The sequence below is a fragment of the Streptomyces subrutilus genome (assembly GCF_008704535.1).
Classification (GTDB): domain Bacteria; phylum Actinomycetota; class Actinomycetes; order Streptomycetales; family Streptomycetaceae; genus Streptomyces; species Streptomyces subrutilus.
In genome coordinates, this window is sequence record NZ_CP023701.1 from 5,084,776 (window position 1) to 5,141,686 (window position 56,911).

Annotated in this window: 47 protein-coding genes, 3 tRNA genes and 2 pseudogenes (2 of these 52 running past the window's edge); 21 read left to right on the top strand and 31 right to left on the bottom strand. The window is 72.0% G+C overall.

Going from position 1 to position 56,911, the window contains the following annotated elements:
• Positions 1 to 583: the final stretch of a glycine--tRNA ligase gene (locus tag CP968_RS22445; protein ID WP_150519710.1), read on the top strand. 794 nt of this gene lie to the left of the window's left edge; 583 of the gene's 1,377 nt are visible here — the last part of the coding sequence; the start codon falls outside the window, past its left edge; it ends in the stop codon at positions 581 to 583.
• 76 nt (positions 584 to 659) lie between these two features.
• On the opposite strand, the gene CP968_RS22450 is transcribed toward CP968_RS22445, so the two are convergent.
• From CP968_RS22450 to CP968_RS22465, 4 genes are all read right to left on the bottom strand, one after another.
• Entirely contained in the window at positions 660 to 1,388 is a 729-nt protein-coding gene (locus CP968_RS22450) for a VC0807 family protein (RefSeq protein WP_150519711.1), read from the bottom strand.
• Positions 1,389 to 1,559: 171 nt separating this feature from the next.
• Positions 1,560 to 2,153, bottom strand: coding sequence for a TetR/AcrR family transcriptional regulator (locus tag CP968_RS22455; protein ID WP_150519712.1), 594 nt, complete (start codon positions 2,151 to 2,153; stop codon positions 1,560 to 1,562).
• Between the two features lie 17 nt (positions 2,154 to 2,170).
• On the bottom strand, positions 2,171 to 3,223 hold the full coding sequence (locus CP968_RS22460) for an aldo/keto reductase (RefSeq protein WP_268253284.1): 1,053 nt from the start codon (positions 3,221 to 3,223) through the stop codon (positions 2,171 to 2,173).
• 159 nt (positions 3,224 to 3,382) lie between these two features.
• On the bottom strand, positions 3,383 to 3,727 hold the full coding sequence (locus CP968_RS22465; RefSeq protein WP_150519714.1) for a DoxX family protein: 345 nt from the start codon (positions 3,725 to 3,727) through the stop codon (positions 3,383 to 3,385).
• A gap of 91 nt (positions 3,728 to 3,818) precedes the next feature.
• Between CP968_RS22465 and CP968_RS22470 the strand changes: the two genes are divergently transcribed.
• Positions 3,819 to 4,274, top strand: coding sequence for a MarR family winged helix-turn-helix transcriptional regulator (locus CP968_RS22470; RefSeq protein WP_229886560.1), 456 nt, complete (start codon positions 3,819 to 3,821; stop codon positions 4,272 to 4,274).
• A 45-nt stretch (positions 4,275 to 4,319) separates the two neighbouring features.
• Here the strand turns inward: CP968_RS22470 and CP968_RS22475 are convergent, their stop codons facing one another.
• Entirely contained in the window at positions 4,320 to 5,756 is a 1,437-nt protein-coding gene (locus CP968_RS22475; protein ID WP_150519716.1) for an MFS transporter, read from the bottom strand.
• Positions 5,757 to 5,790: 34 nt separating this feature from the next.
• Here CP968_RS22475 and dusB point away from each other — a divergent pair, with 34 nt between their 5' ends.
• From dusB to CP968_RS22490, 3 genes are all read left to right on the top strand, one after another.
• The gene (dusB, locus tag CP968_RS22480) at positions 5,791 to 6,951 is read left to right on the top strand and encodes a tRNA dihydrouridine synthase DusB (protein ID WP_150519717.1); all 1,161 of its coding nucleotides are present in this window, start codon (positions 5,791 to 5,793) and stop codon (positions 6,949 to 6,951) included.
• A 377-nt stretch (positions 6,952 to 7,328) separates the two neighbouring features.
• Positions 7,329 to 10,037 carry a pyruvate, phosphate dikinase gene (gene ppdK, locus CP968_RS22485; RefSeq protein ID WP_150519718.1) on the top strand — a complete coding sequence of 903 codons (2,709 nt, stop codon included), beginning with the start codon at positions 7,329 to 7,331 and terminating at the stop codon, positions 10,035 to 10,037.
• Positions 10,038 to 10,421: 384 nt separating this feature from the next.
• A complete protein-coding gene (locus CP968_RS22490) occupies positions 10,422 to 11,441 on the top strand; it encodes an ArsR/SmtB family transcription factor (protein ID WP_150519719.1) in 1,020 nt (339 codons plus the stop codon).
• Positions 11,442 to 11,513: 72 nt separating this feature from the next.
• Here the strand turns inward: CP968_RS22490 and CP968_RS22495 are convergent, their stop codons facing one another.
• Positions 11,514 to 12,674: an alkaline phosphatase PhoX gene (locus tag CP968_RS22495; protein ID WP_150519720.1), complete on the bottom strand. Its 1,161-nt coding sequence runs from the start codon at positions 12,672 to 12,674 to the stop codon at positions 11,514 to 11,516.
• Positions 12,675 to 13,523: 849 nt separating this feature from the next.
• Between CP968_RS22495 and CP968_RS22500 the strand changes: the two genes are divergently transcribed.
• The 3 genes from CP968_RS22500 to CP968_RS22515 all read left to right on the top strand — a co-directional run bounded on the left by CP968_RS22500 (position 13,524) and on the right by CP968_RS22515 (position 16,587).
• Entirely contained in the window at positions 13,524 to 13,931 is a 408-nt protein-coding gene (locus tag CP968_RS22500; RefSeq protein ID WP_150519721.1) for a VOC family protein, read from the top strand.
• A gap of 149 nt (positions 13,932 to 14,080) precedes the next feature.
• On the top strand, positions 14,081 to 15,376 hold the full coding sequence (locus CP968_RS22505; RefSeq protein ID WP_150519722.1) for a ferredoxin reductase family protein: 1,296 nt from the start codon (positions 14,081 to 14,083) through the stop codon (positions 15,374 to 15,376).
• 434 nt (positions 15,377 to 15,810) lie between these two features.
• A complete protein-coding gene (locus CP968_RS22515) occupies positions 15,811 to 16,587 on the top strand; it encodes a sulfite exporter TauE/SafE family protein (RefSeq protein WP_150519723.1) in 777 nt (258 codons plus the stop codon).
• A gap of 22 nt (positions 16,588 to 16,609) precedes the next feature.
• Here CP968_RS22515 and CP968_RS22520 read toward each other — a convergent pair whose 3' ends face one another.
• The 4 genes from CP968_RS22520 to CP968_RS22535 all read right to left on the bottom strand — a co-directional run bounded on the left by CP968_RS22520 (position 16,610) and on the right by CP968_RS22535 (position 20,412).
• The gene (locus CP968_RS22520; RefSeq protein ID WP_373304082.1) at positions 16,610 to 17,251 is read right to left on the bottom strand and encodes a class F sortase; all 642 of its coding nucleotides are present in this window, start codon (positions 17,249 to 17,251) and stop codon (positions 16,610 to 16,612) included.
• A gap of 352 nt (positions 17,252 to 17,603) precedes the next feature.
• Positions 17,604 to 18,146, bottom strand: a complete 543-nt coding sequence (locus tag CP968_RS22525) for a hypothetical protein (RefSeq protein WP_229886558.1) — start codon at positions 18,144 to 18,146, stop codon at positions 17,604 to 17,606.
• 293 nt (positions 18,147 to 18,439) lie between these two features.
• Positions 18,440 to 19,720, bottom strand: a complete 1,281-nt coding sequence (locus CP968_RS22530; protein WP_229886556.1) for a sensor histidine kinase — start codon at positions 19,718 to 19,720, stop codon at positions 18,440 to 18,442.
• Positions 19,717 to 20,412: a hypothetical protein gene (locus CP968_RS22535; protein WP_150519725.1), complete on the bottom strand. Its 696-nt coding sequence runs from the start codon at positions 20,410 to 20,412 to the stop codon at positions 19,717 to 19,719. The genes CP968_RS22530 and CP968_RS22535 overlap by 4 nt, the downstream gene beginning before the upstream one ends.
• Positions 20,413 to 20,581: 169 nt before the next feature.
• Here CP968_RS22535 and CP968_RS22540 point away from each other — a divergent pair, with 169 nt between their 5' ends.
• Positions 20,582 to 21,025 carry a gamma-glutamylcyclotransferase family protein gene (locus tag CP968_RS22540; RefSeq protein ID WP_229886554.1) on the top strand — a complete coding sequence of 148 codons (444 nt, stop codon included), beginning with the start codon at positions 20,582 to 20,584 and terminating at the stop codon, positions 21,023 to 21,025.
• Positions 21,026 to 21,062: 37 nt separating this feature from the next.
• Here the strand turns inward: CP968_RS22540 and dnaG are convergent, their stop codons facing one another.
• The 4 genes from dnaG to CP968_RS22560 form a co-directional block, all read right to left on the bottom strand.
• Positions 21,063 to 22,967, bottom strand: coding sequence for a DNA primase (gene dnaG / locus CP968_RS22545; RefSeq protein ID WP_150519727.1), 1,905 nt, complete (start codon positions 22,965 to 22,967; stop codon positions 21,063 to 21,065).
• A gap of 34 nt (positions 22,968 to 23,001) precedes the next feature.
• On the bottom strand, positions 23,002 to 24,276 hold the full coding sequence (locus CP968_RS22550; RefSeq protein ID WP_150519728.1) for an NAD(P)/FAD-dependent oxidoreductase: 1,275 nt from the start codon (positions 24,274 to 24,276) through the stop codon (positions 23,002 to 23,004).
• A 93-nt stretch (positions 24,277 to 24,369) separates the two neighbouring features.
• Positions 24,370 to 25,701: a deoxyguanosinetriphosphate triphosphohydrolase gene (locus tag CP968_RS22555; protein ID WP_150519729.1), complete on the bottom strand. Its 1,332-nt coding sequence runs from the start codon at positions 25,699 to 25,701 to the stop codon at positions 24,370 to 24,372.
• Positions 25,702 to 25,757: 56 nt separating this feature from the next.
• The gene (locus tag CP968_RS22560) at positions 25,758 to 26,267 is read right to left on the bottom strand and encodes a hypothetical protein (protein ID WP_150519730.1); all 510 of its coding nucleotides are present in this window, start codon (positions 26,265 to 26,267) and stop codon (positions 25,758 to 25,760) included.
• A 173-nt stretch (positions 26,268 to 26,440) separates the two neighbouring features.
• Between CP968_RS22560 and CP968_RS22565 the strand changes: the two genes are divergently transcribed.
• Positions 26,441 to 27,283, top strand: coding sequence for a SanA/YdcF family protein (locus CP968_RS22565; RefSeq protein ID WP_373304081.1), 843 nt, complete (start codon positions 26,441 to 26,443; stop codon positions 27,281 to 27,283).
• 51 nt (positions 27,284 to 27,334) lie between these two features.
• Positions 27,335 to 28,123, top strand: a complete 789-nt coding sequence (locus CP968_RS22570) for a glucose 1-dehydrogenase (protein WP_150519731.1) — start codon at positions 27,335 to 27,337, stop codon at positions 28,121 to 28,123.
• Positions 28,124 to 28,285: 162 nt separating this feature from the next.
• Here the strand turns inward: CP968_RS22570 and CP968_RS22580 are convergent, their stop codons facing one another.
• Positions 28,286 to 29,272 carry a nucleotidyl transferase AbiEii/AbiGii toxin family protein gene (locus CP968_RS22580; RefSeq protein ID WP_229886550.1) on the bottom strand — a complete coding sequence of 329 codons (987 nt, stop codon included), beginning with the start codon at positions 29,270 to 29,272 and terminating at the stop codon, positions 28,286 to 28,288.
• Between the two features lie 745 nt (positions 29,273 to 30,017).
• Between CP968_RS22580 and CP968_RS22590 the strand changes: the two genes are divergently transcribed.
• Positions 30,018 to 31,190: an RNA polymerase sigma factor gene (locus tag CP968_RS22590; protein ID WP_150519732.1), complete on the top strand. Its 1,173-nt coding sequence runs from the start codon at positions 30,018 to 30,020 to the stop codon at positions 31,188 to 31,190.
• 278 nt (positions 31,191 to 31,468) lie between these two features.
• Positions 31,469 to 32,784, top strand: a pseudogene (locus tag CP968_RS34980) (helicase domain-containing protein); the annotation flags it as partial.
• Between the two features lie 179 nt (positions 32,785 to 32,963).
• On the opposite strand, the gene CP968_RS22600 reads toward CP968_RS34980, so the two are convergent.
• The 4 genes from CP968_RS22600 to CP968_RS22615 all read right to left on the bottom strand — a co-directional run bounded on the left by CP968_RS22600 (position 32,964) and on the right by CP968_RS22615 (position 38,741).
• Positions 32,964 to 34,886: an ABC transporter ATP-binding protein gene (locus tag CP968_RS22600; RefSeq protein ID WP_150519733.1), complete on the bottom strand. Its 1,923-nt coding sequence runs from the start codon at positions 34,884 to 34,886 to the stop codon at positions 32,964 to 32,966.
• Positions 34,883 to 36,616, bottom strand: coding sequence for an ABC transporter ATP-binding protein (locus tag CP968_RS22605; protein ID WP_150519734.1), 1,734 nt, complete (start codon positions 36,614 to 36,616; stop codon positions 34,883 to 34,885). The genes CP968_RS22600 and CP968_RS22605 overlap by 4 nt, the downstream gene beginning before the upstream one ends.
• Before the next feature lie 181 nt (positions 36,617 to 36,797).
• Positions 36,798 to 38,249 carry an FGGY family carbohydrate kinase gene (locus tag CP968_RS22610; RefSeq protein ID WP_150519735.1) on the bottom strand — a complete coding sequence of 484 codons (1,452 nt, stop codon included), beginning with the start codon at positions 38,247 to 38,249 and terminating at the stop codon, positions 36,798 to 36,800.
• A gap of 186 nt (positions 38,250 to 38,435) precedes the next feature.
• Positions 38,436 to 38,741 carry a YtxH domain-containing protein gene (locus CP968_RS22615; protein WP_150519736.1) on the bottom strand — a complete coding sequence of 102 codons (306 nt, stop codon included), beginning with the start codon at positions 38,739 to 38,741 and terminating at the stop codon, positions 38,436 to 38,438.
• A 145-nt stretch (positions 38,742 to 38,886) separates the two neighbouring features.
• Between CP968_RS22615 and CP968_RS22620 the strand changes: the two genes are divergently transcribed.
• The 4 genes from CP968_RS22620 to CP968_RS34985 all read left to right on the top strand — a co-directional run bounded on the left by CP968_RS22620 (position 38,887) and on the right by CP968_RS34985 (position 40,908).
• Positions 38,887 to 38,959 (top strand) — tRNA-Asn (locus CP968_RS22620).
• Positions 38,960 to 38,964: 5 nt separating this feature from the next.
• Positions 38,965 to 39,037, top strand: a tRNA-Asn gene (locus CP968_RS22625).
• Between the two features lie 185 nt (positions 39,038 to 39,222).
• Positions 39,223 to 39,296 (top strand) — tRNA-Ile (locus tag CP968_RS22630).
• A 238-nt stretch (positions 39,297 to 39,534) separates the two neighbouring features.
• Positions 39,535 to 40,908: a hypothetical protein gene (locus tag CP968_RS34985; RefSeq protein ID WP_229886546.1), complete on the top strand. Its 1,374-nt coding sequence runs from the start codon at positions 39,535 to 39,537 to the stop codon at positions 40,906 to 40,908.
• A 66-nt stretch (positions 40,909 to 40,974) separates the two neighbouring features.
• Here the strand turns inward: CP968_RS34985 and CP968_RS22640 are convergent, their stop codons facing one another.
• The 8 genes from CP968_RS22640 to CP968_RS22675 form a co-directional block, all read right to left on the bottom strand.
• Entirely contained in the window at positions 40,975 to 41,784 is an 810-nt protein-coding gene (locus tag CP968_RS22640) for a leucine-rich repeat domain-containing protein (protein WP_229886545.1), read from the bottom strand.
• A gap of 47 nt (positions 41,785 to 41,831) precedes the next feature.
• Positions 41,832 to 42,644: a phosphotransferase gene (locus CP968_RS22645; RefSeq protein ID WP_150519737.1), complete on the bottom strand. Its 813-nt coding sequence runs from the start codon at positions 42,642 to 42,644 to the stop codon at positions 41,832 to 41,834.
• A gap of 85 nt (positions 42,645 to 42,729) precedes the next feature.
• On the bottom strand, positions 42,730 to 43,191 hold the full coding sequence (locus CP968_RS22650; protein ID WP_150519738.1) for a glycine-rich domain-containing protein: 462 nt from the start codon (positions 43,189 to 43,191) through the stop codon (positions 42,730 to 42,732).
• Between the two features lie 133 nt (positions 43,192 to 43,324).
• Positions 43,325 to 43,516 (bottom strand): hypothetical protein, encoded by a 192-nt coding sequence (locus CP968_RS22655; protein WP_150519739.1) that lies wholly within the window; start codon positions 43,514 to 43,516, stop codon positions 43,325 to 43,327.
• Positions 43,513 to 43,812, bottom strand: coding sequence for a hypothetical protein (locus CP968_RS34990; protein WP_229886543.1), 300 nt, complete (start codon positions 43,810 to 43,812; stop codon positions 43,513 to 43,515). The genes CP968_RS22655 and CP968_RS34990 overlap by 4 nt, the downstream gene beginning before the upstream one ends.
• 197 nt (positions 43,813 to 44,009) lie before the next feature.
• Positions 44,010 to 45,239, bottom strand: coding sequence for a helix-turn-helix domain-containing protein (locus CP968_RS22665; RefSeq protein WP_150519740.1), 1,230 nt, complete (start codon positions 45,237 to 45,239; stop codon positions 44,010 to 44,012).
• A 149-nt stretch (positions 45,240 to 45,388) separates the two neighbouring features.
• Positions 45,389 to 47,098, bottom strand: coding sequence for an AIPR family protein (locus CP968_RS22670; RefSeq protein ID WP_167536835.1), 1,710 nt, complete (start codon positions 47,096 to 47,098; stop codon positions 45,389 to 45,391).
• 647 nt (positions 47,099 to 47,745) lie between these two features.
• Complete coding sequence (locus tag CP968_RS22675) at positions 47,746 to 48,291, bottom strand: PadR family transcriptional regulator (RefSeq protein WP_150519742.1); 546 nt, start codon at positions 48,289 to 48,291, stop codon at positions 47,746 to 47,748.
• Between the two features lie 55 nt (positions 48,292 to 48,346).
• Here CP968_RS22675 and CP968_RS22680 point away from each other — a divergent pair, with 55 nt between their 5' ends.
• The gene (locus CP968_RS22680; protein WP_150519743.1) at positions 48,347 to 49,792 is read left to right on the top strand and encodes an MDR family MFS transporter; all 1,446 of its coding nucleotides are present in this window, start codon (positions 48,347 to 48,349) and stop codon (positions 49,790 to 49,792) included.
• A gap of 203 nt (positions 49,793 to 49,995) precedes the next feature.
• Here CP968_RS22680 and CP968_RS22685 read toward each other — a convergent pair whose 3' ends face one another.
• Positions 49,996 to 51,153 (bottom strand): carboxylate-amine ligase, encoded by a 1,158-nt coding sequence (locus CP968_RS22685; protein ID WP_167536836.1) that lies wholly within the window; start codon positions 51,151 to 51,153, stop codon positions 49,996 to 49,998.
• A 217-nt stretch (positions 51,154 to 51,370) separates the two neighbouring features.
• Between CP968_RS22685 and CP968_RS22690 the strand changes: the two genes are divergently transcribed.
• The gene (locus tag CP968_RS22690; protein WP_229886541.1) at positions 51,371 to 52,639 is read left to right on the top strand and encodes an MFS transporter; all 1,269 of its coding nucleotides are present in this window, start codon (positions 51,371 to 51,373) and stop codon (positions 52,637 to 52,639) included.
• 113 nt (positions 52,640 to 52,752) lie between these two features.
• Here CP968_RS22690 and CP968_RS22695 read toward each other — a convergent pair whose 3' ends face one another.
• Positions 52,753 to 53,703: an NADP-dependent oxidoreductase gene (locus CP968_RS22695; RefSeq protein WP_150519746.1), complete on the bottom strand. Its 951-nt coding sequence runs from the start codon at positions 53,701 to 53,703 to the stop codon at positions 52,753 to 52,755.
• An 83-nt stretch (positions 53,704 to 53,786) separates the two neighbouring features.
• Here CP968_RS22695 and CP968_RS22700 point away from each other — a divergent pair, with 83 nt between their 5' ends.
• Positions 53,787 to 54,359 carry a TetR/AcrR family transcriptional regulator gene (locus CP968_RS22700; protein WP_150519747.1) on the top strand — a complete coding sequence of 191 codons (573 nt, stop codon included), beginning with the start codon at positions 53,787 to 53,789 and terminating at the stop codon, positions 54,357 to 54,359.
• A 319-nt stretch (positions 54,360 to 54,678) separates the two neighbouring features.
• On the opposite strand, the pseudogene CP968_RS22705 reads toward CP968_RS22700, so the two are convergent.
• Positions 54,679 to 55,732 (bottom strand): annotated as a pseudogene (locus tag CP968_RS22705) (IS701 family transposase); the annotation flags it as partial.
• A gap of 650 nt (positions 55,733 to 56,382) precedes the next feature.
• Between CP968_RS22705 and CP968_RS22710 the strand changes: the two are divergent.
• On the top strand, positions 56,383 to 56,619 hold the full coding sequence (locus CP968_RS22710; protein WP_150519748.1) for an esterase-like activity of phytase family protein: 237 nt from the start codon (positions 56,383 to 56,385) through the stop codon (positions 56,617 to 56,619).
• Positions 56,620 to 56,639: 20 nt separating this feature from the next.
• On the opposite strand, the gene CP968_RS22715 is transcribed toward CP968_RS22710, so the two are convergent.
• Positions 56,640 to 56,911 carry the 3' end of a carboxyl transferase domain-containing protein gene (locus CP968_RS22715; protein ID WP_150519749.1) on the bottom strand. Its footprint extends 1,108 nt past the window's final position, so 272 of the gene's 1,380 nt are visible here — the last part of the coding sequence; the start codon falls outside the window, past its right edge; its stop codon occupies positions 56,640 to 56,642.

The following is a 56,911-nucleotide window of genomic DNA, read 5'->3' on the forward strand; positions in this document are numbered from 1 at the left end:
CATCGAGTACCGCTTCAACTTCGGCGGCAACGAGTTCTCCGAGCTGGAGGGCGTGGCCAACCGCACCGACTTCGACCTCAAGGCCCACTCCGCCGCCTCCGGCCAGGACCTCACCTACTTCGACCAGGAGGCCGGTGAGCGCTACACCCCGTACGTCATCGAGCCGGCGGCCGGTGTGAACCGCGCCATGCTCGCCTTCATGCTCGACGCGTACAACGAGGACGAGGCCCCGAACGCCAAGGGCGTCATGGAGAAGCGCACCGTGATGCGCCTCGACCCGCGCCTGGCCCCGATCAAGGTCGCCGTCCTGCCGCTGTCGCGCAACGCGCAGCTGTCGCCGAAGGCCAAGGGCCTCGCCGCCGACCTGCGCAAGAACTGGAACATCGAGTTCGACGACGCCGGCGCCATCGGCCGCCGCTACCGTCGCCAGGACGAGATCGGCACCCCGTTCTGCATCACCGTCGACTTCGACACCCTGGACGACAACGCGGTGACCGTGCGCGAGCGCGACACCATGAAGCAGGAGCGCGTCTCCCTGGACCAGATCCAGAGCTACCTCGGCAGCCGCCTGCTCGGCTGCTAGGTCCGTCCCGGCGCGAAGAAAGCCCGTGGCCCGGTGCGCGGTGCGCACCGGGCCACGGGCTTTCCCCCGCGGACGGTCAGGCCGCGGCCGCGCCCCCGGCGGCGGCCGCCGCGGCCGCGCGGCGTTCGCCCTCGGCCCGGGAGCGCTTCGCGTAGCGGGCGGTCCACACGGCGAGGGCGGCCAGCACGCCGTAGATCATGAACGGGCTGAGGGTCACCATGGTCCTGGTGTCCAGTCCGTACGCGAGGACGATCCGGACCAGGGACTCCGCGACGTAGGCCGAGCCCCAGACCAGCGTCATCCGCTTCATGGTGGTCCGGAAGCCCTCGTACGCCCACAGGCCGTTCCACCACGCCGTGCCCTCGGGCGTGCCGTCCGTGGCGAACTTGCGGCCGAAGTAGAACATCAGCGGGCGCGCCGCGGCCAGCGTGCCCAGGCAGAGCAGCCCGAACAGGCCGGTGACCGCGGAGTCCTTGATCAGCAGGGCGCGGGCCGAGTGCGCGCCGACGAGCGAGACCACCGCGGTGATCACCAGGAACACCAGGGTGACGACGGCGAACTCGTCGAACTTGCGCCGCCAGGCCACGCTGATCGCGCTGTCGAGCACCGGCCACGCGCCGCTGACGAGCAGCGCCGAGAACTCGCTCCAGCCGTGGTCGTCCGTGAGGACGTTGTACGTGATGATCGGCGCGACCACGTTCAGCGCGATGGTCAGCACCCAGCCGACGGCGGTCGCGGTGCCGGAGCGAGCGGGCGGCGCGGGTTGCTGCGGTGGCGGTGGTGGCGCTGACTGCGGAGCGGACATGCTTCCCCCTGGGACGTGCCTCGGCGTGCGGAAAGGGGAGCGTACGCACGACTCCGGCCTGCGCATGGCAATGCCGGCCCCAAATGATCGCCAAACCGTCCGGAGTGCCTCCCTCCGCCTTCGTCGGCCCCGCCCCGGTCGGCCCGCTCCGGCCGGGGTCCCGCAGGCGGGTCAGGCGCGCAGTCCCCGGATCAGCAGGGCGGTGACCGCCTCGAACTCCGTGAGGATCGTCGGCGACACCCAGTCCGCCGCGTACTGGGGGTCGTGGAACCGGCCGGTGGCGTGGAAGACCGCGCGGGCGGTGGCCGGCACGTCCTCGGCGGCCAGCGACCCGGCCGCGACGCCCTCGGCGATGATCCGCGACAGCTGGTCGGTCAGCTCCGTCAGGTGCGCGTCCACCACGCCGCTGTGCTCGGAGAGCAGCACGGTGTAGGTGGCGAACAGCTCCGGGTCGTCGCCCGCCTTGTGCCGCTTGGCCGCGAAGAGCGACTCCAGCCAGGCCTCCAGCTTCGATTCCGCGCTCGCACCGGGGTCGGAGGTGATCTCTTCCAGCACGACGACGCTCTTGGCGAGCCACCGGTCGGTGACCGCCTCGCGGAGCGCGGCCTTCGACGGGAAGTGCCGGTACACGCTGCCGTGACTCACGCCCAGGGCGCGGGCCACGTCCACCACGGTCGCCTTGGTGGGGCCGAAACGGCGCAGCACCTCCTCGGTGGTTTCGAGGATGCGCTCGGGTGTCAGGGGCTCGGCGGCAGCGGGGGACATGTGATGACCGTACCGTCTCAGTGTTCGCTGTCGAGGTGGGCCATCTGCGCGGACGGATAGCGCTCGCCGGCCGCGGCGCCCGCCGGTACGGCCTCCTCGATCGCGGCCAGGTCGGCGGCGTCGAGGGTGACCTCCATGGCACCCAGTGCCTCGGCGAGCCGGTCCCGGCGCCGGGCGCCCACCAGCGGCACGATGTCCTCGCCCCGGGACAGCACCCAGGCGATGGCGGTCTGGGCGACGCTGACCCCCTTGCCGCCCGCGACCTTGCGCAGGGCGTCCACCAGGTCGAGGTTCCGGTCGAGGTTGTCGCCCTGAAAGCGGGGGCTCATGCCGCGGAAGTCGCCGGGGGCCAGTGCGCGGTCGCGGCCGAAGTGTCCGCTGATCAGGCCGCGGGACAGCACCCCGTACGCCGTGATGCCGATGCCCAGCTCACGGGCGGTCGGCAGGATCCGGTCCTCGATGCCGCGCGAGATCAGGGAGTACTCGATCTGGAGGTCCGCGATGGGGGCCACGGACGCGGCCCGGCGCAGGGTGTCCGCGCCGACCTCGGAGAGCCCGATGTGCCGTACGTGCCCGGCCTCGACGGCCTCGGCGATGGCGCCCACGGTCTCCTCGATCGGGACGTCCGGGTCCACCCGGGCGATCCGGTAGATGTCGATGTGGTCCCGGCCGAGCCGTTGGAGCGAGTAGGCCAGGAAGTTCTTCACGGCCGCGGGCCGGCCGTCGTATCCGGTGAAGCCGCCCTCGACCGTCCGCAGGGCGCCGAACTTCACGCTGGTCAGCGCCTTCTCGCGGGCGGCCGCCGGAGCCGTCCGCAGGGCCTCGTTGATCAGCAGTTCGTTGTGCCCCATGCCGTAGAAGTCGCCGGTGTCGAGCAGCGTGACCCCGGCGTCCAGGGCGGCGTGGACCGTCGCGAGGGACTCGGCGCGGTCGCTCTCGCCGTACAGGGCCGACATTCCCATGCAGCCGAGGCCGAGCGGAAAGACGGCCGGGCCGGTGGTTCCGAGCCGGCGCCGCGGGGCCGGCTCGGAAGAGGGGGAGGGGGGAGAGGGGTTCGGGTTCGTCGTCATGCGACGAGAATGGCATGACGAGTGACAGATTTCAATATCTGTCACTCGTCAGGGTGAGAGGTCCCGGCGCCGGCCGGGCGAGAGGTGGTGAGGGCGGTGGTGGGAGCGCCGGTGTGGGCGGCGGTGTGCGCAGTGCGTCGGGGTGTGGGCCGGTCCGGTTCAGGCGAGGAGGCGCAACACCAGGGCCGCCGCCGCCAGCAGAGCCAAGACCGCCGCCGGGGCGAGCTCGTAGTCCTTGACGCGCACGTGGCTGATGACCGCCCCGATGAAGTAGAGGGTCACGCCGACGGCCGCGGCCACGCCGAGCGGCGCGATCCACAGGCCGGCTGCCAGGCCGACGGCGCCGGCGGCCTTCAGGGCGGCCAGCCGTGGCAGCCACGCCTCGGGGACCCGCACCTTGCGCATGTTGGCCACCACCTGCTCGTTGCGCCGGAGCGTGAAGACCGCGGAGGCGGTGAGGGCGAGCGCGAGCAGGATGCCGACGACGGCGTAGGCGATGAACATGATGAGCCCCAATGGTCGATTGCGTTAGATCATTGAATAGCATCAACGATCGATGGAGTGCAACCATCCGGTGATTGCTACGATGCGGACCATGACGGCAGACCAGGACGGATCGCACCCCCCGCAGCGCCTGGGCCTCCTGCTGGCCTGGCACGGCGCGGTCACCCAGGCGCGGATGAAGAAGGCGTTCAGCGCCGCCGGCCTCACCCCGCGCCACGCGATGGCGCTGATGCACCTGGAGGGCGGCCCCCTCGGTCAGCGCGTGCTCGCGGAGCGGCTGGAGGTGGACCCCAGCGTCCTCGTCGGCATCCTGAACGACCTGGAGGGCGACGGCCTGGCCGAACGCCGCCGCGACCCCGCCGACCGGCGCCGCCACAACGTGGCCCTCACCGCCGCGGGCGCCGCCGCCCTGCGCTCGACGAACGCGGCGCTCGACGACGTCGAGCGCGACCTCTTCGCGGGCCTCACCGCCACCGACCGGACGGCCCTGCGCACGCTGCTGGCCAGGATCGACACGCACGCGGGCGAGTTCGACTGCCAGGAGTGACCCCGCCCCGCCCGCACGTCGGCGGGGGCGCGCACGCCCCCGGGCTCAGGCGTCGGCCGGGGTCCGGGCGGACGCGGGGTCGAGGGCGCGCGCCGTGCGCTCGGCCGTCGCGCGGGCCCAGGGCCCGCTGGTGGCCGCGCCCACGACCAGGACGAGCAGCCCGCAGACCGTGATGATCCACCAGGCGGGCCCGGTCGCCGCCGCGAAGTCCGCGGTGTCCGTCATCCCGGACGCCAGCACCGAACCCACCACCGCCACGCCCAGCGTGCTGCCGGTCTGCCGGCTGGTGGACGCGATGGCGGCGGCGACGCCCGCCTGGGAACGCGGCATCCCGGACACCGCCGTGTTGGTGACCGGGGCGTTGACCATGCCGAAGCCCAGCCCGAAGAGCATGTAGCCGGCGAACAGCAGCGGGGTGGAGGTCTCGGCCCGGAACACCGCGAAGAGAAGCCCGCTCGCCCCCATGCACACCCCCGCGACCAGCAGCGGGAGCCGCGGCCCGCGCGCCGCGACCATCCGCCCCGAGACCGGGGCGAACAGGAACGTCAGGGCCGCCATCGGCAACATGTAGAGCCCCGCGTCCAGCGCGTCGAGCCCGCGCACGTCCTGGAGGTAGAGCGTGTTCAGGAAGAGGAAGCCGGCCAGTCCCGCGAAGGCGCTGACGGCGATCACGGTCGCGCCGCTGAACGGAGCGCTCCGGAAGAACCGGAAGTCGATCAGCGGCTCCTCCCGCCGGGGCTCGTACACCAGCAGTCCGACGAGCGAGGCCACGGCGACCACGGCGCAGCCCACGATCAGCGGCGAGCCCGGCCCGACGGCCGGCGCCTCGATGATCGCGTACGTGACCGTGCCGAGCAGCGCCATGACCAGCACCTGTCCCACCGGGTCGGGCCGGCGCGGCCGGGCGGCCCGGGACTCGGGGATGTAGCGCAGGGTCAGGACGAGGGCGGCCAGGCCGATCGGCAGGTTGAGCCAGAAGATCGAGCGCCAGCCCACCGTGTCCACCAGCACGCCGCCGATCAGCGGCCCGGCCGCCATGGAGATGCCGGCGACGGCGCCCCAGGCGCCGATGGCGCGCGCCCGTGCGGCGGGCTCGGTGAAGGTGTTGGTGATGATCGACATCGCCACCGGGTTGAGCATCGCGCCGCCGACGGCCTGCACCATGCGGAAGGCCACGAGCCAGTCGAGGCTCGGGGCGAGCGAGCACAGCGCGGAGCCGAGGGTGAAGAGCACCAGCCCCGCCACGAACACCTTGCGGCGCCCGATCCGGTCGGCCGTCGACCCCGCGAGCATCAGCAGCGAGGCCAGGACCAGGGTGTACGCGTCGATGGTCCACTGGAGCCCGGACACCGAGGCGTGCAGTTCGCGCCGCATGGTGGGCAGCGCGACGTTCAGGACGGTGTTGTCGAGGCTCACGATCAGCAGGCTCATGCAGCAGATGGCCAGGACGAGCGTGCGCTGCCGTGGACTCGACTCGATCATGCCGCCGATGGTACGTCCGCCCCACCACCGCGGCATGCGGGACAATGGGCGGATGACCACGCTTCCCCCGCCCCTCGCGATCGGCCCGCACACCGTGCAGCCGCCGGTGGTGCTCGCGCCCATGGCCGGCATCACCAATGCCCCGTTCCGCACCCTCTGCCGCGAGTTCTCGGGCGGCAAGGGGCTGTTCGTGAGCGAGATGATCACGACCCGCGCCCTGGTCGAGCGCAACGAGAAGACCATGCAGCTGATCCACTTCGACGCGACGGAGAAGCCGCGCTCGATCCAGCTGTACGGCGTCGACCCGGCGACGGTCGGCAAGGCGGTCCGCATGATCGTCGAAGAGGACCGCGCCGACCACATCGACCTCAACTTCGGCTGCCCGGTCCCCAAGGTGACCCGCAAGGGCGGCGGCTCGGCCCTCCCGTACAAGCGCAACCTGCTGCGCGCGATCCTGCGCGAGGCCGTCGCCGGCGCCGGCGACCTGCCCGTGACCATGAAGATGCGCAAGGGCATCAACGACGACCACCTCACCTACCTCGACGCCGGCCGGATCGCCGTCGAGGAGGGGATCACCGCCATTGCCCTGCACGGCCGCACCACCGCCCAGCACTACGGCGGCACCGCCGACTGGGAGGCCATCGCCCGGCTCAAGGAGCACGTGCCCGAGATCCCGGTGCTCGGCAACGGCGACATCTGGTGCGCCGAGGACGCGCTGCGCATGGTCCGCGAGACCGGCTGCGACGGCGTCGTGGTGGGGCGCGGCTGCCTGGGCCGCCCGTGGCTCTTCAACGACCTGGTCGCGGCGTTCGAGGGGCGCCCCGAGGACTTCCACCAGCCCGCCCTCCGGGAGGTCGCGGCCACCATGCACCGCCACGCCCAGCTGCTGGGGGAGTGGATCGGCGACGAGACGCGCGGGGTGATCGACTTCCGTAAGCACGTGGCCTGGTACCTGAAGGGCTTCTCGGTCGGCTCCGAGATGCGCAAGAAGCTCGCGGTGACCTCCTCCCTGGCCGAGCTCGACGCTCATCTGAGCGAGCTGGACCTGGACCAGTCGTGGCCCGAGAGCGCGGACGGCCCGCGCGGCCGGACGTCCGGAAACAACCGGGTTGTCCTGCCTGAGGGCTGGCTGAACGATCCGTACGACTGTGCCGGTGTGAGCGAGGACGCCGAACTGGACACGTCCGGAGGGTGAGAAGCGGCTGGCATTCCGTGCCGTCGACGGCGTGACATACGCCACGCATGGGTGGGCTTGCGCTCAGATGAGCGCAAAGATCACGGGTAAGACTTTCAAAGGGTGGCACTGGGTGCCACCCTTTGTTCGTTCAAGACTTGAACGCAAATGTATCGATGATCGCTCATCCGAGCGTGAACAGGCCCGAGTGGCGCCTTCGGTCTTCGGGATGTGAAGGCTGTTCGGGTGCTCTGGCTACCCATGAGTTACTTTCGATCTCCTGGCGCACGGGTGGTTACAGCCATATGACCGCCAAGTGGACGTACCCATAAGCCTTCGATCTGGGTATGTTCCTGGCCGTCAGGGCAGCCACCCGAGTCCTCGAGGAGTCGAGACCCGTGTCGGAAAACAAAGATCAGAAGTTCGTCTACGACTTCACCGAGGGCAACCGCGACCTCAAGGACCTTCTCGGCGGCAAGGGGGCCAACCTCGCCGAGATGACCAACCTGGGTCTCCCGGTCCCTCCCGGCTTCACCATCACCACCGAGGCCTGCAAGGTCTACCTCGACAGCGGCACGGCCCCGGCCGAGCTGCGCGCCGAGGTCAGCGCCCACCTGGAGGCGCTCGAAGCGAAGATGGGCAAGAAGCTCGGTCAGTCGGACGACCCGCTGCTGGTCTCCGTCCGCTCCGGTGCGAAGTTCTCCATGCCCGGCATGATGGACACGGTCCTCAACATCGGCCTCTCCGACGAGTCCGTGACCGGCCTCGCCTCCCAGGCCGGCGACGAGCGCTTCGCGTGGGACTCCTACCGCCGCCTCATCCAGATGTTCGGCAAGACCGTCCTCGGCGTCGAGGGCGAGCTCTTCGAGGACGCCCTCGAAGAGGCCAAGGCCGCCAAGAAGGTCACCGTCGACACCGACCTCGACGCCGCCGACCTGAAGAAGCTGGTCAAGCACTTCAAGAAGATCGTGGCCAAGGAAGCCGGCCGCGAGTTCCCGCAGGACCCCCGCGAGCAGATGGACCTCGCCGTCGAGGCGGTCTTCAACTCGTGGAACACCGACCGCGCCAAGCTCTACCGCCGCCAGGAGCGCATCCCCGGCGACCTGGGCACCGCCGTCAACATCTGCTCCATGGTCTTCGGCAACCTCGGCCCCGACTCCGGCACCGGCGTCGCCTTCACCCGCGACCCCGCCAGCGGGCACCAGGGCGTCTACGGCGACTACCTGCAGAACGCCCAGGGCGAGGACGTCGTCGCGGGCATCCGCAACACCGTGCCGCTCGCGGACCTGGAGGCCATCGACAAGGCCTCGTACGACCAGCTCATGACGATCATGGAGACGCTGGAGACGCACTACAAGGACCTCTGCGACATCGAGTTCACCATCGAGCGCGGTCAGCTGTGGATGCTCCAGACCCGCGTCGGCAAGCGCACCGCCGGCGCCGCCTTCCGCATCGCCACCCAGCTCGTGGACCAAGGCCTCATCGACGAGGCCGAGGCCCTCCAGCGGGTCAACGGAGCCCAGCTCGCCCAGCTGATGTTCCCGCGCTTCGACGACCAGGCGAAGACCCGCCTGCTGGGCCGCGGCATCGCCGCCTCGCCCGGCGCGGCGGTCGGCAAGGCCGTCTTCGACTCCTACACGGCCGTCAAGTGGTCCCGTTCCGGCGAGAAGGTCATCCTGATCCGCCGCGAGACCAACCCGGACGACCTGGACGGCATGATCGCCTCCGAGGGCATCCTCACCTCCCGGGGCGGCAAGACCTCGCACGCCGCCGTCGTCGCCCGCGGCATGGGCAAGACCTGCGTGTGCGGCGCCGAGGAGCTCGACGTCGACACCAAGCGCCGCCGGATGACGGTCGGCGAGACGGTCATCGAAGAGGGCGACGTCGTCTCCATCGACGGCTCCACCGGCAAGGTCTACCTCGGTGAGGTACCCGTCGTACCCTCCCCGGTCGTCGAGTACTTCGAGGGCCGCATGCACGCCGGCGCCGACGACGCCGACGAACTGGTCGCCGCCGTGCACCGGATCATGGCGTACGCGGACCGCGTCCGCCGGCTGCGGGTGCGCGCCAACGCCGACAACGCCGAGGACGCCCTGCGCGCCCGCCGCTTCGGTGCCCAGGGCATCGGCCTGTGCCGCACCGAGCACATGTTCCTCGGCGAGCGCCGCGAGCTGGTCGAGCGCCTGATCCTCGCCGACACCGACGAGGAGCGCGAGGCCGCGCTGGCCGCGCTGCTGCCGCTGCAGAAGAAGGACTTCGTCGAGCTCTTCGAGGCCATGGACGGCCTGCCCGTCACCGTCCGCCTCCTCGACCCGCCACTGCACGAGTTCCTGCCCGACATCACCGAGCTGTCGGTGCGCGTCGCGCTCGCCGAGTCCCGCAAGGACCACAACGAGAACGACCTGCGCCTCCTGCAGGCCGTGCACAAGCTGCACGAGCAGAACCCGATGCTGGGCCTGCGCGGCGTCCGTCTCGGCCTGGTGATCCCCGGTCTGTTCGCCATGCAGGTGCGGGCGATCGCCGAGGCCGCCGCCGAGCGCAAGAACGCCAAGGGCGACCCGCGCGCCGAGATCATGGTTCCGCTGGTGGGCACCGTCCAGGAGCTGGAGATCGTCCGCGAGGAGGCCGACCAGGTCATCCGCGACATCGAGGCGGCCACCGGCACCAGCCTCAGGCTGACCATCGGCACCATGATCGAGCTGCCCCGCGCCGCGCTGACCGCCGGCCAGATCGCCGAGGCCGCGCAGTTCTTCTCCTTCGGTACGAACGACCTGACCCAGACGGTGTGGGGCTTCTCCCGTGACGACGTGGAGGCCTCGTTCTTCACCGCGTACCTGGAGAAGGGCATCTTCGGGGTCTCGCCCTTCGAGACCATCGACAAGGACGGCGTCGGCGCGCTGGTCCGCAGCGCCGTCGAGGCCGGCCGGGCCACCCGGCCCGACCTCAAGCTCGGCGTCTGCGGCGAGCACGGCGGCGACCCCGAGTCCGTCCACTTCTTCCACGAGGTCGGCCTCGACTACGTCTCCTGCTCGCCGTTCCGGATTCCGGTGGCGCGCCTGGAGGCCGGTCGCGCGGCGGCCGAATCGAAGGGCAGCGACAGCCGCTGAGCCCCGGGCCGAGAAGGCCCCGAACGGACCGCGCCCGCCCCCGGGTTCCCTGACGCCCGGGTGCGGGCGCGCCTATTTTTTGATGTTCAACAATCCTTACGCCAGCAGGCGGTGGACGGATCCCCACCCGTCCACCGCCGCTGTCATTCTGCCGGGCACGTCGGCGCTTCCCGATGCGACCGACCGCCAGGCCCCGCAAAGCCCCCCACGGCCTTCACGGAGCGTTTCGGTCGCATCGGAGTGTGCCCGGCGGAGTACAGGATTTCGGTTGTCACGCCTCCGCCGAAAGGGGTTTCAACTGTGGCCGAAAGGGCGTGGTGACCACGTGTGACGGCATGCATACTCTTGGGGCGGGGCAATTGCGGTTGCACAGGTGGGGGTTCGGTGCTGCGTATCCATTTCACTGGAGTGGACCTGGCACGCGTACGGATGGCAGGACGTCCCGATGCGTTGTGGGAAACGATTCTGAGCTTTCACCGGTTAAGGGACCGGCGCGATGCGCGGCTCTTCGGTGAATGGCGGACGGAAACCCGGAGCAGGTTGAACAGTGAAACACGCATGCTCGGTATGTTGATACCGAGCAGGGGCTATTTCCCGGATTTCCTGACGCCCGTCGAGGGCCAGTACGGATGGGACGTGGGCCTCGACGCGCTGCGCGGCATACGCCCCGAGCGCATTCGGCGCGAGCTGACGCTCCTGGGCACCCGCGCGGGCACCGGCGTGAGCGCCGGGTCGCCCGTGACCCCGCGGCTGCGGGAGTTCATGGACGGCGCGGACCGGCACCTGCCCCGGCTGCTGGGCGAACTGCGCGGCTACCACCGCGCGGCCGTGGAGCCGTACTGGACGCACATCCAGGCGCAGATCGAGGCCGAGCGGGCGGCGCGCGGCCGGGCCCTGCTCGACGGGGGCGCGGACGAGCTGCTGTCCTCGCTGCCGCCGATGCTGCGCTGGCGGGCCCCGGTCCTGGAGTGCGACTACCCCGTCGACCGCGACGTGCGGCTGCGCGGGCGGGGGCTGCTGCTCCAGCCGTCGTTCTTCTGCCGGCGCACCGCGGTCACCCTGCACGACCCCGAACTGCCGCCGGTACTGGTCTACCCGGCCGCGGCGCAGCTGGCCTCGGCCCCGGCCGGGGGAGAGTCGGCGCGGCCGGAGGAGCAGCGCCAGCGCACGCTGGGCAAGCTGGTCGGCCACACCCGCTCCGTGGTGCTCCGGGCCATCGGCGACGGCGCGACCACCAGCGAGCTGGCCCGCCGCGCCGGGGTCTCGCTGGCCTCCGCGAGCCAGCACGCCTGCGTGATGCGCGAGGCGGGGCTGGTCACCACCCTGCGCCACGGCAACGCCGTCCTGCACACGGTGACCCCGCTGGGCGCCGCCCTGCTCAAGGGCGGCGCCGTGGCCTCCTGAGCCCGGCCGGGGCCCGCGGGGACGGACGGGGGCCGGGGCCGGGTCGCGGCCGCCGGGGCGGCCGGGGGAGCGTCAGACCCGGAAGGGGCCCGTGACCTCGTAGGTGATGCCCGCCGAGGAGCTGCCGCTCGTACCGCGCTGGCTGCTGAAGTAGAGGCGGTTGCCGGCGGGGGAGAAGGCCGGGCCGGTGATCTCGGAGGAGGACTGGCCCGTGATCCGCAGGAACGGCGCGACCACGTCGTCCGGGGTGATCACGCAGATCTCCATGTTCCCGCCGTCCTCGGCGATGTAGAGGTCCCCGTACGAGGAGCCGGTGACGTTGTCCACGCCCGTCAGCGGCGCCGCGCCGCCGGGGACGAGGGAGTCGTCGTAGGCCAGCTCGTAGGTGTTGGCGGCGACGTTCAGCTGCCAGACCCGGTTGTCGCCCTTGGTGGTGAACCACACGGTGTCGTTGGCGTAGTGGCAGCCCTCGCCGCCGTTGAACTTCTTCGCGCCCGAGACCTGGCTGCGGGTGGTGGTGGGGGAGCCGTCGCGGTCCGGCACGTTGGCCCAGGTGAAGGAGCCCGAGGTGGCGGTGCCGGCCTTGAGGACCTGGAGGGTGCCCGCGGAAAGGTTTCCCCAGGTGGTCGGGAGGAAGCGGTAGAAGCAGCCGTCCGTCTCGTCCTCGGTCAGGTAGATCGCCTTGCGGACCGGGTCGGCGGCCGCGGCCTCGTGCTTGAACTGCCCCATCGCGGGCCGCTGGACGGCGGCGTTCACCCCGTACGGGTCGGTCTCGTAGACGTAGCCGCGGGTGACCTCCTCGCAGGAGAGCCAGGTGTTCCACGGGGTCTTGCCGCCCGCACAGTTGGAGCGGGTGTCCCCGAGGATCCGGTAGGCGCCCAGGATCGCGCCCGCCGAGGAGAACCGCACCGCGCTCGCGCCGCCCCCGGGGCTGATCTCCGAGTTCGAGACGTAGATCCAGCCCGCGCCGTCCGCGAAGCAGGCGCCGCCGTCGGGCGCGCTGTGCCACTTGTACGTGGTGGAGCCGACGTTCTGGCCGGACCGGGCGATCACCCGGCTGGTGAAGCCGGCGGGCAGCTGGATGCCGTTCGCGTCGGCCGCGCCGAGCGCCCCGTAGGGCCCGGTGCCGGGCTGGGCGGGCGCCGCGTAGGCGGCCCCGCGCATCAACGTGCCGCCGAAGGCGGCGGCCGACGAACCGATCACAGCGCCGCGCAGGAAGGTACGACGTTCCACGGTGACTCCAGTGGGAGGAAGGCCCCGCGTCCGGTCGGACGCGGGGTCGCACGCGTCGAGGAACCTAGAACTGCCGAGTTGACGTGAAGTCAATTCCTCATTACGCGGGAGCGACCGCTGTGAGTGCAATCCCCCCGGCGGGTATTTCCGGACGTCGGCGCCGCCCTTTTCCGGAAGTCCCGCACCGGACGCCCCGCGGGCCCGCCGCTGGTAGCCGACCGTGACCGGCCCGCGCCCCGGCCGCATCCCGCCGGTCCGGTACGGCGCGCGCACCGGCGAATTCCGGCCGAGTTCGTCAGACCGGTGTTTCGGTGAGACGGATACTGGAGAAATTTGGGCGGCGCGATCCGCTTCCCGGTCCGGAACGGCACGGGAGCCTCCCTCCCGGAGTGTCCCGTCGCCGCGCAGCAGGGGGAGCGACGGGGCATTTCGCCGCCGATGCCGACATCTCGGTCCGCCGCGACCTCGACGCCGTGCTGCGCCGTTTCGGCACGGCGGCCCTCGCGGACCACCGGATCGGGCCGTTCTTCACGGAGATCGCGGGCGCGGCCCCGGAGGCCCGTCCGCCGGGGGTCACGGACGTCCGGGAACGGGCGCCCTTCCGGCCCCGCCGCCCACCGGCGCACCGCCTTCGCCTCGCACGCCACCCCGCACGCGGCTGTGACCTGCGGTTTCCCGGTTCCGAAGCGGAGGGAGGGCGGAAGCGGGAAGGAAAAAGAGAAAACTTTCCCGGGCGGCGATGAGTTTTCCGGGGCCCTGCGGTCTAACCCTCGAAAGCACCGCAGCGCACCGCGCACCGCGCAGCGCACCGCACCCGGCGCGAGCCGCACCGAGAGATGAGGGCCCGAGATGTCCGCCACGATGATCTTCGTCAACCTGCCGGTCAAGGACCTGGACGCCAGCAAGGCCTTCTGGGGCAAGCTCGGCTACTCGTTCAACGCCCAGTTCAGCGACGAGAACGCCGCCTCCATGGTCATCAGCGACACCATCGTCGCGATGCTCCTGACCGAGGCCCGCTACAAGGACTTCACCCACAAGGAGATCGCGGACGCCACCCGCACCTCCGAGGTGCTGCTGTGTCTGAGCGCCGAGAGCCGCGCCGCGGTCGACGAGCTCGTGGACGCGGCCGTCGCCGCCGGGGCCACCGAGCCCCGTCCGGCCCAGGACCACGGAACGATGTACGGCCGGGCCTTCGACGACCTCGACGGCCACACCTGGGAGATCATGTGGGTGGACCCGGCGATCGTCCAGGGCTGAGCCGCTCCCGGCCGGGACGCCCCCCGGCGCGGCCGCTGCCCGTGGGCCCGGCGGCGGCCGCCTCACCGGGGTTAAGGCCCGGTGAGGCCCTCCTCAAGGCGGCCTTAAGGATCATCGCGGGCGCCTCGGCGGCCCTTAGCGTGACCCGTATGCGAGATGCGGCGGTGCGGGTCAGGGGCGGGGTGCTGGGCGGGGCGGGGGCGGTGGCCCTGCTGTGGGCCGCGCAGGTGCGCCCCTCCGCCCGCCCCGACGCGCTGTTCGCCACGGCAGCGCACCTCACCGGCCTGCTCGCCGGGTACGGGGTGCTGGTGCTGCTCTTCCTGATGGCCCGGATACCCGCCGTCGAGCACGGGGTGGGTGCCGACCGGCTGGCCCGCTGGCACGCCCTCGGCGGCCGGTACGTCCTGCTCCTCTGCTTCGGCCACGGCCTCTTCGCCCTCCTCGGATACGCCGTCCACGAGCAGCTCGACGTGGTCTCCGCACTCCGGGAGCTGCTCGGCTACCCGGCGCTCGGCGCCGCCTTGGCCGGGACCGCCCTGCTGGCCGCGGTCGGCGTCACCTCCGCCCGCGCGGTACGCCGCCGGATCCCGCACGAAACCTGGCGCGGGGCGCACCTGCTCGCCTACCCCGCCGCCGCCCTCGGCTTCGGCCACCAGCTCGCCGGGCCCGACCTGGCCCCGGTCGCCTGGTTCTGGGCCCTCGCCCACACCGGCGTGGCCGTCCCGCTCGTCTGGTACCGCGCCGTGGTGCCCGTACGGCAGGCCCTGCGCCACGCGCTGCGGGTCGCCGAGGTCCGGGTCGAGGGGCCCGGCGTGGTCTCCGTCGTCATGCGCGGGGAACACCTGGCCGAACTGTGCGCGGAGCCCGGGCAGTTCCTGCGGTGGAGGTTCCTGCGGCGCCGGCTGTGGCACACCGCCCTGCCGTTCTCGCTGTCCGCGCCGGTGCGCGGGGACACGCTGCGGATCACCGTGAAGGGGCTCGGCGGCCACTCCCGCCGCATTCGGCGGCTGACCCCCGGCACCCGCGTACTGGCCACCGGGCCGTTCGGGGCGCTCACCGCGGCCCGGCGGACCCGGCCGCAGGTGCTGCTGATCGCGGGCGGGGTCGGGATCACCCCCTTGCGGGCCCTGTTCGAGACGCTGCCCGGCGGGCCCGGGGACATCACCCTGCTCTACCGGGCCGGAGCCGAGGAGCAACTGGTGCTGCGCGCCGAGTTGGAGGCCATCGCCGCCGAGCGGCAGGCGGGGCTGCACTACCTGCTCGGGCCGTCCGGGGCCGCGTACGATCCGCTCGCCCCGCAGGCCCTGGCCGCGCTCGTCCCGGGCCTCGCCGAACACGACGTCTACCTGTGCGGGCCCCCGGCCATGGCGGGGGCGACCCGGTCCGCGCTGCTGCGGGCCGGAGTGCCGGCCGGCCGCATCCACTCCGAGTGCTTCACGTTCTGACCGGCCGCCCCGGGCCCCGTCCCCGCCCCGGGCCCCGTCCCCGCCCCGGGCCCCGTCCCCGCCCCGGGCCCCGTCCCCGCCCCGTACCGTCCCCCCTCTGCCGAGAGGCCGTCGCGCCATGCGCCACCCGTTGCACATCGCTCTGACCGTGCCCGCCCCCGCCGCGTCGGCCGCCGCTCCCGTCCCCACCGCTCCCGCCCGGCACCGCAAGCCGTCATCCTGGCGGGCGCTGGTGGCCTCCGTCCCGCCCGCGCGCCGGCTGGCGGCCGGGCTGGGGCTGGTCAGCGTGCTGGCCGCCACCGGGCTGACGGCCGCCGTGGATCCGGCGGCGCCGGTGGCCCCGGACCGGGCGCCGGCCCGGGAAAGCTCAACCTTTGCGCAAGTTTCCGCTGATCGATGGTCCCTGCAGTCATCTGCTCCATAGGGTCGTGGCCGTGCCTGACATATCGACAACCATGATCATCGTGTTGTGCGTCGCCGCGGCCGCGGCCGGCTGGATCGACGCGGTGGTCGGCGGCGGCGGCCTGCTGCTCCTGCCCGCCCTGCTGCTCGGCCTGCCCCACGCCCACCCCGCCACCGTGCTCGGCACCAACAAGGCCGTGGCCATCGTCGGCACCACCGGCGCGGCGGTGACGTACGTGCGCAGGGCCCCGGTGAACGTGAAGGTGGCCGTCCGGATCGGCCTGGCCGCGCTGGCCGGCTCCATGGGCGGCGCCGCCCTCGCGGGCGGCATCGACAAGGACGCGATGCGCCCGTTGATCATGGGGGTGCTCGTGATCGTCGCCGGTGTGGTCATCTTCAAGCCCGGCTTCGGAGCCGCCCCGTCCGCCGAGCCCGTGTCGCGCAACCGGGTCCTGCTCGCCATCGGACTGGCCGGCCTCGGCATCGGCTTCTACGACGGGCTCATCGGTCCCGGCACCGGCACCTTCCTGGTACTGGCCCTGACCGCGCTGCTCCACCTCGACCTGGTCTCGGCCTCCGCCACCGCCAAGATCGTCAACGTCTGCACCAACCTCGGCGCGCTCGGCATGTTCGCCTACCAGGGCCGCGTGCTGTGGCAGCTGGCCGCGCTGATGGCGGTGTTCAACCTGGCCGGCGGCATGATCGGCGCGAACATGGCCCTGAAGAAGGGCAGCGGCTTCGTCCGCTGGGTGCTGCTCACCGTCGTGGGAGCCCTGGTCGTCCGGCTCGGCTTCGAGCAGTGGGGTTAGCCGGGTCGATCGGCCGGGCCGATCAGTACGTCCCCGTAAGGTGGGCGAAGACCACCACGTTGCCCCGGTAGCCGGTTCGCGGGGAGAAGCCGCCGCCACAGGTGATCACCCGGAGTTCGGCGCGCGGCGAGGGGCCGTACACGAGGGTGTCGGGGAAGGCCTCGGCGTCGTACACCCGGACCGCGTGGACCGTGAACACGGCCGTACGGCCGTCCGCGCGCGGGACCTCGACGGCGGCTCCGCGGCGCAGCGCGCCCAGGTCGTAGAAGACGCCCGGCCCGACCGAGTCGTCCACGTGGCCGGCGATCACGGCGGTGCCGGTCGCGCCCGGGGTGGTCCCGTCGCGGTACCACCCGGCCAGGTCCCGCCGGGAGGGCGGGGGGACTTCGAGGCTGCCGGCCGGATCGAGGCCCAGCCCGCTCAGCGCGGCGTCGACGCGGATGGACGGGATGCGGATGCGGGCGGGCGGTGAGCCGGGGAGGGGTGCGATGCCCGGGCCCGGCGCGGTGGCGGCGCCCGAGGCCTCGGCGGGGGAGGGCAGCGGCGGGCCGGCGGGCTCGCGGGACCCGCTGGTGACGAGCCAGATGCCCACGCAGGCGGCGAGGGCGACCAGTCCGCCGTGCCGGGCGGTGAGGCCGCGGCCGCCGCGCACCGGCCGGCGCACGGCGGTGGCTCCCGTACCCCGGGCCGTACGCACACCCGCTCCCGCGGGCCAGGGCTGCCGGCTCCGGGCGGGGCCGCCGGGACCCCGGGTGCGGCCGTGTCCGACGGGGGTGCCGTGTCCGACGGGGGTGCCGTGTCCACCGCGGCCCCGGTGGCCGCCGGCGCCGCCGTAACCCGTGGGGCCGCCGGGACCGCAGCCGCCTCGGCCTTCGCCACCCATGCGCAGATACCCCCTCGGCTTCCGTTTCGCAGTGACTGACCGTCGCCCGGCCCCGCGAACGGGGGGACCTCGCGGGGCGGGCGACGGGGGACGGTACCGGTCGGACCGCGGCCGGAGCCGCGGTGGGCGTCCGTCAGCTCCGCGTGCCGCTCGCCCGGCGACGCAGGAGCCAGGTACCGCCGACGGCGGCCGCGGCCAGTACGGCCGCTCCCGCCGCGATCTTGGCGGGGTTGGCGGTGGTGGTCGTGCCACCGCCCACCCCGGACTGGACGCGACCCTGCGGACCGCGTTCGGTGACGACCAGGTTGCCGGTGGCGAACCTGCCGTTCGCGCAGGTCGCCCCGATGCCGTAGGTGCCGGGCGGGGTGCTGCGGGAGACCTGGAACTGTCCCACGACCACGTCCTTGTGGGTGCCCGGGATCAGCTTGAAGCGGCCGCCGCCGACCGTGCTGGCATCGCCCTCGGCGTGGCTGCCGCTGCCGCACGCCGTGGTGTTCACGGTCACGGTGGCGCCGGTGGCGGCCGACTTGGGCCACACCTCCAGCGCGGCGAAGTCGCCGGGCGCGAAGCCGGTCATGCCGAGGTCCGCGGCGGCGACCGCACCGGCGACCGGGCCGAGGAAGGCGGCTGCGGTCAGCGCGGTGGCGGTCAGCGCGTGGGCGGTACGTCGGCGCATGGGGGCTCCCTGGAGAAACGGGGGTCGTGGTTCAGAGGTAACCCGGCCCGCCCGCACCGCGCCTGCTGATGTACCGTCAGGTGTGCCGGTTCCGGCTCGGCACGGGCGGTGTCCGCGCAGGTCAACCGCTCTGAAGCGGCCATCGGAGGAGACCGCGCCGTCCGGGTGACCCGGCCCCCTCCGCGGCCGGCCACACCACGCTCCGCGCGCCCCGGCCCGCCCCTCCCGCGCGCCCCGGCCCGCCCTTCGCCTGCCCGGCCCCGCCCCTCCCGCGCGCCCGGCCCCCGGCCCCCTCACGCCTCCGGCAGGTCCACCGTCGCCGAGGCCCCCGACGGGGCGGTGTTGGCCAGGGTGACCCGGGCGCCGATGACCTGGGCCTGGCCCAGTGCGATGGTCAGCCCCAGCCCCGTCCCCCGGCCGCGCTCGGCCGCGCCGGTCAGGAACCGCTGCGGCCCCTCCCGCAGCACCCTCTCCGGGAAGCCCGGCCCCCGGTCCCGTACGGTCACCGACGTCCCCGAGACCGTCACCGTCACCCCCGCAGGATCCCCGCCGTGCCGCCGCGCGTTCACCAGCAGGTTGGTCAGGATGCGCTCCAGCCGCCGCACGTCGGTCCGCACGCACGCCGCCCCCCGCGCGCCCACCACCCGTGCGGCGACCCCCGACCGCCGGACCACGGCCTCCACCAGCGGCCCCAGCCGGTGCACGTCCAGCCGCGGCTCCTCCCGGTCCGCGTCCAACCGGGCCACCTCCAACAGGTCCTCGGTCAGCGTCCGCAGCGCCGCCACCCGGTCCCGCACCAGCTCCGTCGGCCGCCCTGCCGGCAGCAGTTCCGCCGCCGTGTGCAGACCCGTCAGCGGAGTCCGCAGCTCGTGCGCCACGTCCGCGGTGAACCGCTGCTCCGCCTCCAGCCGCCGCTGCAGGCTCGCGGCCATCGTGTCCACCGCCCAGGACAGCTCCGCGACCTCGTCCCGGCTGCCCGGCACCCCCGCCGGCCCGATCCGCGCCTCCAGGTCGCCCGCGCTGATCCGCCGCGCCGTCTCCGCCGCCGTGCGCAGCGCCCGGCTCAACCGGCTGGCCAGCGCCGCCCCGCCGCCCGCCGCGAGCCCCACCACCACGGCCCCGTACGCCACCAGCTGCCGGTCCAGTTCGCGCAGTTCGGCCTGCTCCCGGCCCAGCGACTGCCGTACCGACAGCACGTGGTCGCCGCCGACCGGGCGGGCGGCCCACACCGCCGGGTGCGGCCCGGACAGCTCCAGGTACGTGCTGCGCAGTCCCTCCAGGGCGGCCCGGCGCAGGGGCGGGGCCAGCGTCGGGCAGTCGATCCGGGCGTCGGCCTCGCCGACCTTGTCGTTGTCCAGCCGGCCCGTCAGCTCGTACACCTGCCGCACCCGGACCAACTGCGCGACGGCGCTCGCCCGCGCCGCGTCGGCCACCTGCCGCTGGCGCGCGTCGTGGATCAGCGCGCCGATGGTCACCGCCACGAGCGAGCAGCCCACGGCCAGCAGAACGGAGATCTTCCACCGCAGGCCCAGCGCCCGGAGCAGGTCGCGCCAGCGCGCCGGCACCGGCCTCACGGGGCGCCCGGCCCGTCCCCGTCGGGGCAGCCCGGAGCGGGCGTGCGGGCGGCCGCGCCGTGCGGTCCGGCGGCGCGGAAGCGCCGCTCGTCGTTGAGCACGGTCATCCGGTCGCCGTCCCAGTGGTAGCGCACCGCCTGCTCGGAGCCGTCGTCCGCGGCGACCCGCACCAACAGGTCGGTGCCGAGCGCCTCGGCCGTCAACTGCCGTCCGATGGTGAACAGGACGGTCACGATCCGGCCGCCGGAGACCGCGTAGACGCTCAGCGCCGAGCGGCCGGTGGGCGTGTCGGCGGCGACGATCAGGTCCTCCTGCCCGTCGCCCGTCAGATCGCGGTAGACGGGCGGGCGGACCCCGGACCGGCCCGGCCCCCGGATCAGGGTCCCGGACAGGTACGGCTCCATCCGCGGATCGGCGCGCGCGACCTCCGTCGCGTCCACCCCGCGCAGCCCGGCCCTCCCCACCTTCGGGGCGTGCTTGAGCGGCACCGGCGGCGCCTCCCGCCGGCCCGCGGCGCTGCCGGGGGCCGCGGGCCAGGCCGGCCAGAGCGGCTCGGGGTGCGGCTGCCACGACACCGGAGGCGCGGGGGTGCCGGGGCCCAGGCCGCCGGGCACGCCGCAGCCGCCGGCGGCGAGCACGCAGGCGCAGGCCCACAGGAGGGCGGCGGCGGGGCGGCGGGTCGAAAGCGTCATGGGGGCCGAATCGCAGGGGGCTGGGAGGGGCGGCACCGACCGTAGGGGCCCCGGGTCACGGGCGCCGGGAGGTTGTGTAACAGCGGTGCGTACGGTGGTGGGGCGCGGGCGGGTTCGGGACCTTCGGCCAGGCCCGTCGACCCCGCCGCCCTACCCGAGGGAGACCCCCGTGACATCGGCCGTTCGGCCCCAGGGCCCGACCGCCCCGCTCCCCTTCTTCGTCTACGGAACGCTGCGCCCGGGAGAGGTCAACCACGACCTGTTCCTGCGCGGCCGCACGAGCGCGGAGGAGCCCGCCCGCCTCCCCGACGCGGTGCTCTACGACGGCCCCGGATACCCGTACGCGGTCCACCGCCCCGGCTCGACCGTGGTCGGCGAACTGATCACCCCGGAGCCCGGCGCGTACCCGGAACTGCTCGCCTCCCTGGACCTGCTGGAGGAATACGAGGGCCCCGGCCGGCCCGGGAACCTCTACGACCGCACCGCCCGCGAGGTGCTGCGCCCCGACGGCACCGCGGTCCGGGCGTGGGTGTACCTGGCCGCCGAGCTCCTCGCCCGCGACCTGAGCGCGTCGGGCACCGAGATACCGGGCGGCGACTGGTTCGGCCGCTAGGCAGCGCCGGCACCGCCGCGGGCGCCGGCGGCCGCCGCTACAGGCCCTCGGCGCCGCGGTTGCGCAGTCGCTGGCCGTACTGCTGGAGCACCCACAGCTCCTCCTGGACCGCGGCCAGCTGCTCCGGCGGGGCCTGCTGGCCCAGCCGCGACAGCGTGCCCTGGATCTCGTGCACCCGGCGGTCCACCGCCCGCAGCCGGACCTGGACCAGCTGGACGCCCGCGTAGATCTCGTCCACCGTCTTGGCGTGGATGGCCTCGACCGCGAGTTCGGTGACCAGCGCGCGCACCGTGTCGTTCGGGGCGGCCTCGCGGACCCGGGCCAGGTAGTCCTCCGTGCCCAGCGAGGCACCGCCCGCGTCCAGGATGGCCTGGCGCACGGCCGCGTAGGGAGGCGCCGTGAACTCGTCCATCCCGTACGCGTCGAAGGCCGGCGACACCAGGGCGGGCCGCTGCAGGGCCAGCTTGAGCAGCTCGCGCTCGGTGCGGTGGGCGGGGCTGCGCAGGTTCAGCGCGGGACCGCCGGCCGGCCGCTCGGCGGGCGCGGCGGCGGCCTCGTACGAGGAACGGCCCCGGCCCTGCCGCTGCGGCGGCTGGCCGCCGCGCTCCCGCGCCCAGCGGGCGAGCTGCGCGACGCGCTTGACCACGAACTGCTCGTCGCGGATGCCCAGCATGCCCGCCAGCTGGACGGCCGACTCGTGCTGGATCGCGATGTTCTTGATGTTGGCGACGACCGGGGCCGCCTCGTCCAGCGCGGCGGCCCGCCCCGCCGGGTTCTCCAGGTTGTGCCGGGAGACGATGTGCCGCAGCGCGAACTCGAACAGCGGGGTCCGCGCCTCCACCAGCCCCGACACGGCCGCGTCTCCCTGCGCGAGGCGCAGGTCGCAGGGGTCCATGCCGCCCGGGGCGATGGTGATCGAGGTCTCGGCGGCGAACTTCTGGTCGTCCTCGAAGGCGCGCAGCGCGGCCTTCTGGCCCGCCGCGTCACCGTCGAAGGTGAAGATCACCTCGGCGGTCGCGTTGTCCATCAGCAGCCGGCGCAGGATCTTGATGTGGTCTCCGCCGAAGGCGGTTCCACAGGTGGCGATGGCGGTGGTGACCCCGGCCATGTGGCAGGCCATGACGTCCGTGTAGCCCTCGACGACCACGGCCCGGGAGGTCTTCGCGATCTCCTTCTTCGCCAGGTCGATGCCGTACAGCACCTGTGACTTCTTGTAGATCGCCGTTTCGGGGGTGTTCAGGTACTTCGGGCCGTTGTCGTCGTCGCGCAGTTTGCGCGCGCCGAAGCCGACGACCTCGCCGGTGATGTCGCGGATGGGCCACATCAGGCGGCCCCGGAATCGGTCGATGGGCTTGCCGCTGCGGCTGTCCTGGGCCAGGCCGGAGGTGATGAGCTCCTTGTCGCTGAAGCCCTTGCCGCGCAGGAAGCGGGTCAGGTGGTCCCAGCCGGCCGGGCTGTAGCCCACGCTGAAGTGGGCGGCCGCGGCCTGGTCGAAGCCGCGCTCGGCCAGGAACGTGCGGCCGATCTCCGCCTCGGGGGAGTCCAGCTGGTCGACGTAGAACAGGGCGGCCGCCTTGTGCGCCTCGACCAGGCGGATGCGCTCGCCGCGGCCGCTGGTGCCGGCGGTGTAGCCGCCCTCCTCGTACCGCAGGGTGATGCCGGCCTGGCCGGCCAGGCGCTCGACCGCCTCCGAGAAGGAGAGGTGGTCGATCTTCATGATGAAGTCGAGGGTGTCCCCGCCGGCCTGGCAGCCGAAGCAGTGGTAGAGCCCCTTGCTGGGGCTGACCTGGAAGGACGGGGACTTCTCGTCATGGAAGGGGCACAGGCCCTTGAGGTTGCCGCCGCCCGCGTTGCGCAGCTGGAGGTAGTCGGAGACCACGGCGTCGATCGGGACCGCGTCCCGTACCGCCTTCACGTCGTCGTCGTTGATCCGTCCTGCCACGCGTGAAGTCTACGGCCGGGCGCGGGCAAATCCGTCAGGCCCCCTCCGCCGTGACCAGGGACGCGAGCGGAACCGACGGGTCCGCCAGCCGGTCGCGGTCCACCGGCGCCTTCGACCTGATCAGGGCCTGGATGTGCTCGGTGACGTCCCACACGTTCACGTTCATTCCGGCCAGGACCCGGCCCTCCGAGAGCCAGAACGCGATGAACTCCCGCTTGCCCGCGTCCCCGCGGATCAGCACCTGGTCGTAGCCGCCGGCCGGTGCGTACCCGGAGTACTCCAGGCCCACGTCGTACTGGTCGGAGAAGAAGTACGGCACCCGGTCGTAGACGACCTCCTGCCCGAGCATGGCCCGCGCGGCGGCCGGCCCCCCGTTGAGGGCGTTGGCCCAGTGCTCCACCCGCAGCCGGGTCCCGAGCACCGGGTGGTGGGCGGCGGCCACGTCCCCCGCCGCGTACACGTCGGGGTCCGAGGTGCGCAGCGAGGCGTCCACCGCGATCCCGCCGCCGTGCGCCCGGTCCACCAGGGCGAGCCCGGAGGTCTCGGCGAGCGCGGTGCGCGGGGCCGCGCCGATCGCGGAGAGCACCGCGTGCGCCGGGTGCTCCTCGCCGTCGTCCGTGCGGGCGGCCAGCACCATGCCGTCGTGGCCGACGATCTCGGTCAGCCGGGCCCCGAAGTGGAACCGCACCCCGTGCTCGGCGTGCAGGTCCGCGAAGAGCCGCCCGATCTCCGGTCCGAGCACCGCGTACAGCGGGGTCGCCTCCGGCTCGACCACGGTGACCTCGGCCCCGTAGCCGCGGGCCGCGGCGGCGACCTCCAGGCCGATCCATCCGGCGCCCGCGATCAGCAGGTGGCCGTTGTCCCGGCCCAGGGCGGCCAGGACGCCGCGCAGCCGCTCGGCGTGGGCCAGGCGGCGCAGGTGGTGCACGCCCGCCAGGTCCGTGCCCGGGACGTCGAGGCGGCGCGGCTCGGCGCCGGTGGCCAGCAGCAGCTTGTCGTAGTGCAGCAGCGTGCCGTCGCCCAGCCGCACCGACTTGTTCTCGCGGTCCAGGTGGACCGCCGGCTGGCCGAGGTGCAGCTCGACGTCGGCGCCGGCGTACCAGGACGGCTCGTGCACGAAGACGCTGTCCCGCTCTTCCTTGCCCACCAGGAACCCCTTGGACAGCGGGGGACGCTCGTAGGGGCGGTCGTGCTCGTCGCCGATCAGGATCACCCGGCCCGTGAACCCCTCCGCCCTCAGCGTCTCGGCCGCCTTCGCGCCGGCCAGCCCTCCGCCGACGATGATGAACGTCTGGTGTGCGTCGACCACCTGATGCCTCCTCATAACCTCTTCGCCACATGCGACCACAAGCGAGCGTCCCGCACCCAGCCTGCCGCGTGAAGGGGGAATGGCCCGATCGGCTCACCCCACGGCGCGTCGCGCCCGCCGGGTGAGGCGCGCGTGCAGGGAACGTGCGGCCGCGTCGGTGAGACAGGCGATCTGGTCGACGACCGCCCGTTTCCTCGCCCTGTCGTCCGGGGCCGTGTCGAAGATCGCCCGGAACTGGGGGTCCAGGCCCTCGGGCGCGCGGGCGCTGAGCGCCTCGGCGAGTTCGGCCAGGACGATGCGCTGGTCCGCCCGGATCCGCTCCTGCTCGTCGCGCTGCATCACGTACAGGTCGGCGACCGCCTTCAGCACCGCGCACTCGTTGCGCGCCTCGCGCGGCACCACCAGCTCGGCCTCGTAGCGGGTGAGGCGGCCCGTACCGTACGCCCCGCGGGTGGCCCCCTCGGCGGCCAGGCAGAAGCGGCCGATCAGCTGGCTGGTGGCGTCCTTCAGGCGGGCCTGGGCCACGGCGGAGCCGTCGTAGCCGTGCGGCCACCACTCCTGCTCCATCAACCGGTCCAGGGCGGCGCGCAGCTCCTCGGGGTCGGTGTCGGCCGGGACGTACCGGCCGATGGCCACCCGCCAGATCGCGGTGCGCTCGGGCTCGGCGAACAACAGGTTCGGGTCGAGGTGGCCGGCGTGCAGGCCGTCCTCGAAGTCGTGGACCGAGTACGCCACGTCGTCCGCCCAGTCCATCACCTGGGCCTCGAAGCACTTGCGGTCCGCGGGCGCGCCGCGGCGCAGCCACGCGAAGACCGGCAGGTCGTCCTCGTACGCCCCGAACTTCACCGAGCCGGGGTCGGTGGGGTGGTCGCCGCGGGCCCACGGGTACTTGGTGGCGGCGTCGAGGCAGGCCCGGGTGAGGTTGAGGCCGACGCTGGTCAGCTCCCCACCGGCCGGATCGGCCACGAACCGCTTGGGCTCCAGGCGGGTCAGCAGGCGCAGCGACTGGGCGTTGCCCTCGAAGCCGCCGCAGTCCTTCGCGAACTCGTTGAGCGCCTCCTCGCCGTTGTGGCCGAAGGGAGGGTGGCCCATGTCGTGGGAGAGGCAGGCCGCCTCGACGAGGTCGGGGTCGCAGCCCAGGGCCGCGCCGAGCTCACGGCCCACCTGGGCGCACTCCAGCGAGTGGGTCAGCCGGGTCCGGGGGCTCGCGTCCCAGTCGTACGAGCGGGTGCCGGGCGTGACGACCTGCGTCTTCCCGGCGAGCCGGCGCAGCGCCGCGGAGTGCAGCACACGGGCGCGATCGCGCTGGAAGGCGGTCCGGCCGGGGCGTTTGTCGGGCTCGGCGGCCCAGCGTTCGGTGGCGGCGGGGTCGTACGGCTCGCGGGTGTCGGTCGGATCTGCGGGAGCGGGTGCGGTGCCTTCCATGCTCAGACGTTAACCGGAGATGCCGACAATCGGAGCAATGCGAACGAACCAGGTCCTCACGTGCTGGCCGGATGCGGGTGCTTCTCCCTCCCGGCGAGGGCCGCGTCGTAGCGCAGCAGCGCGAGGCGGATGAGTGCCGGGTGGTCGCCGAGCGGGGCGGCGGCCGGACCGGGCGCACCGGCAGCGCTGCCGCGCCGCTGCACGGCCGCCTCCCGGGGCACTACCCCGGACAGCGCGCTCAGGCTGTCGGCGAGGCGCGGCCGGGTCGGCCCGAGGTGCCCGAGGCGGACGTCGAGCCGGGGGCGGCGCTCGCGGACCCGTTCGAGGAGCGAGAGGGCGGTGTGCAGGGCGCGCGGGTCGCGGCTGTCGCGGGCCACGGCGACGAGGGTGGGCTGCTGGTGCACGGGCGGGCGCCGGGGCGACGGGGCGGGCGACGGACGCAGTGCGCCGAGCTGCGTGTCGAGCCGGACGGTGATCCGGCCGAGCAGCTCGGCCGCACTGCCGAAGGCGGGGGCCGGGAAGGTCGGGAGGGTCGGGGTGTCGGGAGGGTGCGCCGGCTCCGTCATGGATCGATCCTGCGCGCAGGAGGTTGCCGGGGCGTTGCGCCGGGATGACGGGTCCTCCGCGTCGGGCCGCTCGCTCATTCGTACGAGTGAAAGGCGGGGGAGCCGGAACTGGCGGGCCGGGCCGGTTCGTCAATCCGTGCGAACGATGTTGGTCGCGATGGGGGGGATCGGTCATGAGGCTCACGAGGCCGCGGCTCGGGCTGAAGCTGAGGTCGGGGACGGTGCCGGGGGCGAAGGCGGCGCCGGGGACGGACGGGGGGAGGACATCGGGAGGGGCACCGGGAAGGAGACCGGGACCCGGACCGGGGCTCGGGCCGGTGTCCGGGCCGGGGGTAGGGCGGGGGTGGCGTCCGGCGCTGCGGTGGGGTGTGCGGGCCCGGAGGCTCGCCGTGCAGGGGGTGATGGCGGGGTGCGTGCTGGCGCTGCTGCCCTCGGCGTGGACGCACGCGGCGGCCGCGGACCGGCTGGGGACGACGGCGGACGCTCCGGCCGCGGAGGTGGCCGTGGTGTTCGGCGCGGGGCTGTGGCAGGGGCGGCCCACCCCCTATCTGGCCCGGCGGCTGGACGCGGCCGTCGAGCTGTACCGGACCGGCAAGGTCAAGGTCGTGCTGGTCACGGGGGACAACAGCCGTACCGGGTACGACGAGCCCGACGCGATGCGGACGTACCTGACCGGGCACGGGGTGCCGGACGACCGGATCGTCAGCGATTTCGCCGGCTTCGACTCGTGGGACTCGTGCGTCAGGGCCAGCGAGATATTCGGGGTCCGGCGCGCCGTGCTGGTCAGCCAGGGTTTCCACATACGCAGGGCGGTCGCGCTGTGCCGCGCGGCGGGCCTGGAGGTCTACGGGGTCGGGGTCGACGACGTCCACGACGCGACCTGGTACTACGGCGGGGCCCGCGAGGTCTTCGCGGCGGGCAAGGCGGCGTGGGACGCGGCTCTCAAGCCCGACCCGCACTTCCTCGGGCCGAAGGAGCGGGGGGTGTCGCGAGCGCTGGCGACTCTGACAGAATGACCGGATATCGGCTATGCCGATTAGTCATATGCAGGTCGGGTCGGTACGAGCATGCAGAGGTGTGGAACCGTGGCTGTTGTGGATCTGAGCGGCAAGGTCGTCGTCATCACCGGTGGAGCCCGCGGTCTCGGCGCGGCCGCCGCGCAGGCGGTCGTGGACGGTGGCGGCCGGGTGCTGATCACCGACGTACTGGAGGCCGAGGGCGCCGAGACCGCCGCGAAGCTCGGCGAGGCCGCGCGCTTCGTGCGGCACGACGTCACCAGCGAGTCCGACTGGCAGGCGGCGCTGGAGTACGCGCTCGCCGAGTTCGGCCGCCTCGACGGGCTCGTGAACAACGCGGGCATATCGACCGGCCAGTTCCTGGAACAGGAGAGCGTCGAGCACTTCCGCCAGGTCGTCGAGATCAACCTGGTCGGCGTCTTCATCGGCATGAAGACCGCGATCCCCCTGCTGCGGACCAATGGCGGCGGCTCGATCGTGAACATCTCCTCCGCCGCCGGCCTGACCGGCCTCGCCCTCACCGCCGGGTACGGAGCGTCCAAGTGGGGCGTCCGCGGTCTGTCGAAGATCGGCGCGGTCGAGCTCGCCGAGTCCCGGATCCGCGTCAACTCCGTCCACCCCGGCATGACGCTGACCCCGATGACCGCCCCGGTGGGCATCCGGAGCGGCGAGGGCAACTACCCCGGCGCCCCGATGGGCCGGGTCGGCTCCCCCGAGGAGATAGCGGCGGCCGTGGCGTTCCTCCTCTCCGACGCCGCCGGCTACATGACCGGCGCCGAACTCGCCGTGGACGGCGGCTGGACGGCGGGCCTGACCGTGAAGTACCTGACGGGCCAGTAGTCCGGCCGCCCGGCCCGCCCGGCCGCCCGGCCCGCCCGGCCGCCCGGCCCGCCCGGCCGCCCGGCCCGCCCGGCCGCCCGGCCCGCCCGGCCGCCCGGCCCGTTCGGCCCGGCGCGTCCCGGGCACCTGCCCCCGCCCCCGCGCCCTGCCCGGGGCCTTCGTTCAGCGGGCCTCGGTCTCGGTCTCGTCGAAGACGGGCCGCAGGGCCGTGACCAGGCGGGTGAGGAACGTCTGCTCCCCGGGGCGGGCCAGGTGCGGGTACTCCCGCTCGAAGTGGCGCCATTCGGTGCCGGACCTTCCGGGCCCGCACAGGTTCGCGAAGTCCTCCAGCCGCACCTCCCGGTTCGGTGCCGGCCACTGCCCGGCCTGCCGGAAGACCTCTTGGAGCAGCCCGTGCGGGAGGGCGTACCGCTCCGCCAAGAGCGCCGCGTCGTACAGGTCCTTGCCCTGCGGGTGCCCGTCGCTGACGATCCACAGCAGCTTCCAGGCCAGCGACAGCGCGGGCGTCGCCGCCAGGACCACGGCGCCGCAGCCCAGTGCGACCGGCTCGGGACCGACCGTGAGGTGCTCGTCGAACACGAAGTCCAGCCGGACCTGGCCGGCCGACGGTCCGGGCACGGACCGGGACGGCACCATCCGCCGCCCCGGCGCCCGGTCGTACGTCAGATGTCCTCGCACAGCGCGCGCGACCCGTCGACCCCGGCATGCCCGTCGGCCGCCACCGCGATGCCCGCCAGCATCCGGCCGCTCCGGCCGTCCCCATCGCCCAGCTCTCCGGCACCACCACGAAGTCCAGCCCGGTTCCCGAGCCGCCTCCCCGAACCGGTCGGCGAGCAGCCCGCTGCCCCGCAACACCAGCGAGTCCACCCTCGGCGAGTCCGAGATCGCCAGCAGGACGGCCTCCATCGCGGCCCGCCGCGCCCGCGCCCGCGCGACGGTCCGGGCGGGATCGTCGAAGACCGGGTCACCGGCGCGGTAGGCCCGCAGGTGGTGGCGCAGCGACGGGTCGAAGTGCGCGGGCTGCCGCACGTCGTCCCCGGCCACCGGCCGCAGGGTCGGCGGCAGTTCGCTCGCGGACCGGGTCGCGTCGTCCAGTGGCTCGCGAGGGAACTCCCGCACGTGCCAGCCGAGTTCGTCCCACGGCGTCATCGGGCCCCTCCTTCATCCACCCGTCGTCCACCGACGGGCCGCTGTCGTACAGCACGAACTCCCTCTCCTGCGACAGGATCCGCTGGCCGGCGGCCACCACGTCCCCGACCGGCGCGTCGCACGCCGCGCCCGCCCCCGCCGCCGCGCCCGCCCCTCGCCACCGCTGCGTGACGAAGCGTTCCTGCCGGCCCTCCCCCTGCTCCCGCCGGGCGTTCCACGACAGGTGCGCCCCGCACGGGGTCACCAGGGACTCCAAGGCGGAACGGTCGAAACCGCCGGGCAGCAGCAGCTTCCGGTGGTGCTCGAAGCAACCGCCGCCCGGGCCCGCGGGCTCCGCGGTCCACGGAACCGTCGCCACTTTCACCCGCACCGGATCGAAGCCCGTCGTCCGCGGTTCCGGCGGCAGCCGCCGGTGGCCGTCGCGGTCCGGCATCGGCTGCGAGGGCATCAGGCCGCGGGTCAGCACGATGTGGGTGACCTTCAACTTCCGCGCCGCGGCCCGGGACCCGAGGCGGGCCGGCTCCGTGCGGTCCGGGCAGCGGACGGTCACGTGGGTTTCGTATGCCCCCATGCCGCCGATCTTCTCGGACATGCGCCCGAACCGCATCGGGGTTCTCGTCGGCGGGTAACCATCCGGTCACGCACCGGACTCAGAAAGTGCTCGCACGCCCCTCGTGACAGTGATGTGTCGTACCCCACACTGAGGTGCGGTGCCCCCGTCCTCGGAGCCCTGGAGGCCGCCCCCGTGCAGACCCAGACCCTGACCGTGAACGTGAGCGAGTCCTCGGAGGCCGACGACGCCGGGGCGGAGGCCGACGTCGTGGACGAAGCAGCGGACGCAGCGGACGCAGCGGACGAGGCCGTGGACGAAGCGGCGGACGGGCCTTCGGACGGGCCTTCGGACGATGCGGCCGACGAAGAGCCCGAGGTGCTGGAGCTGATCGAACCGGTGCCGGCCCAGCGCAGGCGCACACCCGCCGGCGGTGCGAGCCGGGACACCGGAGCGGGCCCCTCCGCCGACCTGTTCCGGCAGTACCTGCGCGAGATCGGCAGGATCCCGCTGCTCACCGCCGCCGAAGAAGTCGACCTCGCCCGGCGCGTCGAGGCCGGGCTCTTCGCCGAGGAGAAGCTCGGCAGCACCCCGGACCTCGACTCCCAGCTGGCCGTGGACCTCGACCGGCTCGTCGTGCTCGGCCGGATGGCCAAGCGCCGGCTCATCGAGTCGAACCTGCGGCTCGTCGTCTCCGTCGCGAAGCGGTACGTGGGCCGCGGCCTCACCATGCTCGACCTCGTACAGGAGGGGAACCTCGGGCTCATCCGGGCCGTCGAGAAGTTCGACTACGCCCGCGGGTACAAGTTCTCCACCTACGCGACCTGGTGGATCCGCCAGGCGATGTCCCGGGCCCTCGCCGACCAGGCCCGGACCATCCGCGTGCCGGTCCACGTCGTGGAGTTGATCAACCGGGTCGTCCGCGTCCAGCGCCGCATGCTCCAGGAGCGCGGGTACGAGCCCACCGCCGAAGAGGTGGCCGTCCAGCTGGAGTTGACACCCGAGCGGGTCATGGAGGTGCTGCGCCTCGCCCAGGAACCGGTCTCCCTGCACGCCCCGGTGGGCGAGGAGGACGACGTGGCCCTCGGCGACCTGATCGAGGACGGCGACGCCGCCTCACCGGTGGAGTCCGCGGCGTTCTTCCTGCTGCGCGAGCACCTCGAAGCCGTGCTCTCCACCCTCGGCGAACGGGAACGCAAGGTCGTCCAACTGCGGTACGGGCTCGCCGACGGCCGTCCGCGCACCCTGGAGGAGATCGGCCGGATCTTCGGAGTGACGCGCGAGCGCATCCGGCAGATCGAGTCCAAGACCCTCAACAAGCTGCGCGACCACGCCTTCGCGGACCAGCTCCGGGGCTACCTGGACTGAGCCCTCGGACCGCCGCGCCCCTCGTGGCGGCGCCCGCTCCGCTCGCCCACACGGACACCGCAGACGCCGCCGGGCGGGAACGGCCGAGCTGTTCCCGCCCGGCGCCCGGCGTGTCCGAGGACGTTCGGAGCAATGCGGGGGAGGGGGAGAGATCGGGTCCGCGTCGGGAGGGAACCACCGGGCGACCGCGCGGACAAGGGGGAGACCCACCTCTTGCCACTTTCAACTTGTAGCGCACAGGGGGGCTTGCGACGAGGCCCCGGCGGTCCTGCCGAGCCGGGGCGGGCGCCGCCGAGGAGAGCGACCCGGAGGTGGCCGCGCTGAAGGCCTCCGCCGACCTGGTGAAGGCCGTCGAGGCCGCCGTGCGGCTCCCCGAGGAGCCGTCCGCGCGGGGCATGACGGTGTCGACCGACCGGGCCGACCTCCGGCTGACCCCCGAGGACTGCGCCGAGGCCTTCGACGCGGTGGAGCCGGGCACCGCGCACAACGAGGCGCGCGAACAGATCCTGGACGAGCTCGTCTCCCTCCTCTTCGACCGGTACACCGCGGGCGGCGGCGAGGACCTCCCGTACGACCCGTTCCGCGGGTCGTTGCTGGAGGACGGGGAGCCCACCTCGGCCCTGCACCGTGCGTGGCCGCTCCTCGAACCGACCGACCTCGTCGGAGACCTGTGGTCGGTCCCCGCCTACCTGCGCAGGTGCGCCCCCCCCGGCTCGGCCGCGAGGACGTCGCAAGGCTCCAGCGGGCGGACGCGCAGGCCTGGACGGTCGGCGACCCGCCGCTGCTACTGGACGCCGCCCGGCGGCGGCTCGGCGACCCGGCGGCGGCCCGGCACAGGGCCCGCAACGCCGCCGCCGCAGCCGCCGAACGCGCACGCATGGCCGACGTCATCGACGCCATCCTGAAGGCCGACGACGACGGCGAGGACGCGGTGGCCATGCTGCTCGGGCAGGACCTGCGCGACACCCTGGTCGACGAGAGCGCCCTGACCGCCGCCGACCCGGACGGGCTCGCCGGCCCGTTCGCGCACGTCGTCGTGGACGAGGCGCAGGAACTGACCGACGCCCAGTGGCAGATGCTGCTCCAGCGCTGCCCGTCCCGCAGCTTCACCATCGTCGGGAACCGCGCCCAGGCCCGGCACGGGTGCCCGGATTCGTGCCGGGAGCGGCTCGAACGGGTCGGGTTCGACCGGATCGAGCTGGCCTCCCCGGGCATCAACCACCGCACGCCGCACGAGGTCATGGAGCAGGCCGAGCCGGTCATCCGGTGCGTGCTCCCCGACGCCAACGTGCCGGCGTCCATCCGCAGCAGCGGCGCCCCCGTCGTGCACGGGACCGTCGCGGACCTGGACCGGATCATCGGCAGCTGGCTCGCCGAGCACGCCGAGGGCACCGCCTGCGTCATCGGCGATCCCGCGTTCCGCGCGTCGCCCCGCGTCCGCTCGCTGACTCCGGCGCTCTCCAAGGGGCTCGAATTCGACCTGGTCGTCCTCGTCGGCCCGCAGGAGTTCGGGGGAGGGATCGAGGGCGCCGTCGACCGCTACGTCGCGATGACCCGCGCGACCCGTCGGCTGGTCGTCCTCACCAGTCCCTGACCACCCCCCGAACGCCCCCCAACGCGTCCGAACGCCCCGCCCCCGCCCCCCGAACGCATCCGAAAGCCCCCTGCCGACCCCTGACGAGTCCCCGGGAACCGCCTCGCCCCGCACCGGAACCCTCCCGGTGCGGGGCGAGGCGCGAACCGGCCGCGGCCGGTCCACCGAGCAGGGACGGCCTAGTCCACCTCGGCGACCGCCTGCGCGAACTGCGCCGCGTACAGGCGTGCGTAGGCACCGTCCGAGGACAGCAGCTCCTCGTGCGTGCCCTGCTCCACGATCGAGCCGCCCTCCATCACCAGGATCACGTCCGCGTCGCGGATCGTCGACAGCCGGTGCGCGATCACGAAGGACGTACGGCCGTGCGCCAAGCGCGCCATCGCCTTCTGGATCAGCACCTCGGTCCGGGTGTCCACCGAGCTCGTCGCCTCGTCGAGCACCAGGATCACCGGGTCCGACAGGAACGCCCGGGCAATGGTGATCAGCTGCTTCTCGCCCGCGCTGACCCCCGCGCCCTCGTCGTCCAGCACGGTGTCGTAGCCGTCCGGCAGGGTGCGCACGAACCGGTCCGCGTGGGCCGCCCGCGCCGCCTCCTCGATCTCGGCGCGCGTGACCTCGCGCGAGGCCCCGTACGCGATGTTCTCCGCGATGGTGCCGCCGAACAGCCAGGTGTCCTGGAGCACCATGCCGATGCCGCCGCGCAGTTCCTCGCGCGTCATCTTCGCGATGTCCACCCCGTCCAGGGCGATCTCGCCGCCCGTGACCTCGTAGAACCGCATCAGCAGGTTGACCAGCGTGGTCTTGCCGGCGCCCGTCGGGCCGACGATCGCGACGGTCTGGCCCGGCTCGACCGTGAGCGAGAGGTTCTCGATCAGCGGCTTGTCGGGCTCGTAGCGGAAGGCCACCTTGTCGAGCGTGACCTGTCCGCGCAGCTCCGCCGGGCGCTCGGGGACCTCGGCGTCCGGTTCCTGCTCCGGCGCGTCGAGCAGTTCGTACACCCGCTCCGCCGAGGCGACGCCGGACTGCACCAGGTTCGCCATCGAGGCGACCTGCGTCAGCGGCATCGAGAACTGGCGCGAGTACTGGATGAAGGCCTGCACGTCGCCGATCGACAGCGTGCCCGACGCGACCCGCAGGCCGCCGACGACCGCGATGAGCACGTAGTTGATGTTCGATATGAAGAACATCACCGGCTGCATGATGCCGCTGACCAGCTGTGCCTTGAACGAGGCCCGGTACAGGGCTTCGTTCTGTTCGGCGAACAGCGCCGCCGACTCCTTCTGCCGGCCGAAGACCTTGACCAGGTTGTGGCCCGAGTACATCTCCTCGACGTGGGCGTTGAGCGCGCCCGTCGACTTCCACTGCGCCACGAACTGCGGCTGCGACCGCTTGCCGATCTTCGCCGCGACGACCACCGACACCGGTACGGTCACCAGCGCGACCAGCGCCAGCAGCGGCGAGATCCAGAACATCATCACGAGCACGCCCACGATGGTGAGCAGCGAGTTCAGCAGCTGCCCCATCGTCTGCTGGAGCGTCTGGCCGATGTTGTCGATGTCGTTGGTCGCCCGGCTGAGCACCTCGCCGCGCTTCTGCTGGTCGAAGTACGACAGCGGCAGCCGCGACAGCTTCGCCTGGAGCTCCTCGCGCATGCGGTAGACGGTGCCGTTCATGACGTGGTTCGACAGCCTCGTCGCCACCAGCATCAGCAGACCGGCGACGGTGAACACCGCCAGCGCCCACAGCGCCACGACGCCCACGGCGCCGAAGTCGATGCCCTTGCCGGGCGTGAAGTCCGTACCGGAGAGCATGTCGGCCATGCCGCCCTGCCCGTCGGCGCGCATCCGCTCCAGCGCCTGCTGCTTGGTGATCCCGGCCGGCATGTTCCGGCCCACGATCCCGGCGAAGACCAGGTCGGTGGCGTTGCCGAGGATCTTCGGGCCGACCACCGCGCAGCCGACGCTGCCGACGACCGCGGCGACCATGCCCCACAGCTTGGCCCGGTCCTGGGCGAGCTGGCCCAGCAGCCGCTTGCCCGAGCCCTTGAAGTCCATGGACCGCTGGGCCGGCCCCATCATCATCCGTCCTCCGGGCCCGCTCATGCGGCCTCCGCCTCCGTCAGCTGGGAGAGCACGATCTCCCGGTAGGTCTCGTTGCCGGCCATCAGCTCGTGGTGGCGCCCCTCGCCCACCACCTGCCCCTCGTCCAGGACGATGATCCGGTCGGCGTCGCGGATCGTGGAGACCCGCTGGGCGACGATCACCACGGTCGCGTCCTCGGTCTCGCGGGCGAGCGCGGCGCGCAGCGCCGCGTCCGTCGCGTAGTCCAGGGCCGAGAACGAATCGTCGAAGAGGTAGATCTCCGGGCGCTGCACGAGGGTGCGCGCGATGGCCAGACGCTGGCGCTGGCCGCCGGAGACGTTGGTTCCGCCCTGGGCGATGGGGGCCTCCAGGCCGCCTTCCAGCGCGGACACGAAGTCCTTGGCCTGGGCCACCTCCAGCGCCTGCCACAGCTCCGCGTCGGTGGCGTCCGGGCGCCCGTAGCGCAGGTTGGAGGCGACCGTTCCGGAGAACAGGTACGGCTTCTGCGGGACCATGCCGACCGTCTTGGCCAGCAGCTCCGGGTCGAGGCGCCGTACGTCCTCCCCGTCGACGAGCACCGCGCCGCCGGTCGCGTCGAACAGGCGCGGGACCAGGCCCAGCAGAGTGGACTTGCCGCTTCCGGTGGAGCCGATGACCGCGGTGGTCTCCCCGGGCCGGGCCACCAGGTCCACCCCGCGCAGCACCGACGCCTCGGCGCCCGGATAGCGGAAGTCGGCCCCGCGCAGCTCCAGCTGACCGCGCCGGGCGAGCTCGCGCACCGGATCGGCGGGCGGCACCACGCTCGACTCGGTGTCCAGGACCTCCTGGATGCGCTCGGCGCAGACCTCGGCCCGCGGCACCATCATGAACATGAAGGTGGCCATCATCACGGACATGACGATCTGCATCAGGTAGGCGAGGAAGGCCGTGAGCTGGCCGATCTCCATGCCGCCGCTGTCCACGCGCATCGCGCCGAACCAGATGACGGCGACGCTGGAGATGTTCACGACCACGATGACGGTGGGGAACATCAGGGCGAGGAGCTTGCCGGCGGCCAGCGAGACGCCCGTCAGATCGGCGTTGGCCTCGCGGAAGCGGTCCTTCTCGTAGTCGTCCCGCACGAACGCGCGGATCACCCGGTTGCCGGTGATCTGCTCGCGCAGCACCCGGTTCACGGTGTCCAGCCGCTCCTGCATCTGCCGGAACAGCGGCCGCGTCCGGAAGACGATCGCGCCGACCGCCAGGCCGAGCACGGGGACCACGGCGAGCAGGACGCCCGACAGCTTCACGTCGAGCGAGAGCGCCATCGCGATGCCGCCGACGCACATGATCGGCGCCGACACCATCAGGGTGAAGGTCATCAGGACCAGCATCTGGACCTGCTGGACGTCATTGGTCGTACGGGTGATCAGCGAGGGAGCGCCGAAATGGCCGAGCTCCCGGGCCGAGAAGCTCTGCACCCGGTCGAAGACGGCGGCGCGCACGTCGCGGCCGACGGCGGCCGCCGTACGGGCGCCGAAGTAGACGGCGCCGACGTTGCAGACCAGCTGGACGAGCGAGACGGCGAGCATCAGCGCGCCGAAGCGCAGGATGTAGCCGGTGTCGCCGTTGACGACACCGTTGTCGATGATGTCGGCGTTCAGGGTGGGCAGGTAGAGGCTGGCACTGGTCTGCAACAGCTGGAGCAGGACCAACAGCAGGATCGGTTTCCGGTACGGGCCCAGATGGGTCCGCAGAAGTCGTATGAGCACGCGCAGGCTCCGGTCGGCAAGATCGAGGGGGTTCACCCCATCTTCGGCCAACCGGGGGCCCCAGCCCCAACGGATTTCGCAAAGCCCGGTCAAAAGGAGGAGGACGCCGGGCGCGCGGACCGGGACCCCGGCCCCCCGCGTCCGCCCCCGGTCCGGGAGCGGACGCGGGGAAGGCCGCGCCCTAGAAGGCGCCCGGGTGGATCTGCTCCCGCGTCGCGACGTACTGCTGGCGCACCGCCTGCCAGGCCGGGTGGTCCTCGCCCGGCTCGAAGACCTGCGCCGAGGGCGCCGGCCAGAGCGGCGGGGTGTGCGGAGCCAGCACGCCCTGCGCCACTCCCAGCGCCCAGGCCGCCTGGCGCGCCGCGCCCAGCGCCGCGTAGTCGGCCGGCGCGGGGACCACGATCTGCGTACCGAACAGCCCCGGTGCGAAGGCCTGTACGGCCGGCAGCTCGGCCGCCGCGCCCAGCAGGAACACCCGCCGGATCTCGACCCCGCGCGAGCGCAGCACGTCCAGCGCGTCCACCAGCCCGCACAGCATGCCCTCGAAGGAGGCCCGGGCCAGGTGCTCCGGCTTCATCGAGTCGCGGCGCAGCCCGGACAGGGTGCCGGCGGTGTGCGGCAGGTTCGGCGTCCGCTCGCCCTCCAGGTACGGCAGCAGGACGAGGCCGTGCGCGCCCGGCGTCGACTTCAGCGCGAGCTCGGACAGCCCCTCCAGGTCCGTTCCGAGCAGTTCGGCGGTGCCGCGCAGGGCCCGTACGGCATTGGAGGTGTTCACCACCGGCAGGTGCATGCCGCTGGCGTCGGCCAGCGAGGTGATCAGACCGCCCGGCTCCGACAGGGCCTCGTGGTGCACGGCCATCACCGAACCGGAGGCGCCCAGCGACACCACGGCGTCACCGCGGCCCAGCCCCAGCCCGAGCGCGGCGGCCATCGTCTCGCCGGTCCCGGCGGAGATCAGCAGCCCCTCGGGCGTGGTGCCGGCGGCGTCGGCCGGGCCGAGCACCTCGGGCAGCAGCGCCCGGTGGCCGAGGGCCAGCTCGACGAGGTCGGGCCGCCAGGAGCCGGTGGCCGTCGACCAGTAGCCGGTACCGGAGGCGCCGCCCCGGTCTGTGGTGCGCCGGGCCGGCCGGCCCAGCAGCTGCCAGACCAGCCAGTCGTGCGGGGACATCAGGACGGCCACCCGGCGGGCGGCCTCGGGCTCGGCCCGGGCCAGCCAGGCCAGCTTCGCCAACGGCTGCGCGGCGTGCGGCACCGACCCCACCGCCTCGGCCCAGGCATGCCGTCCGCCGAGCGCCTCGATCAGGTCCGCCGCGGCGACCTGCCCGCGCTTGTCGTTGCCGACCAGCGCCGGCCGTACGAGACCGCCCTGCGCGTCCAGCGGCAGCAGGCCGTGCTGCTGCGCCGACACCCCGATGGCCTGCACCCCTTCGAGGAGCCCGCCGCCGGCCGCCTCGCCGAGCGAGAGCAGCCAGGCCTGCGGATCGGTCTCGTGGGGCTGCGCGCCGCCGTCCGGTTCCCCCGACGACGGTGGATGGGGTGCGTACCCCTGGCGCACGACGGCGCCCGTCTCGGTGTCGCAGACGACGATGCGAGTGAAGGTGGAAGAGCTGTCCAGCCCGGCGACTATCCCCATGCGGAGAATTCTGCCGCACGCCCGCCCGGACCCGACCGGCGCGGCGGCCCCGGAGCGCCGGGGCCTCCCCCGGGACAGCGGCCGCGGAGGGCCGCGGACCGCTTCGGGCCCCCGGCCGCGGACCGTTTCGGGCCCGCGGGCCGGGGGCCCGAAGAAGTGCGTCCGGCCCGCGGGCCGGGGGTGCGGTCAGGTGTTGCTGGTGCCCCAGTCGTCCTCGCCGCCTCCGCCTCCGACCCGGTCGCGCAGCCCGCGCACCCGGCCGGCCAGGGACTCGGGCACGGCGTCGCCCACCTTCTCGCTCACGACCGCGAACGCCTTGCCGGCGAAGACGCGCCCGTTCTGCCCGGCGCTCTCGGCGGCGTTGCGCACCACCGGGTTCTGGGAGATCTCCCGCGCGGACTTCTTCAGCTGCTCGTACCGCTCGCGTCCGGCCCTGGTCCCGAGCACGTACCCGAGGGCCAGTCCGACCACGAACGTGACCTTGTACCGCATGCCTGCCACCCTTCGTCGTGTGGTGCCCGGCCGGCTGCAGATACCGATTGGCGGAGCACCCCCCTGCTTGCGCTAATCTATGTCTCGCGAAGGGCACTCGCCCCCCGGCAAGGCCGGAGGTGGGCTGTTCGATGCACCGCAGCAATCCCCTGTAGCTCAATTGGCAGAGCAGCCGGCTGTTAACCGGCAGGTTACTGGTTCGAGTCCAGTCGGGGGAGCGCGGTCCCCTGTAGCTCAATTGGCAGAGCATTCGGCTGTTAACCGGAGGGTTGCTGGTTCGAGTCCAGCCGGGGGAGCAAGGAAGAAGAGGACCCCGGGTGGGTCCTCTTCTTTTTTTGCCCCCGATCCGGAACCGGGCAGCCCTCGGCGCGGTCTCTCTGAACAGGCGAAGCCGATCATGCGAGGCATCCGAGGCAGGAGATCGTATGAGCGGCTATGCTGCGGCAGACGGCGCGCACACATGTACGCGCCACGCCGTGAAGGGGCGGTAGCTCAGCCGGTTAGAGCAGCGGACTCATAATCCGTCGGCCGTGGGTTCGAGTCCCACCCGCCCCACTGCGAGCCGCAGGTGCAGAAACGATCGCACCTGCGGCTTTGGCGTGTCCGGGGTCTGTCGTGCCATCAGGCGAGCCGAGCTCAAGCCTTTGGCTGGGAACCACCTGGGAACGCGGGTCGGCCGTCTCGGGCTGATCGCGGCGACGGCGCGGCACGAGTGAGGCGGCTTCTCGGCGGCGTCGCGCCCGACTCCACCCAGCAGGTGTGGATACAGGTCCGTGGTGATCGTCACCGTGGAGTGCCCGAGGCGCTTCGACGCGATCGCCATGTCGACCCCGGCGGCGAGCATCAGCGACGCTTGTCCGCGCCGCAGGTCGTGCAGCCGTACCCGCCGCAGCCGCCGGCGCTCCCCGGCGGGCAGGTGCGCGTCGTCCTCGAACCGGACGGCGTCGATCAGGCCGCCGAAGAGCTTGGAGACGTGATCCGGGCGCAGGGCGTCGCCGTCGTCATGGGCGAACACAAGCCCGTGGTCTCGGTACGCAGGCTTCCACTTGCGGCGCTCGTCCTCCTGTCGCAGCTTGTGACTCAGGAGCGCACCGACGGTCAGCTCGTCGAGGTCGATGATCCGATCCTCGCCGCTCGCCGTCTTCGGCCGGGAGAACATCAGACCGATGTGTCCCCCTTCGCAGTACGGACACGCCATGGGTGGCATGTCCCGCTTCTTGAGCCCGGACACCTGCATAATCTGCTGCCGCACGACGATCACCCGGCGGGCGAAGTCGACGTCGTCCCATCGGAGCCCGCACGCCTCACCGCGGCACAGGCCCGTTCCGGCGATCACCTCGAAGAGGGCGCCGAGGCGGTGCGTGCCGATGTGGTCGAGGAAGGCGCCGAGCTCGGCCGGCTCCCACGGGATGACCTTGGGGCGCTGAGAGGTCGGCAGCTCGACGTTCTTCGCCATGTTGAAGGTGATGAGCTGCTGCTTCACCGCGGTCGTCAGGGCGCTGCGCAGCGTCGCGTAAAGGCGGCGAACGGTCGCCGTCTTCCGCTTCCCGTCGTTGACCTCGGCGAGCAGCTTGTCGACGTGCGAGGGCCGCAGGTCGCGCAGGCGTATGCGTGCAGCCCGCGAGCGGGCAGGCGCCGAGCCGGACGGCATCGAGCGCACGACCAAGGCGGCGGCCGAGCAGATCCGCGCGTACGCCGAACGCATGTCGGCCCCGACCGCGCGCGACGCAACCGAGCACTCCTCGCCGAGGCTCGCCGGGGACGCGCGTGGGACCGCACCCGAGCCCTGCTCGACGCCGGCCGCAGCGCTGCCGATGTGATCGGCTCGGCAGACGTCGACACCCTGCGCGCTCTGCGCGTCGAACTCCCGTCGTACCTCGCTGCCAGGAGCGCCAAGCCCGAGGGCTTGGCCGGCCTCGGCTGGACCGAAGCGGACCCGGCCCCGCTGCTGCGCATGGTCGACCGGGCCCTCGTCGACCGCCTGCCCAAGGACCAGAGCGCGGCCCTGCGCATCCGCCTCGACCTCGACCAGGCCGAGCCCGGTCTGCGTGAAACCGTCGCAGGTCTGCGGCGCCAGGTCGACGGCTCAGCAGCCGACGGTGGCGGGCTGCGCAGCGCCATCGCCGCCCGCTTCGCCGACCAGGAAGCGGTGCAGCTCGATGCGTAGCTGACAAGCGCGCCCTACGAGCACAGACCCGCCAACCAGCGGAGCTGTGCTTTGTAAGGGAAGACGTCAGGCCGAGTCAGCTGACGGCTGGACCGCTTCCCATCCGCCCAAGTGAGGCAGAGGAGCGTGCTTGGCGGCGCCGGACGGCAGCGCGGCGATGCACGCGGCCGAGCAGGCATTGACGAGCAAGGGCAGGACGTCGGTGGCGACCACGAGCGAGATCCACCGCTGGTGAAGTTCTCGTCCCTCCACCGGTCCGTCACAGACACTGCACGTGCTGATTGCTGTCGTGCCCCACTGCTTCGGGTCCAGTGCGGCGAGGTGGCCGCCGGACTGGACCTCGCCTGTCGTCCGCAGCCGGGGGAAGGGCGGGCGGTACTTGAAGTTGCCGAACAGCGAGCGGGTGCTGACCGTGCTCCTCGCCAGCTTCGAGCACCGGGTGATCTCGTACGGGAACCAGTGCAGCCGGTGGGACGTGTACGGGCTGAACTCCTCCAGATTCGTCATCGCGCCGATCTCCGGCGGAATGCGCACGAGATTGCTGCCGTAGAGCCTCAGATGCTTGACCTCGGTCAGTCGGGCGATGCTCGCGGGCAGGGTGATGACGTCGCGCCGCTCGTGCGGGCTGAGCTCGACGAGCGGGTTGAACTCCTCCCTGCCGTCCGCGGCCGCCTCTTCGACGAGCGCGAGAAGGCGCAGCCAACCCGCCGAGGACGTGTCCTGCTGCTCTCCGTGGAAGCCGACCCGGGCACGTGGTTGCACCTTGTACTGGTTGAAACAGGCGCAGCGTTCCCGGTGGATGGGCTGACCGTCCGGCCCGATTCCTTCGGGCCATCGGTTCGCGAACAGGCGGGGCTCCGGGCTGGTGGCATCCATACGGCCACGATAGGAACCCCATTGGACGGTCGCACTCGGATTCGGTACTAAGCGTTGTGCACGTGCTGACTGCTGCGATGCACGGTCCAGGCTCGGGCGGCAGCGATCAGGGGGGCGCGGTGCGGCGCCGGGTCGCTGGCAGCGCGGCTCTCCCAGACGCCACAAAGGGTGGCTGCGAAGGTGGCGACGGCCGAGGGCTCGACGTTGCTGTAGGCGGGCACCGCTTGGGCGAGGGCTTCGGCCTGCTCCGCGGTGTGGCCGGCGTGAATGAACCGTGGGATGGCGAATGCTGCGTCAGCCCATGCCGGGCCGGGGCAGGCAAGAGCCCAGTCCAGTACGCGGATGCCGTCTTCGGTGACAAGCATGTTCAGCGGTGACACATCGGAGTGGACGAGGGCCGGGCCTTCGAGATCGGGGGAGCGGTCGGCAGGGAAGAACCCGGACCAGCGGATGTGCAGGGGCTTCTTGCGAACCTGCTCGGGCCACGGTGTCTCGGACATGGTGGTGAGCGCGTCGAGGACGGGGCCGAGGTCGGGGGAGCCGGGGCTGAGGTCCGGGTGGTGGCCGAGGAGGTACTCGTACCCGGTGAGCAGCCAGCCGCCGGCGTCGACCTGCCAGAGCACGCGGGGCGCGAGCGGTGCGACTCGGGTCACGCGCGCCTCGTAGTCGTACATCCACGCTGTGGGCTCGTCGCTGCGGGTGCCCTTGACGAAGACGGGGCCGGTGGCGGTGTGGAGAGTGCAGGCGAGGCGGGCCATGACGCCGGTCTCGGCGGTCTCGGCGTGCTCGACGGGGCCGGTGTAGGTCTCGACGGCGCTACGGGCCTCGGGTGGGAGCTCAAGCCATGCGGTGCGGTCCACCCGCTTACTCCTCGTGCAGAACGGAAGCCGGTCCCCGGCTCGGCCACAGAGTGGCACAAGCCGAGGACCGGCCGCAGGCGGTACGTCAGGCGTACTTGGGGCTGTTGTGGCAGTTGGCGTGGCACTGCGAGCAGTCGGCGAGGTCCAGCTCGGGCCAGAACTCCATGTCGATCACGAACCCGGCCGCGACGATCGCGTCGACCGTCCGGGCGCGCAGGGCCTTGCCGCCGCCGTGTTCCTCCTTGTCGAGGAACCCGGGCTGGTGGTGGACGAACTTGCCGATCGTCCCCGAGCAGAAGTCCTGGTACGCCTGCGTGTGCAGCAGGAAGGCGTGCCAGAAGTCATCGACGAGCGGCGACGGGCTGAGCGGGGTGTCGTTGTACGCGCCGGCCGCTAGGAAGGCGATCATCTGGCCGACGCCGCGGTCGGCCTTGTCGTCGGTCAGTGCGGGGAACTTGGCCTGCATGTTGGACACGAGCGTCGCGCGCAGCTTGGCGCCGATCAGATTCCGCGCGTCGGTCGCGGGACGCTCCTGGATTACGGTCACGGTCCTTGCCTCCTTGGTCAGTGGTGCATGGGACGTGCTGTGAAGCACCTCGGCCGGCGCGACTGGGGACGGTGCCGGCTGAGGGGTGCCCCGCCCGCCCGGGTCTGTCGGATCATCCGAGCGGGCGGGGAGATCAGAGCGCCGGGAATCCGGCGTCGGGGATGGTCATGGCCGACAGTGCGTCGCGGTGGCTGAGCTCAGCGGTGGTCATGGTGGCGAGCGCGGCGAATCCCGCGGCGGTGCCAAGCACCCATATCCAGCTCAGGAAGCGGCCCACCGGATCGCCGGATGCGGCCCCGCGCTGCGCAGCATGGCGCGCGGTCATGCCGCGTTCCCCTGCGTCTGCTCGCGCTGGGAGATGAGTCGCTCGAACTGGATCGCGTACAACTCGACCTGGTCCGGGGTGAGGACGAGCAGGGACTCGGCCGTACCGCCGTCGTCGTAGTGGACCAGGACCGGCAGCGCGCTCTGCTGGGCCCGGTGGTCGTACACGGCGTCGCGCCGCATCGGGGTCACGTACGTGGCCTGCGCCGGGACGGGGCGCAGGGTTGTTCCGTCGGCCGGCGCCGACCACTCGTCGCCACCGCCCGGCGGACGCAGGTGGTAGGTGCTGGCGCCCACTCTGGGCAGCGTCACGATGACGCCGATTCGCCCGTCCTTGGCGGTGTCACGGGCGAGGTCGCCGAGTCGTGGGTAGAACGGTCCGGCCGTCCCTAACTCGTCACCCGGTGAAGGGAGATGGGGTGTTGGTCGTCCTGTCATGCCTCAGAAGTTAGGGGCGGGTCAGGGGCCCCATATGAATCGGAGGAATACCGCCCTCATCCGTCCAGGTGGAAGCGGTCTGACATGCGGCGCAGCTTCTCGCGGGTGGCGATGCGCTCGGCGTAGACGATGCCTCGGAGGGTCGACCGGGCGATCGGATGGTTCCGTACGAGCTGGGGGGCGATCCGCTCCGCGGTCTCCAGCTCCGCGAGCGCGCGGTCACGGTTGCCGTCCCACAGCCACGCGCGGGCGAGGTCCATGTGGTGATGGCCCTGACGGGAGTTGGGTAGAGCGGCGACGAGCTCGGGGGCCGTGCGACGGTTTATGGCGAGGGCCTTGGTCTGCTCGCCGGTCTCCAGGGCGACGCTGATCGCGTGGATCTGCACGTTGCCGGGGGAGAAGGTGACCGAGTGCCGGTCGTAGATCGGAGGGTTGTGGTGGCCTGCCATCCGGCGGGCAGCGTCGCGGGCGTGGTTGATCCGCTCGTCGGCCTCGGCCGGTCGGCCGGCGCGGGCCGCGGCAACGGCGGCGCGCAGGTGGAGCGTGCCCCACATCCGTAGGGCGAGCGGCTCGCCGAGCTCGTACTCGCGCTGCACGCTGGCGATGGCCTTGTCGGACAGGGTGAGCGAGTCGTCCCAATCGGCTGTGGCCCACATGTCCCAGACGCGCATCCAGTCGGCGAGCGCGGGCATGACGGGGTCGGCCGAGAGGCGGGCCGCCCATGCGGCGCGCTCCGCCGCCATGGCGACGAGTTCGGGGTGCCCGAGGGCGTGCGCGGCGGTGTGGGCGAACTTGCACGCCACGGCGTAGATCGCGAACGCTTCCTCGCGCTCGTGGCCGTTCGCGGCCTCGGCCAGGGCGCGAGCCTCGCGGAGGAGGTCGGGGAGGGTGGCGAGGATCGCCGTGTTGGCCGCCGCATCTCGCAGGCGGTGCAGGCGGGTCATGTCCCGCCACAGCTCACCGGAGGCGCGCGGGGCGCCGTCGAAGATCGGCGCGAGGTCGTAGCGGCGCAGCTCGCGCAGGATGGATGCGGCTGAGACCTGCCACTGATTCTCGGCGGGGCTACTCGCGTACGGCCGGCCGATCAGGTCATTGGGATGCACGTGCAGCTCGGCGGCCACGAGGTTCAGTAGCCCAACTCGGTCCAGCTCGATCAGGCCGCGCTCCATCTTCGAGACCCAGCCCTGGGTCTTGCCCAGGGCGGCGGCAAGGTCTGCCTGCGGCATACCAAGCCGCAACCGCGCCCGTCGTACGCGACGACCGATCTCCTCGGCTTCCTCCAACATCCGGGCGCCTCCATCTGTGGTGATCTATCAGACTCCTCTTGCTAGCAACGTACCCATGAGAGCGCTGACTCGGGCGAAGCTGGATTTGGTCATGACTGCCGGGCGCTGGGTTGTGAGTCCGGCGCCCGGTCGAGTGCACAACACTGGGGCTACTTGTGGCCTGCCGCCCTCAGGAGGACAGGGACGAAGCCGGGGCCCTTGGCGATCTTGTCGAAGGAGCTTTCCGTCGCAGCGGAAAACGCGTCGCGTTCCCTGATCAGCAAGTAGAGAAGGCTGAAGAGAGAGTCCTCGTCCGAGTGAGATTCCTGATCGCTCAATTTTCGTAGTTGCTGGGGATTGTGTACGGCAGACCCAAGTAGTTCGGCTGCGCTGAGCATGGCCAGGTGAAACCGAAGGTCGGTGCGCTCGGATGGGTGGACATCATTCGCGAGAAATTCGTCTACGATGCGCTGCTGGCGAGCGAGCCACAGATATACAGGCAGCGGTGTTGTCGCGGAAAAATACTTCCTATAGTTGCTTGGGCTCTTGAGTAGACTGGACGGGCGCGAACGTGCGCTATGGGGTTCACTGAATCCCATAGCTGCCAGTGCTTGAGCAAGCAGAGGAATTCCGATAATTCGATTCGCCGGTTTCCCTAGGTTGCGGTAGTAATTCTTTCGGCGGTCGTAGAACCAGTCATGTTCGAGGAAGAAGGCTTCGATCTTTCGTTGATTGTCGTCCGTCGCATGCAGAGAAGCGTCGTGGACTTTGGTCTGCCTGTTTGTCGCACGGATTACTTTGTCCCGTTCCTCCATGTTGTTTGTTTTTAGAATGCGAACCTGGATGAGGCCGCTGAAGGAAGGGTGATCAGGTTCCTGATGTAGCAAGTCGCGCAGTGCTTCATGAACCGTGTGCGAGGTCTGCAGGCCGTTGACGATCTGGACATCATCCAGCGAGAAGACTTTCCCCCCTACGGTCCAGGCTCGTGAGCACGTGATGGTTACTCCGTTGTTGAGCCACCAGAACTGTGGAGCAGAGTGGTCTAGGAGAGAGTCCCTAATCTCGCGGTTAACCTCGACACCGCCCTCGTAGTCGCGCACGTTCCAGTCGAAGATGTGGCGGCGGAGAGCCCCCTCCTCGTCGCTGATGAAGCCGAGGTAGTCCCTCAGTGTTACGAGCGCGATATGACTCGCGCCGTGGGTGATGCTTTCAGCGTATGGAAGTTCCAGTGTGTACGACCGCACTTGGTTTGATCGCTGCCACAGTTCCGACACGCCAATGAATTCAACCTTTCCGACTCCTCCAGTGAATTTTGCGGCAAAAGCGCTTTCCAGATCGCGCGCCTTCTTCTCGACTTTGGAATTCACGTCGGAGACTTCCCCGCGACTTACGTACGAGAATCGAACTTCGACTTGTGGGTTTCGAGTGACTATCGTTGTAAGTGTTCGCCGGAATCGCGAAACATTAGCTACGAGCTCAGCCCCGTACAGTTCTAGGAGGTCTTCCTCGGTCTCCTCCAGGTCCAAAAGGCGCCGGGTCGAAGAAGCGGCGAGGTCGATCGCCGTTTCCGTGAAGGACTTTTCACGTTTGGCCTGAACAAGCCAGAGCAGGAGGCGCGACCCCCGTGGGACATCGGCTGGTGGAGGGGTCTCGTCTTCCTCTGCAAGCAGCCGCTCGTTGAGGAAGACGAACACCCCGTCGATCGCGCCGTCCCCGCCGCCCCCGATCACCCCGGCTTGGATCTCCTCAAGGGAGAGGTCTCCTGTCGTGACTGCTTGTTCGCACGCGAAGACCTCGAAGATCTTGTCTGCGAGCAGCGGTGACACTGCTGCCCGTTGCTTGAGTACCTGATCAATCAGTACGAGGTCATTACTCGCCACTACGCAGCTCCTCACGCCCGAACCGCAGAGGGCAACTGCTCTGCGGAGGATGCGCTTTGGGTGCATACCCGTCCATCATGCCCATGGTTTGGGCGCGAGCGGCGCGCAGTCCGACTATTGGCTGGTCATCTTGCCGCTGGCGCGACTGTTGATCTTGTTGGCGACCCGGCCGGCGTGAGCCTTGGCTGATCAGGCGGGTCTGGGGACCTTCCCTACGTGCTCGCAGAGGTGCGGACCGGGACCCGTGTGCGGGCGGCGGCGATGTGAGGGGCGCGGTGGAGGGGCCGGATCGGCGGCGGCGCGGCTCTCCCGCACGGCGCACAGCGTGCGCGCGGAGGTGTCGAGGCCCGAGCGGTCGGCCGAGTGGCCTGCGGGTCACGACGGCGTCGATTCGGGTGTCCCCGAATTCCCCGCCCCGTGAGGGGAGCCGGGGTGTCGCGGCCCGGAAGTCCGGGGTGCCTCGGGGCCCGTGTGGATCGGAGGAATGCCGCTCTCATCCGTCCGGGCGGCGGCGGGAGTTCGTCCGGGCTCGGTGTACGGGAGGGCGTGAACCGTGAGCTCGTCCCGATGCGCCGCCCCGGTTCCCGGCCGGGTCCCGCCCCGCCCCGCCCCATCCCGTCCCGCTCGCAAGGTCGGCGGCGGTGGGTCTAGCGCCGGTCTTCCTTCTCGGCCTTGTTCTCCAGGTCCTTCGCCGTCTCCGCCGCCCAGTCCCTCATCATCGTCGCGTTGCGCAGCCCCAGTTCGAGGGCGTACCTGCCGAACGGGTCGTCGGGTGCCGTCCTGGCCTCCACCTCCTCCTTCAGGTGCTCTACTTCGGCCAGTTTGGCTGCGTGGCGCGCCTCCTCGGCGCGCATGACGGCCGCCGCCTCGCGTGGCGGGAGGAGGGTGACCAGGAATCCGCGCAGTGCGGACTCGTTGCGGACGCCGCGGTAGAGGTCGTCGCCGTTGACCCACTCCGTGATCTCCCGCCGGCCCGCGTCGGTGACGGTGTAGACCTTGCGCCCTCGCCCGTCACCCGCGTTCTCGACGGTCACGGCGCCGGACTTCACCATTCTGGCGAGCTCCGGGTAGATCTGCCCGTGCTTGGCCTGCCACGCGAGGTTGATCGACGTGTCGAACCTCTTGGCGAGTTCGTAGCCGGTGGCCGGGCCGTGGTGGGCGAGCGTGCCGAGCAGGGCGATCCGTAGTGACATGACTCCAGAATACCCAGACATTGACCTGTCAACCCTGACATGTAAGCATCGACACATGAAGCCACCCTCTCGTACCGCCGACGGACTGCTCCTCGTCGCCATCCTCGGCGGCATGTTCCTGGCGATGCTCGACCAGACGATCGTCGGCACGGCTCTGCCCCGCATCACCCAGGACCTGGGCGGCGGCGAGCTGTACACCTGGGCCGTGACGGCCTACCTCCTGACCTCCACCATCACGGTCCCGCTCTACGGCCGGCTCTCCGACGTCTACGGACGCAAGCCGCTGCTCCTCACCGGCATCGCCGTGTTCCTCGTCGGCAGCGCCCTGTGCGCGGCGGCACAGGACATGAACCAGCTCATCGCCTTCCGGGCCGTCCAGGGTCTCGGCGCCGGCGCCCTGATCCCGTTGTCCCTCGCCCTGGTCGCCGACTCGGTCCCGCCCGAGCGGCGCGGCCGGACGCAGGGGGCCGTCGGGGGCGTCATGGCCTCCAGCTACGTCCTGGGCCCCTACCTCGGAGGCGTGTTCACCGACCAGGCGAGCTGGCACTGGGTCTTCCTGGTCAACCTTCCCGTCGGCCTGGCCGTGCTCGCCGTCATCTGGCGCCACCTGCCCGCCGGAGCCCGGATGCCCGACGCGGGCCGCCCCGACTACGCCGGCATCACCGTGCTGACGGCCGCGATCAGCGCACTGCTGATCGGCCTGACGATGAAGGGCGTCGACGGCCACGTGTGGTCCGACCCCGTGGTCACCGGGCCCATCGCCCTCGCGCTCGTGCTCCTGGTGCCCTTCCTCATGATCGAGCGGCGGGCCGCCCAGCCGATCATGCCCCTGCGGCTCTTCCGCAACCGCACCTACACCCTGGTCAGCATCGCCTCGTTCTTCTCGGCCTTCTGCCTCTTCTCGGCCGTCGTGTTCCTGCCCCGCTACTTCCAGGAGGCCCTCGGACACAGCGCCAGCACCAGCGGCCTGCTCCTCTACCCGCTCATGGTGGCCATGGTCGCCGGCAGCCTCCTCGCCGGCGCGCTCCTGAGCAGGACCGGACGCTCCCGGATCTGGCTCGCCGCCGCCGCCGTGTCGGCCGCCGTGGGATCACTGCTCTTCACCCGGCTGGCGCTGGACACGTCACTTCAGGTCATGTCCCTGTGGATGGTGCTCATCGGCATCGGTATAGGTCCCATGCTCTCCGGCCTCACCCTCGTCATCCAGTCAGCGGTCAGGCCCGCCGACCTCGGAACCGCCAGCTCGAACATCACCTTCTTCCGCCAGATCGGCGGATCCGTCGCACTGGCCGTCGCCGGCAGCCTCTACGCCGACACCCTCGGCGACCACATGGGCCGGGGCCTGCACCAGGCGCAGGCCGCCGCGACCGCCGCGGTCATTCCCGGTCTCGCCGTCGTCGGCGCCCTGGCCACGCTCGCCGCCGTGGCCTTCCTTCCCCCGCCGCGCACCGCCGCGGCGACAGCACCCACCCGGGACAGCCCTCTCACCTCGCGGGCCTGAAGCGACCGCCCGAACCCCATGGACAGGAGGGCCCGGTGGCACACGCACTGGTCGTCGGCCGGCGTACCCGGGAGTTCGCCCGCCGCCCGACGTGCCGGCGACTCACCCCGGGCCGCCCGCGGGCGACCCGCGGGCGCACAAGGATGCGTACGCCTGCGGGCTCGGCGGGGGGTTCGGGTGTGCGAGGGTCGGGGCGGTGCCCGTCAGAGGGTCTCCGTTTCGTCTGCCAGGTGGCGCAGGACGTCCGTCAGGTCGTGGCGGCGGGCGAAGGCCGCGCGTTGGCGGTGGGCGCCCGAGCCGTCGCGCAGCAGGGCGGCCATCGTCTTCGCCGCGTGGTCCAGGTCGCCGGCGGCGGCCAGTTCCGGGGCGACCAGGTCCAGCAGGGCTTCGGCCAGGTCGGCCGCGGGGACCTCCTCGCCCGAGTACGGGTCCAGGCCGAAGCCTTCGAGGCCGTCGTGCGCCGCGCGCCAGCGCGCGAGGTGCAGTACGTCCTCGCGCAGGACCGGTTCGGGACGGCCCTCGGCGTTCTCCCGCAGGGCCGTGGCCACCAGGGCGCGGGCCAGTTCGGCCTGGAGGACGGCCGTGTCGATGTCGGGGGACATGTCGGGGGCCCGGATCTCCAGGGTCGGCCAGCGCAGGGAGGGGCGGAGGTCCCAGTAGACCATCTTGACGTCCAGGGCCGCCCCGGACGCGAGCAGGGTCTGCACCGAGCGGCGGAAGTGGGCCGTGGAGGTGAAGTGCGGGGGCAGTCCGGCCGAGGGCCAGCCCGACCAGGCCATCGCCCGCCAGCTGGCGTGGCCGGTGTCGCGGCCGCCCCAGAAAGGCGAGTTGGCGGCCAGCGCGATCAGCGTGGGCAGCCAGGGCCTGACCCGGTTGGACACCGTCACCGCGGTGTCCACGTCGAGGGTGCCCACGTGGACGTGGCGGCCGCAGCTGACCAGGGTGTCGGTCAGCGAGCCGAAGCGGCGGTGCTGCTCGCGCTGGCGCGGTTCGTCGTCGGTCAGGTGCAGCGGCCCCTCCACGGGCAGGACCGGCGAGGGCGCCGCGAGCAGCCGGCAGCCGTGGGCGCGGGCCGCCCGGCCCAGGGTGCGCCGCAGGGCCACGAGTTCCTTGCGCAGGGCGGTCGCCGAGTGGGCGACGGGGGTGGAGAGCTCCACCTGGTAGCGGGTGCCCTCGGGGTGGAGCTCGCCGGGCAGGCCGCCGGCGGTGGCGAGGACGTGCGGGGCGGCGGGGACCACCCGGAAGGTGCGGGCGTCGACGAGGAGGAACTCCTCCTCGACGCCGACGGTGAGGGGGACGGCGGTGCGCACCGTGTGGTGCGGGTCGCCGGTGCTCGTGGTGCTGTTGCCAGGTCCGATCACTACGCCTCCCTGGACATACATACGAGTCTTTCATCATGAGCGGGACGGCCGGGGAGGAGCGCCTGTCGATTCGGTCAAATGTCCGATGATAATGGCGAGTTAGCGGCAAACGCCGTTTCGGATGGGGCCGAGGGGTCGAACGGGGCGACTGTTGCCGCTGCGTGAAAGGCGGAAAAACTCCCCCGGGCCCACGCCCGGACGGTGGTTATCATCCGGGGTGACCCGTACGACCGAAGCGACCCGCACCCGCGCCCTGTCCCGAATATTCGCCGACCTCACCCCGCTCTCCACCTCCCCGGACTACCGGCGGCTGTGGATCGGCGGCACCATCTCCTGGATCGGCCAGGCGATGACCGCCCTCGCGATCTCGCTCCAGGTCTACGACATCACCGGCTCCAGCTTCTCCGTCGGGCTGGTCGGCCTCTTCTCGCTCGTCCCGCTCGTCGCCTTCGGCCTCTACGGCGGGGCCATCGCCGACACCGTCGACCGGCGCAAGCTCGGCCTCTACGCCTCCCTCGGCGCCGCCGCCCTGTCGGTCGCGCTCGCCACCGCCGCGCTGTTCGGCTACCACCACGTCTGGTTCCTGTACGCCGTCGTGTCCCTCCAGGCGGTGTGCGGGGCGCTCACCGGCCCGGCCCGGTCGGCCATGATCCCCCGGCTGCTGCCGCCCGAGCAGCTGCCCGCCGCCAACGCGCTGAACTCCGTCACCATGACCTCCGGCTTCATGGCCGGACCGATGCTCGGCGGCCTGATCGTCGGCTGGTGGGGCTTCCAGGCCGCCTACCTCGTCGACGCCGTGACCTTCTGCGCCGCGCTCTACGCGATGTGGCGGCTGCCGTCGATGAAGCCCGACCGCGCCGAGGGGGCCCGGGGGAGGGCGTCCGTCATCGACGGCCTGCGGTTCCTCGGGACCCGGCCGAACATCCGGATGACCTTCTTCTCCGACCTGGCCGCCATGGTGCTGGCGCAACCCAAGGCGCTGTTCCCGGCCATCGCCGTGCTCTGGTACGGCGGCGACGCCAAGACGGTGGGCCTGCTCGTGGCGGCGCCGGCCGTCGGGGCGCTGCTGGGCGGGGTGTTCTCCGGCTGGCAGAGCCACATCCGCCGGCACGGGCTGGCGATCCTGCTCGCCGTGGCCGCGTGGGGCCTGGCCATCGCCGTCTTCGGGCTCACCCGGAACCTGTGGCTCGGCCTCTTCTTCCTGGCCCTGGCCGGCTGGGCCGACACCATCTCCATGGTGTTCCGCTCCACGATGATGCAGGCCGCGACCCCGGACGACATGCGCGGCCGCCTCCAGGGCGTCTTCATCGTGGTCGTCGCGGGCGGGCCCCGGCTCGGAGACTTCCTCGCCGGGACCGTCGCCGACCTGACCTCCCCGGCCGTGGCGATCACGGGCGGCGGGCTCTGTTGCGTCCTGGTGCTGGGGCTGCTCGCCCTCCGCTGGCGCAAATTCGCCCACTACGACGCCCGGTCGCCGCAGGCCTAGTACTCCAGTGTGACTTCGCGATCTCGTAGAGACCCTGGTCGGGAACGGGTGCGGTCACCCCGTGACCATCGGGGTGTGTGGACTCCTTTCGCCTGACCACGCCAGCAGGGTGATCACAGGACGAGCATGAGTTTGCCGCCGGGGCGGCGGGATCGGCTGAGCTTGGCCGCTTCCTGGATCTGGTCGAGGGTGTAGGTGCGGGCGACTGGTACGACCAGGATGCCTTCGCCGGCGAGCCTGGCGAACTCATTGATCTGGTCGTAGCGGATCTCGGTAGTGATCCGGACGCCCAGTTCGGCTGCGGCGGCGAAGTCCGAGACGGTGAGGACGCGGTCGGGATCCCCGGTCAGCTCGATCAAGGTCGGTAGCGAGCCGCCGGCCGGACTGGGCTGGTCGGCGCGGTCGATCCGGCCCCCGGTCGGCGTGGTGTCCAGGGCGCGGTCCACGGGGCCTGGGGTCAGTGCGCTGACGCGTTCGGTCATGCCCTCGCCGTAGGCGGTCACCTGGGCGCCGATCTCTTCCAGGGCGGCGGCCCGAGTCGGCCCGGCGGTGGCTATCACCCGAATACCCCGGTGCAGCGCGAAGCGCACCGCCGCCTCACCCACGGTGGTGCCTGCGCCGTGGACGAGCAGCAGCTCGCCCGGCTGAACGCCGAGGTCGTCGAGCGCGCGCCACGCCGTCTCGGCCGCCATCGGCAGCGCGGCGGCCTGCTCGGCGGTTACGCCCTCGGGAATGCGTGCCCAGTCCGGCATCAGCGCGTACTCGGCGGCGCCGGCCGTCGGGCCGTCGAAGGCGGCAGGGCCGAACACCCGGTCGCCGATCTGGACGCCGGTGACGCCTTCGCCGAGCGCGTCGACGGTACCGGCGACTTCGAGGCCGAGCCCGCGCGGCAGCGGCGGCAGATGGTCGGCGAGGAGACCGTCGACGACGTGCCAGTCGGCCGGTGTCAGGCCGCACGCCCGCACAGCGATGCGGATCTGGCCGGGTCCCGGCTCCGGCTGTGGGACGTCGCGGAGCACGATCACGTCCGGGGAACCGAACTGGTCGAATTGCAGAGCCTTCATGACGATCTCCCGACTGATGACAGCATCTGTTGTCATTGACCGTACCAGCCGATAACAGCTCCTGTTGTCGTACGCTGGTGGGTATGCCGCGATGGGAATCTGACGCACAGGGCCGGCTCGAACGCGCGGCGCTCGAGCTGTTCGAGACGCAAGGGTTCGAGCGCACCTCGGTCGCGCAGATCGCAGGCGCCGCCGGGCTGAAGGAGCGCTCCTTCTATCGCTACTTCCCCGACAAGCGGGAAGTCCTCTTCGCCGGCAACGAACTCGAGGCCCATCTCGTCGCCCAGGTCGAGGCAGCCGACCCCGGCCTCACGCCGATCGAGGCGCTGCTGGCCGCGCTGGGAACCGCGGAGGAGATCTTCCGCCCGCGCGAGTTCCTGCTGCGCCGGGCAAGGGTGATCGCCGCCAACCCGGCGCTGGCCGAGCGCGATCTGATCAAGCTCGCCGCCATCGCCGACGCGCTGGCACCGGCGCTTGAGCGCCGCGGCGTCGAGCCCGGAAAAGTACGCTTCATGATCGACGTGGTGCTGGCGATCCACCGGCGCGCCATGCCCCGCTGGCTGGCCGAGCCGGACACCACCCTCGCTCAGCTCATGGCTCAGGCCGCCGCCGAGCTGTGCGAAGTGGTTGCGCCACCAGCTCCAACGATCCGCTGAGTCGGCCGCGGAACATGCCTCGCAGGTAGGCGTAGAACCGGCTGTCCCGGAACGGCCTTACGTCAGTGCGGCTTCCTGGTCCATCTGGTGGGTTCCTTGAGAGATCGTCGCCGGTAGTGACTGCGTCGAGCCGCTGACTGGTGAGTCGGCGCCAACTCGACCAGTGCAGCAGTGTGGCCGTGGTGATGGCCGGCGCAGTGAGGACTGCAGTGAGCAGGCGGCGGATCTCCGGGACGGTCAGATGTATCGGCTCACGTTTTCGGGTCGGGTGATGCGGTTCTGTTGGCCGGTGGGGTGCCGCGCTGGCGACGGCGACGGCGGTGAGGAAGGCCAGGGCGAGCATGGCGAGGGTGATGTGCCGGTGCCATGAGGTCCAGTGCCTGACCTGGTAGTGGTCGAGCCCGACCTGGCTCTTGGCTGCCTGGAAGCACTCCTCGATGCTCCAGCGGGCACCGGCGACGCGTACCAGTTCGGCCAGGGTCACTTCGGTGGGTGACCAGCACCGGTAGAAGGCGAGTTCGCCGGTGGTCCGGTTGCGGCGGATCAGCAGATGGCGGTGGCTGCCAGCGCCGATGTGGACCCAGGCCCAGTCGTAGTGGCGCGGGCCCCTCGCACCGTTGCCAGCACTGTGCCGTTGCCAGGCCGTGGCAGGCAGACTGTCGGCGACGGTGTCCGCGCGAGCGGGGGCGCGACCCTGGTTGACCCGCACTCTCGTCGAGCAGGCGACGGCCAAAACGTAGCCGACTTCGCGTGTCTCCAGGGCGAGCCGTAGATGAGGGTCCTGTCCGTAAGCTTCGTCGCCGGTCACCCAGGATGCGGTGATCCTGGCGTCCAGCGCCGTCTCAATCATCTCCCAGGCCAGGCCAGGCGGGGCTTGGTCGCGAACTGCACGTCCTCGGGTATGCCTGCCTCGCGGCGGCGCTCGGGGTCGTTGGACCAGGAGTGTCGGGCAGGTAGAGCCGATGGTCGATCAACGCCCGTCCCCGCTCGGTGGCGTAGGCGAGGAACACGCCGACCTGTGAGTTCTCGATGCGTCCCGCGGTGCCGGTGTACTGCCGTTGCACGCCCGCCGAGGCGTGGCCCTTCTTCACGAAGCCGGTCTCGTCCACGATCGGCACCGCGCCGTCGGTGCCGAGGTGGTCGACGACACAGGCGCGTAGGTCGTCACGGACGGCATCGGCGTCCCAGCGGGCGTAACGCAGCAGGCGCTGCATCGGTCCGGGCCGGACATGGCCGACCTGTTCGGCCAACTGCCGGCAGTTCTTACGTTCGACGCCCGACAGCAGGCCGAGCAGATAGCCGCGGGCGGTCGCCCGCGGCTCCACCCGGCCGAAGCGGCCCGCAATCCGGGCCATGGCCTGGTCGAACATCATCCGCCAGCGGGCCGGATCTACGCCATGGCCCGCGGCCACCACACGATCTTCGTTTGTCCACACACCAACCGATGATCACGCGGTGGCCATACGCTCCCCAGCCGGGTCCGCAACAAGATCACGAAGTCAGATTGGAGTACTAGGACGGTTCGGCGCCGTCCGCGGGCGGCCGACGTCGCGTGGTCTCGTGTGAAGGGGGGGTCGGCGGGTGCGTTGCCTTCGTGTTGACGGGGCTTCTCTTCCGTTTTGAACAGTCATATGACTGTTCGGCAGTTGCTTCGGAACCAGCCGAACCAGCCGAACCCGCCGAACCAGGAGGAAGGCCTTCATGCGTCTTCGTGCGCTCGCCACCGCCGCGCTCTCCGGGCTGCTCGTGCCGCCCGTCGTCGCGGCGCCCCCCGGAGAGCCGGGCCTGCTCGCCGTACCTCTCCGTCGCCCGCTACTCCGACGCGCTCGACAAGACCACCGTCGACGGGCGGCTCGTCGGCGGGTCTCCGGGCTCGCCGACCGGTCGGTGCTGTTCTCGCTCAAGACCGGCCGCGGCGACACCCCGGCCGCGAAGGCCACGGCGCAGCTGCCGCTGACGGACGGCGCCGGCAGGCCGGTCGACTCCGAGGGCATCGTCGTCGGCGCTCGCGGCCGGGCCGAAGCTGCGGGTGGCGCGCAAGACGCTGCTCGGGGACTTCGACGACTGCCCCACCCTCGGCGCACCGTCCAAGCTGCCGCAGAACCACCCCCTCGTCGACAACATCGAGGGCATGGCCGTCGCCGGCCACGACGGGTACGGGCGGCTGCGGCTGCTGCTCGTCAGCGGCGACAACGAGCTGCCGCAGCAGGTGACCCGGCTGTACCGGATGGACGTACGGCTGCCCGCCCGCCGGTACTGAGCCGCACCCCGCCCGTCCGGTCAGCTCCCCCCGGCCTCCCCGGCCTCCCCGGCCTCCCCGGCCGGCCGGACCACGCCGCGGGCCACGCCCAGGTCCACCAGGTCCTGGGGCCGGACGCGCAGCTGGTCCGCCGTCGCGGGCGCGGCCTGCGGGGGCCGCTTGAGGATGGCCGCCGCCAGTTCGGGGGCGATGACGGAGAAGTAGCTGTCCGGGGTGACCCAGGTGTTGCCCGGCGCGGCCAGGGCGAGGGCGCCGCCCGAACCCCCCTCGCCGATGAGCAGGGTGGTGACGG

What these genes read in the sequence shown, in the direction of transcription:
- CP968_RS22460 (WP_268253284.1), bottom strand. Translation starts at nt 3,223, where the DNA reads ATGACGACGAACCCGAACCCCTCTCCCCCCTCCCCCTCTTCCGAGCCG.
- CP968_RS22610 (WP_150519735.1), bottom strand. Translation starts at nt 38,249, where the DNA reads ATGGGGATAGTCGCCGGGCTGGACAGCTCTTCCACCTTCACTCGCATC.
- CP968_RS22675 (WP_150519742.1), bottom strand. Translation starts at nt 48,291, where the DNA reads ATGTCACTACGGATCGCCCTGCTCGGCACGCTCGCCCACCACGGCCCG.
- CP968_RS22615 (WP_150519736.1), bottom strand. Translation starts at nt 38,741, where the DNA reads ATGCGGTACAAGGTCACGTTCGTGGTCGGACTGGCCCTCGGGTACGTG.
- dusB (WP_150519717.1), top strand. Translation starts at nt 5,791, where the DNA reads ATGCGGGACAATGGGCGGATGACCACGCTTCCCCCGCCCCTCGCGATC.
- CP968_RS22500 (WP_150519721.1), top strand. Translation starts at nt 13,524, where the DNA reads ATGTCCGCCACGATGATCTTCGTCAACCTGCCGGTCAAGGACCTGGAC.
- CP968_RS22535 (WP_150519725.1), bottom strand. Translation starts at nt 20,412, where the DNA reads ATGACGCTTTCGACCCGCCGCCCCGCCGCCGCCCTCCTGTGGGCCTGC.
- CP968_RS22695 (WP_150519746.1), bottom strand. Translation starts at nt 53,703, where the DNA reads ATGAAGGCTCTGCAATTCGACCAGTTCGGTTCCCCGGACGTGATCGTG.
- CP968_RS22700 (WP_150519747.1), top strand. Translation starts at nt 53,787, where the DNA reads ATGCCGCGATGGGAATCTGACGCACAGGGCCGGCTCGAACGCGCGGCG.
- CP968_RS22475 (WP_150519716.1), bottom strand. Translation starts at nt 5,756, where the DNA reads ATGATCGAGTCGAGTCCACGGCAGCGCACGCTCGTCCTGGCCATCTGC.
- CP968_RS22680 (WP_150519743.1), top strand. Translation starts at nt 48,347, where the DNA reads ATGAAGCCACCCTCTCGTACCGCCGACGGACTGCTCCTCGTCGCCATC.
- CP968_RS22465 (WP_150519714.1), bottom strand. Translation starts at nt 3,727, where the DNA reads ATGTTCATCGCCTACGCCGTCGTCGGCATCCTGCTCGCGCTCGCCCTC.
- CP968_RS22655 (WP_150519739.1), bottom strand. Translation starts at nt 43,516, where the DNA reads ATGACCGCGCGCCATGCTGCGCAGCGCGGGGCCGCATCCGGCGATCCG.
- CP968_RS22470 (WP_229886560.1), top strand. Translation starts at nt 3,819, where the DNA reads ATGACGGCAGACCAGGACGGATCGCACCCCCCGCAGCGCCTGGGCCTC.
- CP968_RS22580 (WP_229886550.1), bottom strand. Translation starts at nt 29,272, where the DNA reads ATGACGCCGTGGGACGAACTCGGCTGGCACGTGCGGGAGTTCCCTCGC.
- CP968_RS22525 (WP_229886558.1), bottom strand. Translation starts at nt 18,146, where the DNA reads ATGCGCCGACGTACCGCCCACGCGCTGACCGCCACCGCGCTGACCGCA.
- CP968_RS22450 (WP_150519711.1), bottom strand. Translation starts at nt 1,388, where the DNA reads ATGTCCGCTCCGCAGTCAGCGCCACCACCGCCACCGCAGCAACCCGCG.
- CP968_RS22555 (WP_150519729.1), bottom strand. Translation starts at nt 25,701, where the DNA reads ATGGAAGGCACCGCACCCGCTCCCGCAGATCCGACCGACACCCGCGAG.
- CP968_RS22570 (WP_150519731.1), top strand. Translation starts at nt 27,335, where the DNA reads ATGCAGAGGTGTGGAACCGTGGCTGTTGTGGATCTGAGCGGCAAGGTC.
- CP968_RS22565 (WP_373304081.1), top strand. Translation starts at nt 26,441, where the DNA reads ATGAGGCTCACGAGGCCGCGGCTCGGGCTGAAGCTGAGGTCGGGGACG.
- CP968_RS22600 (WP_150519733.1), bottom strand. Translation starts at nt 34,886, where the DNA reads ATGAGCGGGCCCGGAGGACGGATGATGATGGGGCCGGCCCAGCGGTCC.
- CP968_RS22665 (WP_150519740.1), bottom strand. Translation starts at nt 45,239, where the DNA reads ATGTTGGAGGAAGCCGAGGAGATCGGTCGTCGCGTACGACGGGCGCGG.
- CP968_RS22505 (WP_150519722.1), top strand. Translation starts at nt 14,081, where the DNA reads ATGCGAGATGCGGCGGTGCGGGTCAGGGGCGGGGTGCTGGGCGGGGCG.
- CP968_RS22560 (WP_150519730.1), bottom strand. Translation starts at nt 26,267, where the DNA reads ATGACGGAGCCGGCGCACCCTCCCGACACCCCGACCCTCCCGACCTTC.
- CP968_RS22455 (WP_150519712.1), bottom strand. Translation starts at nt 2,153, where the DNA reads ATGTCCCCCGCTGCCGCCGAGCCCCTGACACCCGAGCGCATCCTCGAA.
- CP968_RS22640 (WP_229886545.1), bottom strand. Translation starts at nt 41,784, where the DNA reads ATGGATGCCACCAGCCCGGAGCCCCGCCTGTTCGCGAACCGATGGCCC.